48 protein-coding genes and 1 pseudogene (1 of these 49 cut by a window edge) are annotated in these 57,193 nt (G+C 72.3%); 32 read left to right on the top strand and 17 right to left on the bottom strand.

Going from position 1 to position 57,193, the window contains the following annotated elements:
* Positions 1-50 precede the first annotated feature (50 nt).
* The 3 genes from ACWC9R_RS03995 to ACWC9R_RS04005 all read left to right on the top strand — a co-directional run bounded on the left by ACWC9R_RS03995 (position 51) and on the right by ACWC9R_RS04005 (position 3,667).
* The gene (locus ACWC9R_RS03995; RefSeq protein ID WP_450728799.1) at positions 51-1,181 is read left to right on the top strand and encodes a site-2 protease family protein; all 1,131 of its coding nucleotides are present in this window, start codon (positions 51-53) and stop codon (positions 1,179-1,181) included.
* 142 nt (positions 1,182-1,323) lie between these two features.
* The gene (locus ACWC9R_RS04000; protein ID WP_450728801.1) at positions 1,324-2,064 is read left to right on the top strand and encodes a PP2C family protein-serine/threonine phosphatase; all 741 of its coding nucleotides are present in this window, start codon (positions 1,324-1,326) and stop codon (positions 2,062-2,064) included.
* Positions 2,065-2,152: 88 nt separating this feature from the next.
* Entirely contained in the window at positions 2,153-3,667 is a 1,515-nt protein-coding gene (locus ACWC9R_RS04005) for an alpha/beta hydrolase (protein WP_450728803.1), read from the top strand.
* 18 nt (positions 3,668-3,685) lie between these two features.
* Here ACWC9R_RS04005 and ACWC9R_RS04010 read toward each other — a convergent pair whose 3' ends face one another.
* A complete protein-coding gene (locus ACWC9R_RS04010) occupies positions 3,686-5,218 on the bottom strand; it encodes a serine/threonine-protein kinase (RefSeq protein ID WP_450728805.1) in 1,533 nt (510 codons plus the stop codon).
* Positions 5,219-5,541: 323 nt separating this feature from the next.
* Between ACWC9R_RS04010 and ACWC9R_RS04015 the strand changes: the two genes are divergently transcribed.
* From ACWC9R_RS04015 to ACWC9R_RS04045, 7 genes are all read left to right on the top strand, one after another.
* Positions 5,542-6,078 carry a hypothetical protein gene (locus ACWC9R_RS04015; RefSeq protein WP_450728807.1) on the top strand — a complete coding sequence of 179 codons (537 nt, stop codon included), beginning with the start codon at positions 5,542-5,544 and terminating at the stop codon, positions 6,076-6,078.
* A 125-nt stretch (positions 6,079-6,203) separates the two neighbouring features.
* Positions 6,204-7,040, top strand: coding sequence for a DUF4097 family beta strand repeat-containing protein (locus ACWC9R_RS04020; protein ID WP_450728809.1), 837 nt, complete (start codon positions 6,204-6,206; stop codon positions 7,038-7,040).
* 73 nt (positions 7,041-7,113) lie between these two features.
* Positions 7,114-8,097, top strand: coding sequence for an ATP-binding cassette domain-containing protein (locus ACWC9R_RS04025; protein WP_450728811.1), 984 nt, complete (start codon positions 7,114-7,116; stop codon positions 8,095-8,097).
* Positions 8,094-8,888 carry an ABC transporter permease gene (locus ACWC9R_RS04030; RefSeq protein ID WP_450728813.1) on the top strand — a complete coding sequence of 265 codons (795 nt, stop codon included), beginning with the start codon at positions 8,094-8,096 and terminating at the stop codon, positions 8,886-8,888. Before ACWC9R_RS04025 ends, ACWC9R_RS04030 begins: the two co-directional genes overlap by 4 nt.
* A gap of 623 nt (positions 8,889-9,511) precedes the next feature.
* Complete coding sequence (locus ACWC9R_RS04035; RefSeq protein ID WP_450728815.1) at positions 9,512-10,834, top strand: cytochrome P450; 1,323 nt, start codon at positions 9,512-9,514, stop codon at positions 10,832-10,834.
* On the top strand, positions 10,812-11,060 hold the full coding sequence (locus ACWC9R_RS04040; RefSeq protein ID WP_450728817.1) for a ferredoxin: 249 nt from the start codon (positions 10,812-10,814) through the stop codon (positions 11,058-11,060). Before ACWC9R_RS04035 ends, ACWC9R_RS04040 begins: the two co-directional genes overlap by 23 nt.
* Before the next feature lie 173 nt (positions 11,061-11,233).
* Positions 11,234-12,805 (top strand): protein kinase domain-containing protein, encoded by a 1,572-nt coding sequence (locus tag ACWC9R_RS04045; RefSeq protein WP_450728819.1) that lies wholly within the window; start codon positions 11,234-11,236, stop codon positions 12,803-12,805.
* 245 nt (positions 12,806-13,050) lie between these two features.
* On the opposite strand, the gene ACWC9R_RS04050 is transcribed toward ACWC9R_RS04045, so the two are convergent.
* A complete protein-coding gene (locus ACWC9R_RS04050; RefSeq protein ID WP_450728820.1) occupies positions 13,051-14,013 on the bottom strand; it encodes an SCO2400 family protein in 963 nt (320 codons plus the stop codon).
* Positions 14,014-14,360: 347 nt separating this feature from the next.
* Between ACWC9R_RS04050 and ACWC9R_RS04055 the strand changes: the two genes are divergently transcribed.
* Positions 14,361-14,789: a nuclear transport factor 2 family protein gene (locus ACWC9R_RS04055; RefSeq protein ID WP_450728822.1), complete on the top strand. Its 429-nt coding sequence runs from the start codon at positions 14,361-14,363 to the stop codon at positions 14,787-14,789.
* A gap of 334 nt (positions 14,790-15,123) precedes the next feature.
* Positions 15,124-16,563 carry a hypothetical protein gene (locus ACWC9R_RS04060; protein WP_450728823.1) on the top strand — a complete coding sequence of 480 codons (1,440 nt, stop codon included), beginning with the start codon at positions 15,124-15,126 and terminating at the stop codon, positions 16,561-16,563.
* 152 nt (positions 16,564-16,715) lie between these two features.
* Here the strand turns inward: ACWC9R_RS04060 and ACWC9R_RS04065 are convergent, their stop codons facing one another.
* Entirely contained in the window at positions 16,716-17,099 is a 384-nt protein-coding gene (locus ACWC9R_RS04065; protein WP_450728824.1) for a winged helix-turn-helix transcriptional regulator, read from the bottom strand.
* A gap of 241 nt (positions 17,100-17,340) precedes the next feature.
* On the opposite strand from ACWC9R_RS04065, the gene ACWC9R_RS04070 reads away from it, so the two are divergent.
* Positions 17,341-18,570: an FAD-dependent monooxygenase gene (locus ACWC9R_RS04070; protein WP_450728825.1), complete on the top strand. Its 1,230-nt coding sequence runs from the start codon at positions 17,341-17,343 to the stop codon at positions 18,568-18,570.
* 51 nt (positions 18,571-18,621) lie between these two features.
* Positions 18,622-19,326: a TetR/AcrR family transcriptional regulator gene (locus tag ACWC9R_RS04075; protein ID WP_450728826.1), complete on the top strand. Its 705-nt coding sequence runs from the start codon at positions 18,622-18,624 to the stop codon at positions 19,324-19,326.
* 157 nt (positions 19,327-19,483) lie between these two features.
* On the opposite strand, the gene ACWC9R_RS04080 is transcribed toward ACWC9R_RS04075, so the two are convergent.
* Positions 19,484-21,064, bottom strand: coding sequence for an MFS transporter (locus ACWC9R_RS04080; RefSeq protein ID WP_450728827.1), 1,581 nt, complete (start codon positions 21,062-21,064; stop codon positions 19,484-19,486).
* 243 nt (positions 21,065-21,307) lie between these two features.
* Between ACWC9R_RS04080 and ACWC9R_RS04085 the strand changes: the two genes are divergently transcribed.
* Complete coding sequence (locus ACWC9R_RS04085; protein WP_450728828.1) at positions 21,308-21,889, top strand: TetR/AcrR family transcriptional regulator; 582 nt, start codon at positions 21,308-21,310, stop codon at positions 21,887-21,889.
* 64 nt (positions 21,890-21,953) lie between these two features.
* On the opposite strand, the gene ACWC9R_RS04090 is transcribed toward ACWC9R_RS04085, so the two are convergent.
* The 5 genes from ACWC9R_RS04090 to ACWC9R_RS04110 all read right to left on the bottom strand — a co-directional run bounded on the left by ACWC9R_RS04090 (position 21,954) and on the right by ACWC9R_RS04110 (position 24,895).
* Positions 21,954-22,535, bottom strand: a complete 582-nt coding sequence (locus ACWC9R_RS04090) for a hypothetical protein (RefSeq protein ID WP_450728829.1) — start codon at positions 22,533-22,535, stop codon at positions 21,954-21,956.
* Positions 22,536-22,710: 175 nt separating this feature from the next.
* Positions 22,711-22,932 (bottom strand): hypothetical protein, encoded by a 222-nt coding sequence (locus ACWC9R_RS04095; protein WP_450728830.1) that lies wholly within the window; start codon positions 22,930-22,932, stop codon positions 22,711-22,713.
* Positions 22,933-23,044: 112 nt separating this feature from the next.
* Entirely contained in the window at positions 23,045-23,419 is a 375-nt protein-coding gene (locus ACWC9R_RS04100; RefSeq protein WP_450728831.1) for a peptidase inhibitor family I36 protein, read from the bottom strand.
* A 33-nt stretch (positions 23,420-23,452) separates the two neighbouring features.
* Positions 23,453-24,352, bottom strand: a complete 900-nt coding sequence (locus ACWC9R_RS04105) for a hypothetical protein (RefSeq protein WP_450728832.1) — start codon at positions 24,350-24,352, stop codon at positions 23,453-23,455.
* Positions 24,353-24,478: 126 nt separating this feature from the next.
* The gene (locus ACWC9R_RS04110) at positions 24,479-24,895 is read right to left on the bottom strand and encodes a peptidase inhibitor family I36 protein (protein WP_450728833.1); all 417 of its coding nucleotides are present in this window, start codon (positions 24,893-24,895) and stop codon (positions 24,479-24,481) included.
* A 274-nt stretch (positions 24,896-25,169) separates the two neighbouring features.
* Here ACWC9R_RS04110 and ACWC9R_RS04115 point away from each other — a divergent pair, with 274 nt between their 5' ends.
* Complete coding sequence (locus ACWC9R_RS04115) at positions 25,170-28,877, top strand: nSTAND1 domain-containing NTPase (RefSeq protein ID WP_450728834.1); 3,708 nt, start codon at positions 25,170-25,172, stop codon at positions 28,875-28,877.
* A gap of 31 nt (positions 28,878-28,908) precedes the next feature.
* On the opposite strand, the gene ACWC9R_RS04120 is transcribed toward ACWC9R_RS04115, so the two are convergent.
* Positions 28,909-29,487: a MarR family winged helix-turn-helix transcriptional regulator gene (locus tag ACWC9R_RS04120; RefSeq protein ID WP_450728835.1), complete on the bottom strand. Its 579-nt coding sequence runs from the start codon at positions 29,485-29,487 to the stop codon at positions 28,909-28,911.
* Between the two features lie 298 nt (positions 29,488-29,785).
* Here ACWC9R_RS04120 and ACWC9R_RS04125 point away from each other — a divergent pair, with 298 nt between their 5' ends.
* The 6 genes from ACWC9R_RS04125 to ACWC9R_RS04150 all read left to right on the top strand — a co-directional run bounded on the left by ACWC9R_RS04125 (position 29,786) and on the right by ACWC9R_RS04150 (position 34,454).
* Positions 29,786-30,865 (top strand): alkene reductase, encoded by a 1,080-nt coding sequence (locus tag ACWC9R_RS04125; RefSeq protein WP_450728836.1) that lies wholly within the window; start codon positions 29,786-29,788, stop codon positions 30,863-30,865.
* Positions 30,866-31,019: 154 nt separating this feature from the next.
* Positions 31,020-31,778, top strand: coding sequence for an SDR family NAD(P)-dependent oxidoreductase (locus tag ACWC9R_RS04130; protein WP_450728837.1), 759 nt, complete (start codon positions 31,020-31,022; stop codon positions 31,776-31,778).
* Between the two features lie 53 nt (positions 31,779-31,831).
* Positions 31,832-32,155: a winged helix-turn-helix transcriptional regulator gene (locus tag ACWC9R_RS04135; RefSeq protein ID WP_450728838.1), complete on the top strand. Its 324-nt coding sequence runs from the start codon at positions 31,832-31,834 to the stop codon at positions 32,153-32,155.
* 25 nt (positions 32,156-32,180) lie between these two features.
* On the top strand, positions 32,181-32,486 hold the full coding sequence (locus tag ACWC9R_RS04140; protein ID WP_450728839.1) for a hypothetical protein: 306 nt from the start codon (positions 32,181-32,183) through the stop codon (positions 32,484-32,486).
* Between the two features lie 401 nt (positions 32,487-32,887).
* On the top strand, positions 32,888-33,661 hold the full coding sequence (locus tag ACWC9R_RS04145; RefSeq protein WP_450728840.1) for a LamG domain-containing protein: 774 nt from the start codon (positions 32,888-32,890) through the stop codon (positions 33,659-33,661).
* A gap of 187 nt (positions 33,662-33,848) precedes the next feature.
* A complete protein-coding gene (locus tag ACWC9R_RS04150; protein WP_450728841.1) occupies positions 33,849-34,454 on the top strand; it encodes a sigma-70 family RNA polymerase sigma factor in 606 nt (201 codons plus the stop codon).
* Between the two features lie 3 nt (positions 34,455-34,457).
* Here ACWC9R_RS04150 and ACWC9R_RS04155 read toward each other — a convergent pair whose 3' ends face one another.
* A complete protein-coding gene (locus tag ACWC9R_RS04155) occupies positions 34,458-35,399 on the bottom strand; it encodes a hypothetical protein (RefSeq protein ID WP_450728842.1) in 942 nt (313 codons plus the stop codon).
* 305 nt (positions 35,400-35,704) lie between these two features.
* Between ACWC9R_RS04155 and ACWC9R_RS04160 the strand changes: the two genes are divergently transcribed.
* On the top strand, positions 35,705-40,084 hold the full coding sequence (locus ACWC9R_RS04160; protein WP_450728876.1) for an FtsK/SpoIIIE domain-containing protein: 4,380 nt from the start codon (positions 35,705-35,707) through the stop codon (positions 40,082-40,084).
* A gap of 312 nt (positions 40,085-40,396) precedes the next feature.
* Here the strand turns inward: ACWC9R_RS04160 and ACWC9R_RS04165 are convergent, their stop codons facing one another.
* The 4 genes from ACWC9R_RS04165 to ACWC9R_RS04180 form a co-directional block, all read right to left on the bottom strand.
* Positions 40,397-44,965, bottom strand: coding sequence for a DUF6531 domain-containing protein (locus ACWC9R_RS04165; RefSeq protein ID WP_450728843.1), 4,569 nt, complete (start codon positions 44,963-44,965; stop codon positions 40,397-40,399).
* Positions 44,966-44,990: 25 nt separating this feature from the next.
* Entirely contained in the window at positions 44,991-45,689 is a 699-nt protein-coding gene (locus tag ACWC9R_RS04170; RefSeq protein ID WP_450728844.1) for a hypothetical protein, read from the bottom strand.
* A gap of 32 nt (positions 45,690-45,721) precedes the next feature.
* Positions 45,722-46,036 carry a hypothetical protein gene (locus tag ACWC9R_RS04175; RefSeq protein ID WP_450728845.1) on the bottom strand — a complete coding sequence of 105 codons (315 nt, stop codon included), beginning with the start codon at positions 46,034-46,036 and terminating at the stop codon, positions 45,722-45,724.
* Positions 46,037-46,111: 75 nt separating this feature from the next.
* Positions 46,112-46,411 carry a WXG100 family type VII secretion target gene (locus ACWC9R_RS04180; protein ID WP_018092348.1) on the bottom strand — a complete coding sequence of 100 codons (300 nt, stop codon included), beginning with the start codon at positions 46,409-46,411 and terminating at the stop codon, positions 46,112-46,114.
* A 324-nt stretch (positions 46,412-46,735) separates the two neighbouring features.
* Here ACWC9R_RS04180 and ACWC9R_RS04185 point away from each other — a divergent pair, with 324 nt between their 5' ends.
* Positions 46,736-49,372, top strand: a complete 2,637-nt coding sequence (locus ACWC9R_RS04185) for a dolichyl-phosphate beta-glucosyltransferase (protein ID WP_450728846.1) — start codon at positions 46,736-46,738, stop codon at positions 49,370-49,372.
* A 24-nt stretch (positions 49,373-49,396) separates the two neighbouring features.
* The gene (locus tag ACWC9R_RS04190) at positions 49,397-49,948 is read left to right on the top strand and encodes a SigE family RNA polymerase sigma factor (RefSeq protein WP_450728847.1); all 552 of its coding nucleotides are present in this window, start codon (positions 49,397-49,399) and stop codon (positions 49,946-49,948) included.
* On the opposite strand, the gene ACWC9R_RS04195 is transcribed toward ACWC9R_RS04190, so the two are convergent.
* Positions 49,909-50,160 (bottom strand): hypothetical protein, encoded by a 252-nt coding sequence (locus ACWC9R_RS04195; RefSeq protein WP_450728848.1) that lies wholly within the window; start codon positions 50,158-50,160, stop codon positions 49,909-49,911. The two genes, ACWC9R_RS04190 and ACWC9R_RS04195, sit on opposite strands and share 40 nt — an antisense overlap.
* Before the next feature lie 788 nt (positions 50,161-50,948).
* Here ACWC9R_RS04195 and ACWC9R_RS04200 point away from each other — a divergent pair.
* Together ACWC9R_RS04200 and ACWC9R_RS04205 are read left to right on the top strand one after the other, a co-directional pair.
* Positions 50,949-51,263 (top strand): annotated as a pseudogene (locus tag ACWC9R_RS04200) (SDR family NAD(P)-dependent oxidoreductase); the annotation flags it as partial.
* Positions 51,264-51,426: 163 nt separating this feature from the next.
* Positions 51,427-51,567: a hypothetical protein gene (locus ACWC9R_RS04205; protein ID WP_450728849.1), complete on the top strand. Its 141-nt coding sequence runs from the start codon at positions 51,427-51,429 to the stop codon at positions 51,565-51,567.
* A 50-nt stretch (positions 51,568-51,617) separates the two neighbouring features.
* On the opposite strand, the gene ACWC9R_RS04210 is transcribed toward ACWC9R_RS04205, so the two are convergent.
* Positions 51,618-52,094: an ArsI/CadI family heavy metal resistance metalloenzyme gene (locus ACWC9R_RS04210; protein ID WP_450728850.1), complete on the bottom strand. Its 477-nt coding sequence runs from the start codon at positions 52,092-52,094 to the stop codon at positions 51,618-51,620.
* A gap of 79 nt (positions 52,095-52,173) precedes the next feature.
* Here ACWC9R_RS04210 and ACWC9R_RS04215 point away from each other — a divergent pair, with 79 nt between their 5' ends.
* The 5 genes from ACWC9R_RS04215 to ACWC9R_RS04235 all read left to right on the top strand — a co-directional run.
* Positions 52,174-52,581, top strand: coding sequence for an ArsR/SmtB family transcription factor (locus ACWC9R_RS04215; protein WP_450728851.1), 408 nt, complete (start codon positions 52,174-52,176; stop codon positions 52,579-52,581).
* Between the two features lie 77 nt (positions 52,582-52,658).
* On the top strand, positions 52,659-53,669 hold the full coding sequence (arsB, locus tag ACWC9R_RS04220; protein WP_450728877.1) for an ACR3 family arsenite efflux transporter: 1,011 nt from the start codon (positions 52,659-52,661) through the stop codon (positions 53,667-53,669).
* A complete protein-coding gene (locus tag ACWC9R_RS04225) occupies positions 53,662-54,081 on the top strand; it encodes an arsenate reductase ArsC (RefSeq protein ID WP_450728852.1) in 420 nt (139 codons plus the stop codon). Before arsB ends, ACWC9R_RS04225 begins: the two co-directional genes overlap by 8 nt.
* A 356-nt stretch (positions 54,082-54,437) precedes the next feature.
* Positions 54,438-55,943 (top strand): IPT/TIG domain-containing protein, encoded by a 1,506-nt coding sequence (locus ACWC9R_RS04230; RefSeq protein WP_450728853.1) that lies wholly within the window; start codon positions 54,438-54,440, stop codon positions 55,941-55,943.
* Positions 55,944-56,641: 698 nt separating this feature from the next.
* On the top strand, positions 56,642-57,193 hold the 5' portion of the coding sequence (locus ACWC9R_RS04235) for an ABC transporter ATP-binding protein (protein WP_450728854.1). The gene runs 177 nt beyond the window's last position; 552 of the gene's 729 nt are visible here — the first part of the coding sequence; it begins with the start codon at positions 56,642-56,644; its stop codon lies beyond the right edge, outside the window.

Raw genomic sequence — 57,193 nt, forward strand, 5'->3', positions numbered from 1 at the left:
CGGCGAGACCTGCCCGGGAGGACCGGGCGCCGGGCCGGCAGGAGACGGCGATGAACGGCTCGGTCCGCGTCGGACAGGTGGTCGGGGTACCGCTGCGTATGCACTGGAGCGTGCCGCTGCTGGTGGCCCTGTTCGCGTACGGGCTCGGCCGGCAGGGCCTGCCGGTGTGGACGCCGGGGCGCTCGGACGCCGTGTACGCGCTGGCCGGTGTGGTGGGCGCGGTGCTGCTCATGGGAAGCCTGCTGCTGCACGAGACGGCACACGCCGCGACCGCCCAGCGGAGGCAGATCTCGGTGCAGGACGTGACGCTCTGGGCGCTGGGCGGGACGACCCGGATGGGACGGCCGCCGACCGCGCGGGCGGCCTTCGCGGTTGCCGTCAGCGGGCCGCTGGCCAGCCTGGTCGTCGGCGGGGTCGTGCTGGGGGCCGGGATCGGGCTGCACGGGCTGTCCGGGTGGGCGGTGCCCTCGGTCGTGCTGGCCTGGGTGGGCTGGGCGAATCTGTTCCTGGGGGTGTTCAACCTGCTGCCCGCCGTGCCGCTGGACGGTGGCCGGGTGGTGCAGGCGGTGCTGTGGTGGCGCACGGGGGACCGGGAGCGGGCGGACCTGGCGGCCTCCCGGGGCGGCCAGGTCATGGGGGTGCTGCTGGTGGCCGCGGGCTGGATCTCCGTGCTGCGCGGGGCGCCGGGCGGGCTGTGGATCGTCTTCGTCGGCCTCTTCATCATGATCGTCGCCGGTGCGGAGCGGCGCCGTGCGGGCCTGCACCGGGCGCTGCGGGGCATCCGGGCCGGCGAGGCGATGACCGGCCCGGTGGACACCGGAGCCGACTGGCTGACCGTCCAGCGCTTCATCGACGAGGTGGCCGTGCACTCCCGGCACTCCGCGCTGCCGCTGCTCGACTTCGAGGGCCGCCCCAGCGGCCTGGTGCAGCTGCGCCGGCTCGCGACGGTTCCGGCCGCGAGCCGGGAGACGCTGCGGGTGCGGGAGGTCGCGACCCCGCTGTCCCAGTGCGCGGTCGCCGCCCCCGACGAGCTGCTGACCGAGGCGCTGGACAAGCTCAGCCTGCGGACCGGCGCCCGCATCCTCGTCGTGGACTCCGGGCACCTGGTCGGGATCGTCACCGGCAACGACATCTCCCGGCTGATGCGGCGCGACACCCTGGGCGGCACGGGGAGCGGCTGACCGGGGCTCCCGGGGCTCCCGGGGCTCCCGGGGTGACGCGGCGGGCGCGCGCGGCGGCCCGTCGGCGCCCACAATGGTGGTACGGAACGCCCCCGGGGGATACGGGGCCTGCCGGAGCGGAGGCCCGGACGGGACAGGGGTAATGGAGTACGTCACCGTGACCGCGCTGAGCCACCCCGGGCTGCTCCGCGACCACAACGAGGACAGCCTGGTGGCCGGCCCCTGGACGCTCTGCGGCACCATGACCGAGAACCCGCAGACCCTGGCGTTCCCGCTCGGCACCCCGCTCGTCGTCGCGGTCGCCGACGGCATCGGCGGACAGCCGGCCGGCGATGTGGCCAGCGCGCTGGCCGTGCGGCAACTGGCGGCGCTGGGCCCGACGCTGGACTCCGCGGACGCCGTCCGTGACGCCCTCAGCCTCTGCAACGACGCGGTGTACGCGGCCGCGGGCCAGAACCCGGAGCTGAGCACCATGGGAACCACGGTCGCCGGTGCCGTCGTCCTGGCGGAGTCCCTGCTGGTGTTCAACGTCGGCGACAGCCGGGTCCTCGATGCCACGACGGACGGTCTGCGCCAGGTGAGCGTCGACGACAGCCCGCCGCTGTCCCCGGGGCGTCGCACCACCTCGCTCGTCACCCAGGCGCTCGGCGGCACCCCGGAGTTCACCGCCGTCACCCCGCATGTCAGCGAGGCACCGCTGTCCGCGGGCGACCGCTACCTGGTGTGCACCGACGGGCTGACCGACCCCGTCCCGGAGGACGCCCTCAACGACCTGCTGCAACTTCACACCGGCGGCCGGGCCGCCTTCGAACTGTGGAAGTCGGCCATCGAGGCGGGCGGCCCCGACAACATCACGCTGGCGCTGATCGTCGTCGGCGAGTAGGGCGGGGGAGCGGGCCTGGGGCTAACCCCACCCCATCTGTGAGGACTGCCGGATGGGCGGCGGGGAACCGCTCAACCACCCTTGCTCCATGACGACTTACGCCCCTCGCGCCCTGCTCCTCGCGCTCTCCGCCGCCACCGTCGCGGCCACCCTGACAGCCGCCCCGGTGGCCCGCGCCGAAGCCCCCGGCACCCAGGGGCCCGCCCTCACCTGGCGGCCCTGCGCCCAACCCGGCGGCCCCACCGGTCAGGAGTGCGCCCAACTGCCCGTACCCCTCGACTACCGCGACCCGGACGGCCCGCAGCTCACCCTCGCCGTGACCCGGGTGCGCAGCGAGCGGCCCGCGGCCCGGCGGGGGACGCTGCTGGTGATCCCCGGCGGGCCGGGCGGGTCCGGGGTGAGACGGCTGGAGACGAAGGGCCGGGCGCTGCAGAAGGCGCTGGCCGGGACCTACGACCTGGTCAGCTTCGATCCCCGCGGGGTGGGCGGGAGCACGCGGACGGGCTGCGCTCTCGACCCCGGCGACCGGCATCTGGTGACCTTCCGGTCCTGGCCGGCGCCGGACGGCGGGATCGGCGGGAACGCCGCCCGCGCCCGGCGCATCGCCGAGGCCTGCCGCCACAACGGCGGGGCCGTGCTGCGCAGCCTCACCACCGCGAACGAGGTGCGCGACATCGACCGCCTCCGCCGGGCCCTGGGCGAGGAGAAGCTCTCCGCCTGGGCGTCCTCGTACGGGACGTACGTCGGGGCGGTGTACGCGCAGAAGTACCCCCGGCACACCGACCGCTGGGTCCTGGACAGCATCGACGACCCCGATCCGTCCCGGGTGGCGCGCGGGTGGCTGGCGAACATGGCGGTGGGTGCGGACGACCGGTTCCCCGACTTCGCGGCCTGGGCCGCCGATCCGGCACGGGAGCACGAGGGGCTGCGGCTGGCGCGGCGGCCCGAGGACGTCCGGCCGCTGTTCCTCGCCCTGGCGGCGAAGCTGGACCGTGCGCCCAAGGACACCACCACGCCGGGCGTCCCGCTGACCGGCAACCGGCTGCGGCAGGCGCTCCAGAACGCCCTGCAGAGCGACGGTCTCTTCGCCGGGCTGGGCCGTCTCGTCCGGCAGGCCCAGGACCCGGCCGCCGTGCCGGTGCTGCCCGACGCCCTCGCCGGGCCGATGCCGGACGAGGACGCGGCGGTCACGATGGCGACCATCTGCAACGACGTGCGCTGGCCGGCGGCGTCGGTGCCCGCCCACCGGCGCGCGGTGGCCGCCGACCGCGCCCGGCACCCGCTGACGGCCGGGATGCCGGTCAACATCACGCCGTGCGCCTTCTGGAAGGCACCGGCGGAGCGGCCCACCCGGATCACCGCCGACGGCCCGTCCAACATCCTGATGGTCCAGAACCGCCGGGACCCCTACACGCCGTACGCCGGCGCGCTGAAGATGCGCCGGGCCCTCGGTGACCGGGCCCGGCTGCTCACGCTCGACCAAAGCGGCCACGGCGGCCACCGTGCCTACCTGGACAACGGCACCGCCTGCGGCGACCGCACCGTCAGCACCTTCCTGACGACGGGCCGGCGGCCGCGGACGGACACCGAGTGCGCCGGATGAGCACGGTCCGGGCAGCGGTCAGGACGATCCCTCGGACCGGAGCCGGATTCCCTTGAGGGCGGTGTCGAAGACCGGGCGGTACTTGGTCCACTCCGCGTTGGGCGCGGACAGGTAGACCACGTACTGCGTGCCGTCGGAGCCGCTGAAGGCCACCTCCACCGCCCGGAACTCCCGTGCCGATCCGTCGAAGGTGAACTCCCAGTAGCCCGCGGGCCGTCCCCGGAACGTCGTGGGGTCCATCCTGACCCGCTCGTAGCCCGGGTTTTCCCGGCGCGTCTGGTCCTCTTCGGTCTCCCGCCAGTGCCGGACCGGGTCGGACGCGCCGGCGAACTGGACGATGTTGACCCGCAGGCCCACCCGTTGGAGCGGGTGCACATAGGCGATGTCACCGCCGGGCGGATGCGACAGCTTCCAGCCCTTCGGCACGGGGAGGGAGACGCCGTGTCCCGGCTTCTGGAAGACGTATCCGGAGGGCAGCGGCGGCGGCGAGGAGGGTGGGGGGCTCGACGGGCCGGAGGCCTGGGACGACCCGGACGGGCGGGGGGCCGTCGCACCGGCGCCGCCCCAGGGCCACAGCAGCACCCCACCGGCCACGGAGGCGGCGACCGCGGTCACCGCGGCACTCCACAGGGCGGCACGGCGGCCGCGCCGGCCCTTCCTGGCGGGGACCGCGGGGACCTCTTCGGGGTGCGGCCGGGTGGGCTGTTCGACCGGAACGGCCCTGGTGACGGACACCTCCTGGCCGCTCAGCAGACGCTCGGCCTCGTGGGCGGCCAGGCGCTCCCCGGGTTCCTTCCTCAGCAGCCCCTCGATCACCGGGGCCAGCTCACCGGCGTGGCGCGGGGGCGGGTACTCCTCGGTGACGATGGCGTACGCGGTCTCGATCGCGGTGTCCCGCTGGAACGGGGGGCGCCCCTCGACCGCCTGGTACAGCGTCGCCCCGAGGGACCACAGGTCGGAGGCCGGGCCGGGCTCGGCGATGTTGCTGCGGAGGCGTTCCGGCGCGAGGTACTGGATCGACCCGACCAGTTCGCCGGTCCGGGTCAGGGAGGGCGTGCCGGACTGCACGGCGATGCCGAAGTCGGTGAGGACGAGCCGCCCGTCGTTCCCCAGCAGCACGTTGCCGGGCTTGACGTCCCGGTGCAGCACCCCGGCGTCGTGTGCGGCGCGCAGAGCGGCGGCCATGCCGCGGCCGATCCGCGCCGCTTCGGCGGGCGGCAGCGCACCCTCGCGCTTCACGAGGTCGCCCAGGGTGACCGAGGGGATGTACTCCATGACGATGCAGGGCAGGCCCTCGTCGTCGACGACGTCGTGCACCACGATCACATGGGGGTGGGTGATGCGGGCGGCGCTGCGGGCCTCGCGGCGGGTGCGCTCGTAGAGCGTCTCGATCTCGTCGTCGTTCAGATGCGGCGGCACCAGCAGCTTCTTCACGGCGACCGGCCGCCCGAGCAGCTCGTCCTCGGCCCGCCACACCGTGCCCATGCCGCCCCGCCCGACCCGCTCCACCAGCCGGTACCGGTCGGCCACGAGCCGTCCCAGATCGGACACCGTGAGTTCTCCTCCCCCGCACCGGTTGAACAGCCTGCGGGAGCACCTTAGCCCGCGTATTCGAACGCGCCGAGGGGTGCCTTTCCCGCGGTCGGCGCCCGGGGCCGGGGCGGTCCGGCGGAGCTTCTCCGCGGGGCGGCAACTGCCGCCGGAGCCGCCGCCGTTCGTCACCGGGCGGCGGCCGCGGCCGTCGTCACCGGCCGCCGCGGGCGGATGCCTGGGTGCCGGAATGGCACCTCCGGTGACGCCGCGATGGCGCCACCGGTGCCATTCATGCGCCATGGTGACTTGCCATGGCGCCACAGTGGTGCCACTATGGCGTTATGGACCTCACGCCCTACGTCGACAACCTCCGACACGAGCTCGCGGTCGCCGCGGACGCGGGCGGAGACGAAGCCCGCGCCCTGGCCGAGCGGCTCACCACCCCTCTGGAGTCGGCCGTCCGGCTCACGCTGCTGAACGCCCTCTCCTCCGCCATGACCGAGATCACCCGCGACCTGGCGCCCGGATCGGTCGATCTGCGGCTGCGCGGACTCGACCCCGAGTTCGTGGTGACCGTGCCGTCGCTCCAGGACCCTTACGGACAGGACGAGTTGCCCGAGGCGGCGGCGAACGAGCCCCGGGCCGCCGTGCCCACGGCTCCTTCGGACACCGACGAGGGCGGCACCGCACGGATCAACTTCCGCCTGCCCGCCCCTCTCAAGACCCGGGTCGAGGAGGCCGCGGGACAGGAGGGCCTCTCGGTCAACGCCTGGCTGGTGCGGGCCGTCTCCACCGCCCTGGAGCCGGGCGCCCCCAGCCGCAGCACCGGCCGCGGCCCCCGCCGGGGCCAGCAGGGCTACACGGGCTGGGTCCGCTAGCCCCGCCGGCCGGCCACCACCGGGGCCGCCGCCACCCCGCTCGTCACCTCTCCACTCGTCACTCTTTTCCTTCACTCACCCGCCGCCCGGCGGGAACTCACTCCAGTCATGAGGACGGCACAGCCATGCCTGCTTTCGACACTCCCGAACCGCTCTCCGCCACCATCGAACTCGACCTCGGCTCCGTCCGGATCACCGCGAGCAAGCGCACCGACACGGTCGTCGAGGTGCTGCCGAGCGACGCCACCGTGGACGCGGATGTGCGGGCCGCACAGCAGACCAAGGTCACCTGCTCCGGCGGCAAGCTGCTCGTCAAAGGCCCCCGGAAGCGCTCCCTCTTCGGCAAGCCCGGCTCCCTGGACGTGACCGTCGAGCTGCCCGCCGGCTCGGACCTCCTGGGTACCTCGCCCATGGCGGACTTCACCGTCACGGGCCGGCTCGGCGAGTGCCGTCTCAAGACCTCGCTCGGCGACATCCAGATCGACGAGGCGGAGGCCGTCAACCTGCGGACCGACTACGGCGACATCCGGCTGGAGCAGGCGTCGGGCGACGCCGAACTCATCGGCGCGGGCCGGATCGACGCCGGCCGGATCGCGGGTGCGGCACTGGTCAAGAACGGCAACGGTGACACGTTGATCGGCGAGGTCACCGGCGCCCTGCGGGCGAACGCGTCCAACGGCCTCATCTCCGTCGGCATCGCGCACGCCGGAGTCGACGCCAAGTCCGCCAACGGTGCCATCCGGATCGGCGAAGTGGCCCGCGGCCAGGTCACGCTCCGGACCGCCGCCGGTGACCTGGAGGTCGGCATCCGTGAGGCCAGCGCCGCCTGGCTGGACGTGGCCACCGGCATCGGCCGGGTGCAGAACGACCTCGGGGCAGCAGACGGCCCCGGCGACAGCACCGAGACCGTCGAAGTACGCGCCCACACCAGCATCGGCGACATCCTGATCCGCCGCTCCTGACCCGGCCAGGCCGCTCGCGGCCGGCCACGACCCACACCTCACCTCACCGGACCAGAACGGGACTGTCATGATCATGACTTCCGCGCCCGCCGTCTCCGCGGCGATCAGCGCCACCGGGTTAACCAAGTCCTACGGCGACAAGGCGGTGCTCGACGGCATCGACCTGCACATCCCCGAAGGCACCGTCTTCGCCCTGCTCGGGCCCAACGGCGCGGGCAAGACCACCACCGTGCAGATCCTCTCCACCCTGCTCCCCGCCACCGCCGGCCAGGCGCGGATCGCCGGCCACGACCTGGTGCGCGAGGCCGACGCCGTACGCACCGCGATCGGCGTCACCGGCCAGTTCGCCGCGGTGGACAACCTGCTCACCGCCCGGGAGAACCTCCTCCTCATGGCGGACCTGCACCACCTCGACCGGAGTGAAGGCCGCCGCCGGGCCACCGAGTTGCTGCGCCGCTTCGAGCTGACCGAGGCCGCCGCCAAGCCCGTCGTCACCTTCTCGGGCGGGATGCGCCGCAAGCTCGACCTCGCGATGACCCTGGTCGGGGACCCGCGCATCATCTTCCTCGACGAGCCGACCACCGGCCTCGATCCCCGTAGCCGGCGCACCATGTGGGAGATCATCCACGGCCTGGTCGCCGACCAGGGCGTCACCATCTTCCTGACCACGCAGTACCTGGACGAGGCCGACCAACTCGCCGACCGCATCGCCGTCCTGGACGGCGGCCGGCTGGTCGCCGAGGGCACCGCGGACGAGCTGAAGCGACGGATTCCCGGCGGTCATATCCGCCTCCGGTTCGCCGACCCGGCCCACTACTCCTCGGCCGCCGCCCTCTTCGACGCCACCGCACACGACAGCGAAGCGCTCACCCTGCGCGTCCCCGGCGACGGCAGTGTCACCGCCGTGCGCGCCGTCCTCGACACCCTGGACCGGGCGTCGGTCCGCGCCGAGGAACTGACGGTGCACACCCCCGATCTCGACGATGTCTTCCTCACCCTCACCGGCCGCGACAGGTCCACCAGCGAGGCCAACTCCCCGAAGGAGAACGCCCGATGACCACCATGGCCTACGCCGCCCGCGACGCCCGGACGATGCTGCGGCGCAATCTGAAGCATGCGCTGCGCTACCCCGCCATGACGATCTCGGTCGTCGCGATGCCCGTCCTGATGCTGCTGCTCTTCACCTACGTCTTCGGCGGCGCCCTGGGGGCCGGCATCGGCGGGACGGCCGTCGGCCGCAGCCCCGACTACATCGACTACGTCGCCCCCGGCATCATCCTCATGGCCGCGACCTCCGGCTCCCTGGTCACCGCCGTCGGCGTCTGCGTCGACATGACCGAAGGCATCGTCAACCGGTTCCGCACCATGGCGATCTCCCGTGCGGCCTTCCTGACCGGGCATGTCGTCGGCAGCGTCCTCCAGACACTGGTCAGCATCGCCCTCGTCATCGGCGTGGCGCTCCTCATGGGCTTCCGGCCGCACACCACACCGCTCGGCTGGCTCGCCGCCGCCGGTCTGCTCACCCTGCTCACCCTGGCGCTGACCTGGCTGTCGGCCGCCATCGGCCTGGTCGCCAAGAACCCCGAGACGGCCAGCAACATTCCCCTGCCGATGCAGTTCCTCCCCTTCCTCGGCAGCGCCATCGTCCCGCCGGAGTCCATGCCCACCGGGCTGCGCTGGTTCGCCGAGTACCAGCCCTTCACCCCGGTCATCGAGACGCTGCGGAGCCTGCTGATGGGCACCGGGGCAGGCAGCAGCGCGCCCGCCGCCGTGGCCTGGTGCATAGCCCTCACCCTGGCCGGCTACCTGTGGGCACGCACGGCCTTCCACCGCAGCGCCACCCGCTGACGGGCTGTCGGCCGCACCACTGGCCGGTGCCGGCCCACGGGTCGATCCCGCCGCACGGGCCCGCTCCCCGGACCGCCAGCCGGTCCCGGTCCGCGCGCCGATTCCGGGCCGCCCCGGGAGGTCGCCCCGCAGCCCCGCAGCCCCGCAGCCCCGCAGTCCCGCACGCTGCTCCGCGGGCCACTTCACTGCGCACGCGCCGTCGGCAGCCGTCGCGAGCCCGTCGCGCAGCCACCGCGACGCCTCCTCTTGCACGGGCCTCAGGCGCCCATCGCCCGTCCCCGTGCCCAACCACCGTGCTGCACCCCACACTTCACCGCGCATGCACCGTGCCCCTCGCCAGGGCCCCGGCACTTGAACCAGTGCCCCGGCACTTGAACCAGCGCATCGGGCGGCTCTCCGCCCGGCAGGTCGCTCGGCGCCTCGCCCGGCTCTCCGCCCGGTACCTCGCCCGGCTCTCCGCCCGGTACCTCACCTGGCACTCCGCCGGGCCCTGCCCGGCACCTCACCTGGGCCCATCACCGGGCCCATCACCCGGGCCCGTAACCCAACTCTCCGCCCAACTCCTCACCCTGTCTCTGCCCAGCTCTCCGCCGTATCCGTATCCACCCGCACCGGAGGACCCCATGCAGCACGAACCGTCCGCACCCGCCGAAACAGCCGAACCCCCCGCCGAGCGGGCCGTTCAGGAAGCAGCGGCGCAGCCCGAGCCCGTGACGCTGCCCCCGCTGGTCCACGCCGCGGGCCGGCCCTTCGACCCGCCCGCCGGGCTGGCGGAACTGCGCGAGCAGCAGCCGCTGCGCCGGATGCGCTACCCCGACGGGCACGTGGGCTGGCTGGCCACCGGGCACGCCGTGGTCCGGGCGATCGCCGCCGACCCCCGCTTCAGCTCCCGGTACGAGCTGATGCGCTACCCCCTCCCGGGCGGCCCCACCGGCGCGCTGCCCCCGGCGCCCCTCGGCGACCTCACCGGTATCGACGCCCCGGAGCACACCCGCTACCGGAAGCTGCTGGCCGGCAAGTTCACCGTCCGCCGGATGCGCCAACTCACCACCCGCGTCGAGGAGATCGCCACCGATCACCTCGACGCCATGGAGCGCCAGGGACCGGTCGTCGACCTGGTGCGGGCCTTCGCCCACCCCGTGCCGGCCCTGATGATCTGCGAACTGCTCGGTGTGCCCGAGCACGAGCGTGCGCGCTTCCAGGAGCACACCGCGGTGCTGAGCAGCCCGGACGCCGGGATGGCGGAACAGATCGCCGCCCTGACCACCCTCGCGGAGTTCGTCCGCGCACTGGTGGTGGCCAAGCGGGCCGGCCCCACCGACGACCTGCTCAGCGACCTGACCACCAGTGAACTCACCGATGGCGAACTCGGCGGTATCGGCAGCTTCCTGCTGGCCGCCGGCCTCGACACCACCGCGAACATGCTCGGGCTCGGCACGTTCGCCCTGCTGAGCCACCCCGAGCAGGCCGCCGCCCTGGTTGGCGACCCCGGCCTCGCCGACCAGGCCGTCGAGGAACTGCTCCGCTATCTGAGCATCGCCCACACCGGGATGCGGGCCGCCCTGGAGGACGTCGAGCTGGACGGCCGGCTGATCAAGGCGGGCGAGACCGTCACCCTCTCGGTGGCGGCCGCCAACCGCGACCCGCTGAAGTTCCCCGACCCCGACACCCTCGATCTGCACCGTAAGGCGACCGGCCATCTGGCCTTCGGCCACGGCGCCCACCAGTGCCTGGGGCAGCAACTGGCGCGGGTCGAGATGCGGGTCGCCTTCCCGGCGCTGTTCCGCCGTTTCCCGACGCTGCGGCTGGCCGTCCCGCCCGAGGACGTACCGCTGCGCGACGCCATGAACATCTACGGGGTGCATCGCCTCCCCGTCACCTGGGACACCCGTCACCTGGGACACGTGGACAAGGAGGAGTCCGGTGCGGCTGAGCATCGACCGTGACCGCTGTATCGGCGCCGGGATGTGCGCCCTGACCGCCCCCGAGGTGTTCGACCAGGACGCCGAGGACGGCCTGGTGCTGCTCCGCACCGACGCGCCGCCACCCGGGCTGCGTGCCATGGCCCGGCTGGCCGCCGGACTCTGCCCGGCCGCTGCCGTCACCGTAACTGTCACCGACCAAGCGGGAGCGGGCAGTTCGGCCCCTGCCGACCAGCCCTCCGACCCGTAGCCGGCAGGCGACCCGCCCCGGCCGGCCACTCGGCCGCCACCCGGCCTGGCTCCGCCTGACCCACCCCCGGCCATCCCCGCCTCCCTGCCCGGGACAGGGAACCCGACCGCTCTCCCGCACGTCTTCCGGCTTGTTGGCATGTCGGTCCCTGGAGGAACCCGGTGGAACACAGGATGTTGGGGCAGCGGTACGAGCTGGTGGAGCAGCTCGGGCAGGGCGGCATGGGGGCGGTCCACCGGGCCGTCGACCACCGGCTGCGCCGTACCGTCGCCGTCAAGACCCTCTCCGCCGAACTGGCGATGCAGCCCGAGTTCCTCACCCGCTTCCAGCGGGAGGCGCATGCCGCCGCCGCGCTCAACCACCCCGGAGTGGCCACCGTCCACGACGTCGGTGAGGACGCCGGCAGCGGCGCGGCCGAGCCCTATCTGGTCATGGAGTACGTGGCGGGCCGGACCCTCAGCCAGGTGCTGCGGGACGGCCCGCTGCCCGTACCGCAGGCCGTCGACGTCACCGGCCAGGTACTGGCGGCGCTGGAACACAGCCATGGGCACGCCATCGTGCACCGGGACATCAAGCCCGCGAACGTCATGCTCACCGCGTCCGGCGCGGTCAAGGTCGTCGACTTCGGCATCGCCAAGGCGCTGAGCGAGGTGGCCACCCGGCTGACCGGCACGGGCGTGGCGGTCGGCACCCCCGCCTACCTCGCTCCCGAGCAGATCAACGGCAGCGACACCGACCACCGCACCGACCTGTACGCGGTGGGCTGTCTCCTCTACGAGCTGCTGACCGGGCGTCCCCCGTACACCGGGGACTCACCGTTCTCCGTCATGCACCAGCATCTGGCCGCGGAACCGGTGCCGCCCTCCCAGCTGCGCCCGGAACTCCCGCCCGCCCTGGACGCGGTGATCGCCCGCGCGCTGGGCAAGCGCCGGGAGGACCGCTTCGCGGACGCCGCCACGATGCGGTCCGCACTCGCCGCCGCGCCCCGCTCCGCACCGGCTCCGCACGTCCCCACCCCCACCCCGACCGCACTCGACCCCGCGTCCGCCGCCCCCGCCCCGGCGGTCGCCCCGCCCGTTCCCGCCGGGAGCGCCCCGGCGGCGCGGCGGGCCCGACGGCGGCCGGCCCGGGTGGTGTTCCGGCCCACGGCCGAAGGCGCGGTCGCCCTGCTCGGCTGTCTGCTCTCCCTGGTGATATCCCGGACCGACATGATCGAGGTCGGTCAGTTCTCCCGGGTCGCGCTGCTCGCCGCCGTCGCCGGATCGTTCCTGCTGCTGTGGTCGGCGCGGCTCGCCTGCGCGGTGGCCTGGGGCCCGGTGGCGGAGGCCGTGGCGGTGTGGTCCGAGCTGGCCCGCGCCAACATCGGCTGGGAAACCCACTACGTCATCATCGCCCTGGTCCTGGGCGTCGTCGGCGCACTCTGCCTCGCCGCCGGCTACAAGGACGAGCACACGGGCGGCTTCGCGCTCGTCGCCTTCTGGTTCACGTCCCTGGCGTCGGTCTGGTTCTTCCTCGACGACCTCCGCAAGATCGGCGTCTTCTACGTCCTGCTCCTCGCCGTCACCCTCACCATCGGAGCCCAGGTCCTCAAGACCCGCACCCGGCCCCCGTCACCGGCCCCTCATGCCGGACCACTCGGCACGGAGCACCCCGGAGCCGCCGCACCCCCGGCCGCCCCTTCCGCCCCTGTCGCCCCGGCCGCCGCACGGGCCGCGGCCGGCCGCAGGAGCCGCTCGGCCAGGTAGCCGAGGCGGCCTGGTGCCGGCAGTGAAGCGCATGGGCACAGCCCCTTGAGCGCCAACTCTCCGCCGACGCGCGGGCGAGGTGACTCAGGGGCAGGCCGGTTGGGGCTCGCGGGCACGGTCACGCCGGCAGGGGCACGCCGGTACGGACTCGCCGGCAGGTGCTCGCGGGCACGGGCTCGCCGGTACGGGCTCCCCGGACACTTCAGGGACTATCCAGGCACGTCACTGATGCGCCCGCATCCGCATCAGCCCACGCACACAACTCCCAGCAGACACACATGCACCGGCGAGGACGACCCGGCCTCCGGCGCGGTCGGTGTGCTCGGGCTGGACGGCGCGGTCTGCCCCGGGGAGGTGTCCGAGCCGGAGCCGCCGGAGCTGCCCGAGCCGTCGGAACCGCCGGTGGCAGCGGGTGCGCTGGTCGCGGGAGCCGCGGCATCGGTGTGCGCGGGGTGCGCCTTCCGCTCCGGCGCGGAGGCGGCGGGCGCGGTCGCGCTCGGGGCCTCCGCGGTGTGGGACGGGGCGGACTGCGGCTGCCGGTCCGCCGTGGCGGGTGGCGTAGAGGCCGTGGTGGGGCGCGCGTGCCGGCCGGACGGGAGTGACGGGCGGGCGCCGGGGTGCCGTGAGGCCTGCTCGTCCGACCGGTCCGACGACGAGGCGGCGGGCTCCGTCCGGGGCGTGGACACGCTCTCCGGCTCGGGCATCGAGGCCGCGTGGGTGCCGTTGGAGGCGGGCTTGTTCTGGAGCATGCTGACGGTCAGACCGCCGCCGACGAGGGCGAAGGCGGTAGCGGCCGCGGCCCGGCGCCGGTGCTTCTTCCACCGCGCCAGCTGCCGCCGCCGAGCCGCCCGGCCCTGCCCGGTGGCCGCGGCACCGCCGTCGACGCCGCCGTCGACACCGTCAACCGCGCCCATCGCGCCCACCGAGCCCATCGCGGCATCCGTGGTCTCCGCCCGCGTGGCTCCGGAGGCTCCGCCGCCGAGCAGCGCGGCATCGGCACTCCGCTCCTGGTACCGGTCCTGCCGGGACTCCGCCACGGGGGCCGCGGCCGGGGCCTCCTCCGACGGCCAGGACTCCCATGCCGCGGCGGCGGCCATCGCGCTCTGCCGACGGTGCGAAGGCGGGGCGATGTCCGGCGCGTAATCGCCACATCCCGGACAGACGAGCGCCCCGTTGAGGCTGCGGCGGCACGATGAGCAGTAGTCCATCAGCGATCTTTCTGTGCTGGCTGCGCCGCCAGGGACGCCGGCGATCTGATCGAGCTGATCCAGTTCGCATGCGGGATCGAGCGGGCAGTAACGCTAACGACACCCACCGAGGGCCACGCGAAGGCCGTGTGACGCTTCCGTGCAGATTCCCCCTCGCCCCCACCCGCACTCCGGACATGTCACGACGCGCGCCGGACCGAAAGCTCACTCCTCTCTCTAATCAAGCTTGACTAGTGCCGCTCGCGGCTGTACCTTCCTCGTGTAGTCAAATTTGATGACTGGCTTCTCGGGCGGCCGGCCGTCGGCCCGCCCGTCAAGACCAGTCGAGGAACCCGTGAGGAGTCTGTGTGACCTTCCTGCCGGATGCCGGATACGTCCCGACCGAAGAGGACCGCGCGAGCCTGGACGCCTGGTTCGCGGAGTACGACGCCCAGAGCGGGCAGCGCAACGTCCCGAACATGGCCGACCTGGCGGTGTTCCCCCTCAACCTGGTGAGTGACGACGCGGCCGGCAACGGCCGCTCGGCGCAGTGGGACCGCGAGCAGTACCTCGCGACGATGACGCAGGTGATGGGCGAAGGCAGCGAGGACATCACCTTCGAGTCCACCCGCACGCCCGTCTTCCTCTCGCCCGCCCTGGCCGTGGTCTTCTCCGACTCGACCATGACCATGGACGGCCGGAGCCGGCAGCTGCGCTACGCCGACATCCTGATCAGGAGCAACGGCACGTGGGCGTTCCAGACCATGATCCAGGGCGGCTGGGGCGACAACCTCTGACGGCCCACCCCCGAGCGACGCCCCGTACCGTCACCGGCGGTGCGGGGCGTGGTGCGGAATGGCGGGGGTGTGGTGTGGGCAGTGCGGCCCCGGGGGGCTTTGACAAGGGCATGCCTCGGATCACGGAGGATCTGAGGGGCACGCACACCCCGAGCACCACGAAGCGGACGCGGACACCGCGTAAGGACCGTCGTGCCGATCGTCGGCGGCAACGCGGCGAACGACGGTGAGGACGGCTGGGGGACGTCGACAAGCGCGAAGGAAGGCCGTTCGGATGCACAGCGAGGGACCCGGGGTCGGCAGGAAACCGCGAGTCACGAGGTCCGCGAGATCCGTGAGGTCTTCTGGTGAGGAGGCGGTGGCCGATGCCGCCGCCCACCGTCGCGCGAGTGCCGCGCCCCGCAGAGTCGGGGCATGGTTCGCCGTGCTGGCGGTGGCGGCCGCCGTGGCCGTACTCCCGGTCTGGCTCTTCTGCCCGGACCCGGTGTTGCGGCAGAGGGGAGTCCTCGTCGCCCTGGGGGCCGCGCTGTGCTGCCTCGTGGCCATCGCCCTGTGTCAGCGTGTGGCGGGCGGTCGGCGGTCGTTCCACACGGTTGCCGCCGCCGAACTCCTGGGAAACGACGGCGGGGAGGACGGGGCGTACGCGCCGGGAACGGCGGCGATGCCCCTGACGCTGCCCTCACGACGGGGAATGCAGTGGCGTTTCCTCGGGTGGGGCGTCGGTGCCACCACGGTGGTGGTGAGCCTGGTCGCCCTCGTGGGGGGCTCGCCCCAGCGGCCGGAGCGGATGCAGCGGATTCACGACGCCGGTGCGGAGTTCGCGAAGGTACCCATCGAGAAGGTCAGCGACGTCCAGCTCCATGAGTGGAGCAAGGGCACGGACTACTACACCGCGACCGCCGTCGTCCGGCTCGGCCGAGGGGCGGACGGCGCGCCGGTGACGGCAACCGTGCACCCCACCTCTCACGAGCGTCTGGGCCGCGGGGACCGGGCTCCCGTGCTCTATGCCCCGGCGCGGCCCCAGTTGGGTGCCATCGCGGGAGACGAGCGCCGTCTTGGTGACGCACTGCGAGGAGACGTCCTGCCGGCCGAAATGGTCTGGCTCCTGCTCGGTGCCTGGGCCGTCGGTATGGGGATCACCCTGGGTGCCGTGTCCAACCAGTGCGGCTTCCGTTCCTTCACCCGGCTGGGCAAGGCCGACCAGGCCGTACGGGCGAAGTGCCTGGGGCCCGACTTCTGGCGGAGGGACGCGGCCAAGGAGCGGTGCCTGAAGATGGTCACGGCGTCGTCCCGGACCGCACATTTCCTCGTCAACGTCACGGAGGAGGAACTTCCCGACTCCCTGAACGGCCGGCATCTCTGGCTCTGTTGGGACGCCCGGCGCGGAACCGGCGGCAAGTCCCTCTCCCCGAAGAGCACCCCCGCGGCGCTGATCTCCGACGACGGCTGGGTGCGGCACGGCATGCTCAAGGTGGATGACGCGAGACTGCTGGCCGACGAGGGCATCGCCGTGGACAAGGCCGGTGTGACCCAGGGAGGGGTTCCGCGTGCTCTCCGGCTCTGGGACCCACGCTCCGCCTGGCTGCTCTACGTGCCCCGCGCGGCGCTGACGTCCGCCGCCTTGCTCATCGCCTGCGGTGCGCTGCTGACCTGGGACATCCCCGGCTTCTGGCGTTGGGTGACCGGCTTCGGCGGTCTCGTCGCCGGAGGCGCCCTGACGTACTTCTCCACGATGCACGAACCCCCGCCGTCGCCCGGCACGGACGCGGGCTGAGGCCCCCGGCCTCGGCGGCCGTCGACAGCCGGCGTGCAGGGGTAGTTCGCCGTACCGCGACCGGCCGGCAGCCGGGTCAGGTCACCGCAGCCCCAGGCCGACCGGCCTGGGGCTTCCGCATGCCCCGGCCGGGTGGCGGGAGCCGGGGTCGCTCAGCCCTGGGCCCAGGTTTCCTCTTCCTCGCGGGCGGTGTCGTAGGCGTGGCGGGCGGCGTCCACGGCTGGGAGGTGTGCCTCGGACCAGTCCGTGATGGCGGCGAAGAGGGGGGTCAGGGTGCGGCCCAGGTCGCTGATCTCGTACTCGACCCGCGGGGGGATTTCCGCGTGGTACGTGCGGATGACCAGGCCGTCGCGTTCGAGCTGGCGCAGGCGCTGGGTGAGGACCTTGGGGGTGATGGTCGGCAGGTGCCGCTGCAGCTCGTTGAAGCGCAGCCGTCCGTGGTGTTCCAGCACCCACAGGATCGGCGTGGTCCAGCGGCTGAAGACCAGGTCGATCACCGGGTTGATCGGGCACACCTGATCCACGGATTCGGACACGGCTCCTCCTCTCCTCACTGGCCCCTGAGCACGGCGAGGCCGCTTTCCCGGAGCTACTTTCCTATCGGAAATCACTATATCTAGGAAAGTGGCGTGAAGGTGGGGTGCGCGGCGGGGCTGAGTCCGTGGCCGTGTCGGGGTGGCGTGGTCGCCCGCCGGCATCTTGCCCTCGCCCCATGGTGACGCAGTTCACGCACTGACCAAATGACGATTCTGGTCAGTCTGGTCTTACGCTGAAGCCATGGACATCACGAAGGACAGTGGTCAGGGCCGTCGTGCCCTGGTGGTCGGGCTCGGGATCAGTGGGATCGCCGCCGCTCTGCGGTTGCGGCAGGCCGGCTGGGACCCGGTCATCGTCGAGAAGGCCGCCTCCCGGCGGTCCGGCGGATACTTCATCGCCCTGTTCGGGGCGGGCCGTTCGGCCGCCCGGCGTCTGGGCATCCTGGACGGACTGAACGACCGCACGCCCCGCGACGGCGCCAACTTCACCATCGACCGCGTCGGCAACCGGCGCCTCGGGCTCGGCTACGCGGACCTGCCGGGCAAGCCGTGGATGATGCTGCGCGGCGACATCGAACAGGCCGGTTTCGACCAGCTGCCGGCAGACCTCGACATCCGCTACGCCACCGTGCCCACCCATATCCGGCAGGACGCCGACGGTGTGGACGTCACCCTGGCCGACACCGCGGCCGGTACCTCGGCCACCGAACGCTTCGACCTGGTCGTCGGCGCGGACGGGCTCCGCTCCACCGTGCGGCAACTCGCGTTCGGCCCGCACGAGAACTATCTGCGCCGGCTGAACTACATCGTGGCCGCCTACCAGTTGAACGGTCCCGTCAGCGGCGTCTCCCCGGACGACGGCGCCATCCTGCTGGAGCCCGACCGCTCGATGTGGATCTTCCCGTTCGCCGACCATCCGCCGAGCGTGCTGCTCAGCTACCGGACCGACGACGTGGACGCGGAGTTCAGCGGGTCACCGGCCGAGCGGGTGCGCGCGGCATTCGGCCACGGGCCTACCGGCCGGACCCTGGGGGAGGCACTCGAAGCCCTGGAGACCGCCGACGACCTGCTCTTCGACTCGGTCGAGCAGGTCCACATGGACCGCTGGCACCGCGGCCGGGTGGTGCTCCTCGGTGACGCGGCCTGGTGCGTGACGCTCTACGCCGGCATGGGCGCGTCGGCCGGGATCGCCGGGGCGGACCTGCTCGGCACCATGCTGGACCGCCACCCCGGCCATGTCGGGCGTGCCCTGGCCGAATGGGAGCACGCGCTGCGGCCCTATGTGGAGCACTACCAGCACAACGGGGCCCAGCAGCGCCGGTTCTTCGTCCCGGCCAACCGCCTCCAGCTCGCCTTCCGCAGGGTGATGACGAGGGGGATGCGGACGCCGGCGACCTCCCGTGTGATCCGCCGTCTTCAGGCGAGGGGCAAAACGGCCCGCTTCAAGGAGAGGGACATCGCCCGAGCATGATGGCGGGACCCGCGTCTGCGGGTCCAGCTCCGCTCAGGCAAGGAAGTGACCATGGCAGCACTCGTCGAACAGGACTCCGCCAAGGCCGCCCGGATTCTCACCGTCGCACGGGAACTGGTGCTCAAGCGGGGGGTCAAGGGCGTGACCGTGGCGGAGATCGCCGAGAAGGCGCACGTCGGCAAGGGCACGGTCTACCTGTACTGGGGCACCAAGGAAGACCTGCTGGTCGGCCTGTTCGCCCGGGAGTTCCTGGCCGTCGTCGACGGCACCATCGACGCGCTGACCGCCGACCCCGACGCCGCGCGGCCCCACCGGCTGTGCCCGCAGCTCGCCCGCAACGGCCTGGAGCGTCCCTTCGTACGCGCCCTGCAGACCGGCGACGCCGACCTGCTGGGCGTCCTCACCCAGCACCCGCGCAGCACCGAACTCATCCACCAGCTGGGCCCGGCGGCGCTGATGTACACGGTCCTGCCGGTGTGGCGTCAGCACCGCCTGGCCCGCGCCGACTGGCCCCTGGACGAACAGGCCTATGCCCTCCAGGCGCTCATGACGGGCTTCGTGCAGAACGCCACCCGTGCCCACACCCTGGGCAGCATCACCGTCGACACCCCCGACGCCGTCATGGCCGCCTCGGTCACCGCCCTGCTCGGCCCGGAGGAAGCCACCCCGTCCGACCTCCGGGCCACCGCCGACGAGGGCCTCCGCCTCCTCGGCCACCGCCGCGAACTCGTCCTGGCCACGATCGCCACGGAGTAATGGAGTAATGGAGTAACGGAGTAGGGGAGGCGGTACGTACCCGGTCGGTCGCGGCGAGCCGAGAACGGGGAACGGGAGGCGCGCCGGGAGGTCCGGGCGGCGGGCTGGGCATGCGAGCGGCCAGGTCGGGAAGAGGGACCACCCGCCCGCTCGCGCCTCACCCCTCTGAAGGGCCGCGCTGCTCAGTTCCGGGGCGGGGCAGTCGGGTCGCCATCAGTGCCGCTGCCAGTGCGCAGCAGGCCGCGACGGCGAAGGCCAGTGCATCGCCGTGGGCGAGGGCGTCGGCGCCCGTCGCGCCGCCCGCCGCCGGGTGCGACCGTGCGTACGTGGCCGTTCCGGCGGCGGCCAGGGTGCTCAGGGCGGCGAGCCCGATGGCACCGCTGACCTGGCGGGTGGTGTTCAGGATGCCCGCGGCGAGGCCGGCGAGGGCCGGTGGGACCCCGCTGGTGGCACAGGCCGTGACGGGGGTGATGGACGCGCCGATGCCGAGCCCGAAGACGACGCCCGGCAGGCCGGCCGTCAGGACGTACGGGCCGTGCCCGCCGAGCGTCAGCGCCAGCAGGCCGAAGCCGACGGCGGCCAGCGTCAGTCCGCCGACGGCGACGGCGCGGGCGCCGAACCGGGGGATCAGCCGCCCGGTCAGCAGACCGGAGACCATCAGCGCGACGGCGACCGGCAGAAAGCCCAGGCCCGCGCGAAGGGGACTGTAGTGGTGCACGTTCTGCAGATGCAGGGAGAGGAGAACCGGGCTGGCCAAGAAGGCCAGGCCGAGCAGGAACATGGTGGCGTTGGCGACCCGGACCGGCCGCCTGCGGACCACCGACGGCGGGACGAGGGGCTGTTCGGCCCAGCGCGCCTGATGCACGGCGAAGAGGACGAGCGCGGCGCATCCGGCGGCGACGGGGCCCCAGACGCGGGCCGCCGCCCAGCCGTACGTGGCCGACTCCATCAGCCCGTACAGCGCGGCGGCCAGCCCGAGGGTCACCAGTGCCGCCCCCGGCAGATCGAGCCGCGCCCGCCGCCCCGTCCCGTCGCCCTCGCGCGCCTCTCCCGCACCGCTTTTTTCTGCCCGTACGTCGAACAGGACGCGCCAGGCGGTGGCGGCGACGACCGCGCCGAACGGCAGGTTGATCAGGAACACCCAGCGCCAGTCGAGGAGTTGGGTGAGTATTCCGCCCAGCACGGTGCCGGCAGCCGCGCCCACCGCGCCCACCGCACTCCACACCGCCAGGGCCCTGGCCCTCCGGGCCCCCTCCGGATAGGTCTGGGTGATCACGGACAGGGTGGTGGGCATCAGCAGTGCCCCGCCCAGGCCTTGCACGGCGCGTGCGGCGAGCAGCGGACCGGCGTCCGTGGCGAGACCGCCGACCCCGCTGGCCACGGTGAACAGCGCGATGCCGGCCAGCAGGGTGCGCCGCCGCCCGTACAGGTCGCCGCAGCGACCGCCGAGCAGCAGGAAGCCGGCGAAGGCGAGGGTGTAGGCGTTGACGACCCAGGGCAGCGTGGTGGGCCCGAGGCCCAGGTCGGCGCGGAGGGCGGGCAGGGCGACCGAGACGATCGTCGCGTCGAGGATCACCAGGAACACCACCAGGCAGGCCAGCGTGAGCAGCAGGCCGTCATGGACGGGCCGGGGTGGCTGTGCGGGCCGGGATAACCGCGTCGGCCGGGATAACCGCGCCGGTCGGGATGTCCCGGCAGGTGCGGACTGACGTGTGGGGGTGGGCTGTCGTGCGGGCATGGCGGCACCTTCCGGAGTGGGAGGGAACGGCACGGAACGGAACGGCACGGAAGCGGAGCGATAGGTAACGGAGCGGCGCGAGAAGGGTGTTGAAGGCGCGGCGAGGTACGTCAGGGGCATGCGCCGGAGCTCCCGACAGCACCGAGCCCGCAACAACTCAGCTAAGCTCAGGTTAGGTTAACCTAACTCATTTGTGAAACGGTTTCACTAACCAGTCCGAGACGTCTCATTAGGCTGAGGGCCATGCCCGCTCCCACGCCCGCGCCCACCCCCGGCCGCAGGCCCGCCGCCCGCTCGCCCCGTCCCGGTCGCCCCGCGGTGATCGGCCGGGACGCCATCGTCGCGGCGGCGCTGGCGATGGATCAGGAGCAGCTCACGATGCAGGCCGTCGCGCGCCGCCTGGGAGTGGCGACCTCCGCGCTCTACCGCTGGGTCGGCGGCCGGGAGGAACTGCTCGATCTGGTCAGCGCCGAGCTGAGCCGGCGCATCGTGCCCCGCCGCGAGCCCACGGCGGACGACTGGCACGACTGGCTGGCCGAACTCGCCCACGCCATCCGCCGCGAGTTCCAGGCGGTGCCCGGCTTCGCCGCCCGCGCCTTGACCGGCGGCCACCGGGCGGCGGGCCACGACGCCATCGAACACGGCGTGGTCACCGCCTTCACCCTCGGCGGCCTGTCCCCCGAACGCGCCCACCAGCGCTGGTACGTCTTCGCCACCGCCGTCCTGGGCTGGCTCGCCGCCGAGGAGTCCGGCCGCTTCCCGGCCCAGCCCCCGATGGACTACGACGCCCTGGTGGAGGTGCTGTTGGCGGGGGTACGGGGGTGATCGCTCCGCGGCGGGCCAAAGGCAGAGCCTGGCGGGCCGACGGGCTGCCGGATTGGCGCGATGGTCACCGCTTCCAGTACTTCGCCACCGCCTGTGCGTACGCCACCCGGTGGTCGAGCCTGTCGCCCCGGACCCGGAACCGGCCGCGCGCGGACTCGGTCAGGGCCACCCGCCCGAAGAACTGCCCCGGCCGCTTCCAGGCCGTCCGCAACGGGGCGGTGGAGGCGTCCGGGGGCGGGGAGTCGGAGAACACCAGGGCAACCAGGTACAGGAGGTAGAACGGCATCTGCACCAGCCACAGGAGCAGAGACGGCACGGTCCCTTCCCGCCCGTGCAGCACAGTGCCGTCCGGCAGGTGGATCTCGTACAGGGGCCGCCACCATTTCTTCTGCCGCGGTGGCAGCTGCAGTTCGGCCAGCTGCTCGTGGTCCGGGGTGAGCACGGCGAGGCGCCCGCTGTTCTTCCTGACGACGACGGCGAGCGGCGAGGCGCCCTCAGGATCGGAGGAGAGGGCGAAGCGCGGCTTGCACCCCTCGGGCAGGGACCAGCCCTCGGGGACACCACGGCGCACATGCACGGGGGCGGAACCTCGGGGACGCAGCTCATAGCGCGTCTCGTAGGAGTGGCGGGTGAAGGCGAGTGTCATGGACCGTGTTCCGTCTCGTCGCGTCGATGCTGACCGCCGTTGCCGGCAGCGGCATTCAACAGGGGCGACAGTCCCGGGGGTTGGCCGCCCTCCTCATGGCGCGACATCGAGGGCCCGGGCAGGACTGGGACGGGCGGTGGTGCGCCGCACTACCGAGTGGTTTGTTGATAGCCCCTCACCGTCCTGGGACTTCCCGCACCCATTCCGACGCGTCCGCCAGAGAGGGGCCTGAGACCTCTTCGGCGCCGGCCGTGTGCAGAAGCCAGCGGATGTAGTCGCGCGGGTCGACCGATGTGGCTGCCTCGCATACGGAGAGCACCGGTGGTGCCTCCGCGGGAGAGGGCCGGGCCTCCACCCGCTGTCGTTCCCGGCGCAGGTCGTCGATCTCGTGAAGCAAGGGCACTCCTGTTGCGGGACCTTGAGCGTAGGCCCCACCGCGGGGTGCGGCCCCCCGTAGCCGCACCCCGCGCGCCTGTCCGTCAGCAGGTGTTGCTGAACGGAACCCGCTGTCAGCGGAAGTGGAGGGAGCCTGTCCGGTCGAACATGCCGTGGTGGTCGCCGAAGTGGGACTCCGACTCGCCCGGTTTCAGGGAGAACCTGGCGCCGGTGTAGTGGATGCGCTCGTAGAAGGTGACGGTGCGCTTGCCGGTGTTCCTGGCGGAGCCGATGCCATCGATGCCCTGGGCCGGCAGATTGGGCACGCTGCGGGTGAAGACCGTGTACCTGCCGTGGAACCTGGGCTCCGCGAAGACCTTGACCTTCGCCCGGTCGGTCTTGAGCGGGCCCGCGGCAGCTGCGGGGCCGTTGGCGGAGGCCGGCAGTGCGGAGGTGAGGGTGAGGGCGGCTGCGGCGGCGCCGAGGGCGGCCAGGTGAGCGATACGCATGAGGACTCCTTTGGGCATTGGCTGGATGGCTGGTTATCGGGCGGATGCGCGGTGCTGGTGGTTCGTGCCGTCCGTGTGGTTCAGGACGCGGCGGGCGGCTGTCAGCCAGCGGTCCTTGCGGGTTTTCGCCTGGTGCAGGCGGTCGGCGTTGGCCCGGATCAGGCGGTGTTGGACGCGGGTTTCGGCCGCTGACCACACCTTCACCAGCTTGGTCGACTTCTGGCAGGCGACGTCGGCGCGGGCGGTGGCGCGTTCGGCCGGGGTGGGTTCGGACGTCTCCCAGCGCTTGTCGCCGGCGGCGGTGTAGGGGTCCGGGTAGTCGGAGCCGGCCTTCGCCATGCAGGTGCGCCACCGGCGCAGGGCCTCGCGTACCTGCGGGGTGCGCCGGGAGGTTTCCAGGGCGGTGCCGGTGAGCTGGTTGAAGGCGTGGAAGTCGAGTGGCGGGATGTCGCCGACGAGTTGGCGCTGGGCGGTCTTGAGGCAGCCGCCCTGGCCGGAGGCGCCGTAGGCCGCGCGCTGCACCTCGGCCGGGAGGGCCTCGCGGGTGTCCCAGGCACGGTTGCGCCGTATCACCGACGGTGGGTGGGGGCTCGGGTGGTACCCGTAGCGGACGGCCGCTGCCTCGTCGGCTCCGTATCGTCGGAGGTTCGGCGGCTCGGTGTCCTGGGCGTCCACCCGGGGCAGGGTCTTCCACTCCATGCCCCGGTCCTTCATGCACCGGCGCATGAGGATGTCCTGCGCGTCTTCCACGAGGTGGGTCTCGGCGTTGGTCGAGGCGTAGGCGTCCAGGGGAAGACGGAGCTCCCTGGCCTGCCGGGACACCGGCAGGGAGTGCGGGGCGGGCGCGGGTTCGTGCGCGGCGGCCGTGCAGGCGGTGGTGGTCAGGAGCAGCAGGGCGAGCGCGGTGGTGGTCCGGGCGCGGGAGGGCGGCATGGTGGCCTCTCGTCGTGCAGCGCGCGGTGCGCGTGGAGTGGGGGGCAGGGGCAGGGGCAGGGCGGGGTGCGGCCCCCGTGTGCCGCACCCCGCCCGTCAGCAGTGCGTTGCCGACGGCACCCGCTGTCAGCCGAAGCTGATGGAGCTTGTGGCGTCGTGCATGTTGTAGTGGTCGCCGAAGTGGGCCTCGCTCCGGCCCGGTGCCAGGGAGAAGCTGGCGCCCATGTACTTGGCCTTCTGGTGGAACGTGACCTTGCGGTTGCCCTGGTTCTTGGCGGAGCTGATGGTGTCGTTCCAGCCGTCGTGCGCCAGGTTCCGCATGTTGTGGGTGAAGGTCGTGTTCCGGTTCCGGAAGCTCGCGTCCTGCCAGACCTTGACCTTCTTCTTGGCCCTGAACGCCGCGGCGTCAGAGGCGTCCTGGGCGGCCACCGTGTGGGACCGCCCGGCGGACGGCTGGGTGTCGCCGGCGAAGGCCGGCAGTGCGACACCGAGGGTGAGCGCCGCGGCGGCGGTGCCCGCGATGGCGATGTGACGGATACGCATGAGCTGTTCCTTTGATCAGTGATCACGTGGAAGGCGTGATCTCAGGTGGACTGTCAGGTCGCTCCGCGCTGCCCCGAAGCGGGGGAAGCGCGGTCCGACGAGATCGAGTTCACCCGCGGCGGAGTTGTTTAGCACCCCCTCTGAGCTGCGCTAATCAATTCGCCGAGGCCGCTTCGGGCCCGCCCGCTCGCCGGTCACACGGCGTTGCGGCCCGCTGACCTGGTGTTTATCGTGCACCGGGGACAACGGGGGAAGTTGGGGGAGGAAGAGGCGCATGGGGCGTCCGGAGAATCCGATCGATCCGCAGGAGGGGCCCCTGCCGCGCCTCGCCTACGAGCTGCGCAAGCTCCGGGACGAGGCCGGTGCGCCCGCCTACCGGGCGATGGCCCGGCGGGCCGGCTATTCGGCGGCCACGCTGTCGCAGGCCGCGGCCGGTGAACGGCTGCCGACCCTGCCGGTGCTCCTGGCCTACGTACGGGTCTGCGACGGCGACCCCGACGACTGGCGGCGCCGCTGGGAGGAGGCCGGGCGGGAACTGGCGCGCATCCCGCGCCCCGAGGACGAGAACACCGACCCGCCCTACCGCGGGCTCGCACGGTTCGAGCCGGGCGACGCGGAGCTGTTCTTCGGCCGCGAGGAGCTGGTCGGTCAACTGGTGGAGCTGGCCGGACGGCACCGCGTCAGCGCCCTGGTGGGGGCCTCCGGCAGCGGCAAGTCCTCGTTGCTGCGCGCCGGTCTGGTCCCCCGGCTGCGCGACCCGGCCGACGGGGCGGACCGGGTGCCGGCCGCGGTCCGGATTCTGACGCCCGGCCCGCACCCCCTCGCGCACGGCGCACGCCTGGAGCCGGCCGCCGGCCCGGGGGACACCTGGCTGCTGGTCGACCAGTGGGAGGAGCTGTTCACCCTCTGCACCGACCGTGCGGAACGGGCCGCCTTCCTCCGGAAGTTGCTGACCGCCTGCGACGAGGACAGCCGGCTGCGCGTGATCCTGGCCGTACGCGCCGACTTCTTCGCCCGCTGCGCCGAACACGGCGCCCTGGCCGCGGCGCTGAAGGACGCCACGCTGCTCGTCGGCCCCATGGGCGGCGAACAGCTCAGGGCGGCGATCGTCCGGCCGGCGGCCGCCCACGGCCTGATCGTCGAGCGGGAGCTGACCGCCCGCATCGTCGAGGAGGTCGAGGACGAACCCGGTGCGCTGCCGCTGATGTCCCACGCCCTGATGGAGACCTGGCGCCGCCGCCGGGGACGCGCGCTGACCCTCCCGGCCTACGAGGCGGCCGGCGGCCTGCGCGGCGCCCTCGCCCGTACCGCCGAGGACGCCTACCACCGGCTCACCCCCACCCAGGCCGGCCTCGCCCGCCACCTCCTGCTGCGCCTGGTCGCCCCCGGCAGCGGCACCGAGGACACCCACCGCCCCGCCCCGCGCGCCGAGTTCGCGACCGAGGGCACCGCCGCGGGCGCCGACAGCGCCATGGTCCTCGACCAGCTGGCCCGCGCCCGGCTGCTCACCCTGGACGACGAGACCGTCTCCCTCGCGCACGAGGCGCTGCTCACCGGCTGGCCGCGGCTGCACACCTGGATCGACGAGGACCGCGAACGGCTGCGTCTGCACCGGCGGCTGACCCACGACGCCACCGCCTGGCAGGAACTCGACCGCGACCCCGGAGCCCTCTACCGCGGCACCCGGCTGACGCGCGCCGAGGAGGCCTTCGACTCCGCGGAGGGCGGCGCGCTCAACCCCCTGGAGCGGGCCTTCCTCGACGCGGGTATCGCGGCGCGGGCGGCCGAGCGCGCCCACGCCGCCCGCGCCGCGAGCCGGTCGTTCCACCTGAAGGTGGCCCTCGCCGTCCTGTGTGTGGTGGCCCTGGTGGCCGGCCTCGTCAACTGGCAGCAGCGCCGCGACAGCGACCGGCAGCACACCCAGGCCGAAGCGCGCCGTATCGCCTCCGTCGCCACCGGCCTCCGCTCCTCCGACCCGTTACGCGCCATGCGCCTGAGCGTCGCCGCCTGGCGGCTCGCCGACACCCCCGAGACGCGTGGTGCGGTGCTGGGGGCGCTGGCCCAGCGGGAGCGGGACGTCATGGCGCTGCCCGAGGGGGCCGACCCGTCCGTGGTGATCCTCAGCGGTGACGGACGGACGCTGCTGCATCAGCCCGAGGACGGGCGCCTCGTGCGCCGCTGGGACGTCGCCACGCACCAGGAGCTATCGGCCCTGCCCGTCAGGCGCGGGGCGATGTTGCTGGATACGGCCACGCGTCGTGGCGGGGCGGTGGCGGCGTCGGACGGTGACAGTGACCGGCGCGTGTACGGCAGAGCCGGCCGGGAGGTCCGTCTCCCGCCGGGACCCCTCGGCCCCCCGGTGTTCGGCGATTCCGGGCGGACCCTGCTGTACGCGGAGGACACCGTCGAGTTGTGGGACTGGTGGCACCGGCGTCTCCTCTTCCAGCACACGTTGCCGCGGCAGGACGAGGGGATGCTCTCCCGCGTGGTGAGCCCCGACGACCGCTCTGTGGCGGTCTGTTCGCCGCGGATTCCCCTGACGGTGTGGGCGGTGGCCACGAAGCGGCCCGTGTCGCTGCCCCGTGCCCTACGGCACCGGCCCTGCACCTCGGAGTCCGTGCTGTTCACCCCGGACGGGCGGGGCCTGCTGTTCCTGGAGGACGAGCGGGGAGCACGGGTACGCAACCTCGCGACGGGACGCACGCAGTGGCGGATCAAGCACCCGGGCCTGACCGATGCCGTGTTGAGCGGTGACGGCACCCTGCTGGCCGGCCGGGACGCCGACGAGATCCTCGTATGGCGCACCAGCAGGCCCGACTCCCCGGTCCTGCGGTACCCGATCTCCCACGAGGAGGTACAGCAACTGCGGATCGACGCCGAGCACCACGTGCTCCGGTATGTGGGAGGGGGCGTGATCCGCACCCTCTCCCTCGCCCATCCCGTCCCCCGGGGGCGGGACACGGAGCCCCTTCAGGCGGCACGGTTCAGCCCTGACGTCAGGCGGCTGGCCACTGCCCACCGGACCGGAGACGACACCCGTGTCCGGTTGCTGAACACCCGTGACGGCAGTCTCTCCGCCGCGCCGCCCCCGGTGCGCTGTGCACGGCGGTGTGCCGACAGACCCTTCCTCGCCTTCCGCCCCGACGGCCGCCGCCTCGTCTACGGAGCCCCGCTCAACACGGGTGGCCGCCTGTATCTGTGGGACGTACGTGCGCACCGCCGGCTCCGGGTCCCGCGCGTCGTGCAAGGTGGCGCCACGTCCTGGGTCACCACCGGCCTGTTCTCCGTGAACGGCGACTCCGTGCTGGCCGGTGACACTCGGGTATGTGCCTGCATCAGGGTCTGGAACCCGCGCAGGCGCACCGTGCGCACCGTGCGCCAGACCTTCGGGAATCTGCTGGCGGCACATCCCGACGGCCGCCATCTGGTCGTCACCGGGGGAGCGAGCCCCGCCCGCCTCGTCGACCTGCGTACCCGCCGGATGCTGCCGCGCCTCCTCACAGGTGAGGGCACCACCGCCGCCGCCTTCAGTCCCGACGGCCGTTTCCTGGCCGCCGGGGACGCGGCGGGGCGGGTCACGCTCTGGGACGGGCGGGCCCGGCGCCAGCTCGGCCAGCTGCCCGCCACCGGCGGCGGGACGGCGGACGGCGACCCGGAAGCGGTGACCGCGCTGGCCTTCTCCGCCGACGGCGGGACCCTCGCCACCGCCGGGGACCGCGGCACCGTACGCCTGTGGGACGCGGCCTCTCACCAGCCCCTGGGTGGGCCGCTGCCCACCGTCCCCGGGGACCCGGTCCTCGCCCTGGCCTTCACCCGGGACGGCGAGGCCCTGCGCACCGTCGGCCGTCGCACCCCCGTGCAGACCCACACCACCGCCGCGGGCCGCGCCGTCCGCACCCTCTGCCACCGCGCCAACGGGGGCCTCTCCCCGTCGGAATGGCGTTCCTTCCTGCCCGGCGTCGACTACCGCCGCACCTGCTGAGGCGGCGGGCCGCCGCGCTCCGCCGAGGCCCTCAGTCCGTCGCCGGGCCGGCGTCGGCGTCCGCGGCCGGTACGGGGGCCTCGGCCGGGGGAGTGCGTGCTGCCGTGCGGGCGAGGTTGTCCTCGATGCGCTGCAGGGCGTGCAGCGTTTCGGCCTGCTGGCCGGGGGTGAGGTCGCCGGTCGAGGCGCCTTCGAGTTCGGCCCAGATGCGTTCGACCTCGCGGCGCAGCGCCTGGCTGGCGGCGGTCGGTTCGATGATGACGACGCGCTTGTCGTCGGGGGAGGGGCGGCGGCGGACGAAGCCGGCGTTCTCCAGGCGCTTGATGCTGCGGGTCATGGTGGCGGCGTCGGAGTCGACCAGGCGCACGAGGTCGGTCTGCCGCTGGGGGCCGAGTTCCCACAGGTGCATCATGACCAGCTCCTGGCCGAGGTGGAGGCCGAGGGGACGCAGGAGCTGTCCGGCGATCATGCGGTGCAGGCGGGCCACGCGGAAGATCGCGTGGCTGACCGGCCCCGCCTGGGCGGCAGCGGGCACCGGTACCGAGGCGCTGGGCGGCGTCGTCTTCTGCGGCTGGCTCGGCGGTGTGTCCCGATTGCTTGTCCGGCTCATCACATGCGTCCTTTCCCGGCTGACCTTTGCCGGACAGTAATCCGGCTCACAGCTCGCCGGATGCAGTCAGGATAGCGACCCGTCCGGCACCAGGGTGCCCTTGTGTTCAGCGGGTAGTTGCCGCACGTCAACGAGGGGTTTCCGGGCGGGCGGGGCGGCGGGTGACGTGGTTCACGCCGGGGTCGGGGAAGACGTTGGCGAGTTTTACTTGTTCGGACAGGCAATGGTTTGCTGAGGAACGCAGGCCGAGGGAGCGCCGCCCGTCCGGGCGCCTCCCGCCCCTACCGAAGGAGTGATCATGACGACCGCGTTCGACCCGATCGAGCTGGGCGGCAAGCGTCTGGCCAACCGCATCGCGATGGCGCCGATGACCCGCAGCCGTGCCTACGGGCCGGGTGCCGGTGCGACGGAACTGATGGCCACCTACTACGCCCAGCGGGCCGGTGCCGGTCTGGTCATCACCGAGGGTGTCCAGCCGTCGGTGGTCGGCCAGGGCTACCCCGACACCCCCGGCCTGCACTCCGCCGAGCAGGTCGCCGCCTGGCGCCAGGTGACCGACGCGGTCCACCGCGAGGGCGGGGTGATCTTCGCGCAGCTGATGCACACCGGCCGTATCGGCCACCCCGGCCTGCTGCCCGACGGCCTGATCCCGGTGGGCCCGTCCGCCGTCGCCGCCAAGGGGCAGGTCTACACCCACCAGGGTCCCCAGGACTTCGTCACGCCGAAGGAGCTGACGCACGACGAGATCGTGCGGACGATCGCCGAATTCGCCGAGGCGGCGCGCAACGCGATCGCCGCCGGCTTCGACGGGGTGGAGCTGCACGGGGCGAACGGCTACCTGATCCACCAGTTCCTCGCCCCCAACGCCAATCAGCGCACCGACGCCTGGGGCGGCGACGCCGCGGGCCGGGCGCGCTTCGCCGTCGAGGTCACCAAGGCCGTCGCGGAGGCGATCGGCGCGCACCGGACCGGCCTCCGGATCTCCCCCGGAACCCCCTTCAACGACATCGCCGAGAACGACCCGGCGGACCGGGAGGAGACCTACACGGGCCTGCTGGCCGCTCTCGCCCCGCTCGACCTGGCCTACCTGCACGTGCTCGAAGGTCCCGACCAGGGCCTGACCGCGCGCCTGCGCAAGGACTGGCCCGGCACGTTCGTCCTCAACCCGTTCACGCACCCCGAGCCGACCGGCCACGACTCCCTCGGCCTGATCGAGAACGGCTCCGCGGACATGCTCGCCTTCGGAGCGCTGTTCCTCGCCAACCCCGACCTGCCCCGCCGCCTCGCGTCCGGCGGCCCCTACAACGAGCCCGACCGCAGCACCTTCTACGGCGGCGACGAGCGCGGCTACACCGACTACCCGGCCCTGCCCGCCTGACCGGGGTCACCCGCGGCCGGCCGGGTCCGCCGTGTCCCGGCCGGCCCCGGGCGCGGCGCACGGGCGGGCCCGGCCACCCCACCGGGCCCGCCCGCCGGCGCCCCTCCGCTCCCGCCCCCGCGCCCCCACACCACCCGTGCCAGGAGGAACCCCCGTGAGCAGTAACCCCCTCTCCCCCGCACCGCGGCAGGACGCCCCGCTCGACGGCAAGGTCGTCGTCGTTCCCGGTGGCACCGGCAACGTCGGCGAAGGCCTCGTGCGCGCCTTCCTCGACGCCGGCGCCACCGTCGTCGTGCCCGGCCGCAGCCGGGAACGTCTGGAAAAGCTGGCCGAGTTGACCGGCCCCCGGCTGGGCGAGCGCCTCGTCCCGCTCCACGCGGGATACGGCACCTTCGCCGAGGCGACGGAGCTGGCGGACCGGATCGCCGCCGACCACGGGCGCGTCGACCACGTCGTGCCCTCCATCGGCGGATGGTGGAGGGGGAAGGCCCTGTGGCAGGTCAGCGAGGCCGACTGGCAGCGGCACTTCGTGGAGACCACCACGGCCCATCTCGCCGTGGCCCGTGCCTTCGTACCCGGGCTCGCCGCTGCCGGAAGCTACACCCTCATCACCGGGTTCGCCGCCCGCGAGCCCTACCCGCAGGCGGGTGTCATCAGCATGCACGCGGCAGCCGTGCTGATGATGCGTGAGGCGCTGAGCGCCGACCTGCGCGGACAGCACCGCGTGAACAACCTCCTGCTCGGACCGGTCCTCAGCCGCAGCCGCCCGAACGGCGACCCCTCGTGGCTCACCGCCGACCAGGTGGGCGAGGCCGCCGTGGCGGTGGCCCTCGCCCCCGCCGTCCAGGACGAGAGCATCCAGCTCGGCACCGTGCAGGACCTGCACAGGGAACTGGCCCGCATCCGCGCCTGAGGCCGCTCCGGGGACAGTGCGCGGACGGAAGCGCGCGGAGGGAGTGCGAGGAGATGGACGGGCCTCATGCGGCGGAGCCGTTGTCCGCGGACCCCGCCCTCACCAGCGCGTTCGAGGTGCTGGGCCAGAAGTGGAACGGGATCATCCTTCACACCCTGGCCCAGCGCCCCGCCCGCTTCGGCGAACTCCGCCGCGCGGTGCCCGGCATCAGCGACAGAGTCCTCAGCAGCCGGCTGCACGACCTCGTCACCAGAGGTCTCGTCACCCCCACCCGCCTCCCACCGGGCCCGGTCGCCTACACCCTCACCGCCGACGGACACGCGCTGACACCCGCCCTCGACCGGGTCGCGGGCTGGTGGAGAGGGCGGGCGGGGTGACGGGGCGTCAGGCTGACGAGAGAGGGTGACTGGATACCCGATACGCATTCTCGATCCGCACTGCCTCAGGAAATTGCGCAAGGAACTCGAAGGTGAGGGGCTCCTGTTGTGCTGTCAGGGGGACCGGCCGGACGTCACCTTGTCGGGAATGCAGGGCCAGAGGGAAGGCGGGCGATATTCCTTCACGTTCGAGGAGGAATCCGGCCGGATGAAAACGGAGACGGTCGATATCTTCGCGCCGGCCACGCGCGACGAGGTTGTCACCACGGCGGTGCGGCGCGCGGCGATATTCGCCTTCCACGGCATCGAAGACCGCGGCGACGAAGCCTGACGCTCTCTTCTCGGTGACGAGTGAATTACCGGCCTCGCGGTGCGGAAACGGGGCCTACGCTGGGGCGTTTCGATCAGCGGTGCCCGGTCTCCGTCCCGGTGGACGGAAATTCGGGCGTTGGCCGCCGCCCACCGGGAATTCAGGCCGCGCCGCGACGCTCTCGGCCCGGATAAACGGCCGTCGGACGACGAACCGGACCCCTGCGGACACCGCCCCGATCACCCGCTTTTACCCACCCATACCGCCCGGTCGGCGCATGTTCCCGTGCACGGTGGCACATTCAGGGGCGGCCGCAGCCGTGGTCTCACGGGCTGTCAGACTTTGGGTGCACGTTGAACCACTTCCGGATCGGATACGTGGTCACCGGTGACACATGTATGCCGTACGTTCCGGGGAGATTCATGACGCGCAGAGGGTCGCTCATCACCGCGATCGCCGTACTGACCGTCGCGTTGGCCTTCGTCGTCGTCCAACTGGTGCGCGGCCAGGGGGAGTCCGGGAAGGAGCAGGCCGGGACGGAAGCGGCCGCGCCGGGCAAGGACGCCGACACCGGGTCGCTGCGGGGCGTCGGGTGGTGGCCGCTGCACCGCTCCGGCACCGCGAAGGTGGGGGAGCGGGACGCCGTCGTCAGCGGGGGCACACAGTGGACCGACGGCCCCGAGGGCGGTGCCCTGCGGCTGGACGGCACCAGCGGGTACGCGGACACCGGGTCCCGGCTCGACACCGCGGGCAAGGACTACTCGGTCGCCGCACGGGTGCGGCTCACCTCCGAGGACATGAACGGCTTCCACACCGTCCTGTCCGAGGACGGCGACCGGTTCAGCACGTTCTTCCTCCAGTACGCCGGCCCGGACGAGAACTTCGCGTTCAGCTTCACCGGTGCCCGTACCGTCGCGGAGAAGGCCGGGAAGCCGCAGGCCGGCCGCTGGTACCACCTCACCGGCACGTACCGCCAGAAGGACCACCGGATGCGGATCTACGTGGACGGCCGGCTCGCCGGAAGCCGGGAGGCCGCCAGTGAGGTGAAGCCCGCCGGCGGTGTGGTGGTCGGACGCGGCAAGTTCGACGGGAAGCCGGTCGACCACTGGAAGGGCGACATCGCCGATGTGCACGTCTACGACCGGGAACTGACGGGCAACCAGGTCAGCGCGCTTTCCTCCCACGAACCGGACTGACCGCGGGCCTCGGCGCTCTCCCCACGGGGCGCCGGCCGGTGACACGACGGCGGTACCGGGCGGGTTCACCGCCGCCGGATGCCGGCGGGCACGCCGTACGCAGCGGACGACCGCTCGCGGCGGCGACCGCCGGCTCTCCCGCGGTGGCCGAACCGTCTCCCCACAGACGACCGGAGAGGAAAGGGCCTTGTCGGCCAGCGCTTCGACCGAAGACCGAATACCCCGCCCCCACACCGAGGAACTCCGGCCCCACACCGGGGAACTCCGCCCCGACGAGTTCCTCAGAGCCCTCTACCGGTTCCACGGCACCGCGTTGCTGCAGTTCGCCGCGCGGCGGCTGGAGGGCGACTGGCACCGTGCCGAGGACGCTCTGCAGGAGGTCGCGATCCGCGCCTGGCGCCACGCCGGGGAGTTCGACCCGACCGCGGACTCGGCGCGGCCGTGGCTGTTCACCGTGCTGCGCAACCTCGTCATCGACGGTCACCGGGCCCGTCAGGCCAGACCGCCGGAGGCCGGCGACCCGGAACTCGCCCACCTGCCGGTGTCCGACGGGGTGGACCACATGCTCACCTCCCACGTGCTCTTCGACGCCCTGCGGGACCTGCGGCCGCCGCAGCGCGAGGTCCTGCTGCACGTGTACTACCTGGGGCGCAGCGTCAACCAGACGGCCAAGGTCCTCGGGGTGCCGCCGGGCACGGTGAAGTCGCGGACCCACTACGCCGCCCGCGCCCTGCGGGAGGCGCTGTACAGCCGTGGGCTGTGCGCGGGCGGACAGGACCGCGACACCGGCTGAGGCTCAGGCGAAACGTCCCGCGTGCCGGGTGATCTCCAGGCCGAGCGGCCCGGTGTCGAGCGATCCGCCCGTACCGGCCCGCCAGCGCCACCCCGCGGGCGCGTCGCCGAGCACCAGGAGCGCGTCCCCGCGCCGCAGGCCGTCCAACGCGCCCTCCCGCCGCGGGAGTTGTGAGGAGTCCACGACGAACAGGTGCGGCGCCTCGCCCCGGACGGCGATCCGGCTGCTGCCCTCGATCAGCCGGAAGATCTGGGTGACCTCGGACGATCCGGACTCCGGCTCCCCCGCGCCCGCCGACGCCGCGCGGGCGAACGCCTCCTCCAGGCTGGCCGCGGTGTGCAGCCGCGAGGTCCGGGGCGCATCGGGGCCGAGGAGCCCGTCTCCGGCCAGGGACCCGATCAGGGTGACCTCGGCGAGAGCGCCCACCGGGCCGGCGAGCGCCTCGGTGACGACGGCCCGCGCCAGGCCGCGCACCTCCTCGTCCGGTCCCGCCACGGAGACCGGCCCCGCCGCCCGGGAGAGGTCGACCAGCACCCGGTCGGCGCCGTCCAGTCCCACCGTCACCGTCAGCGCGTAGGGGAGGGCCGGTTCGCCCTCCGGGCCGGGGCGGTGCAGGGCGTCGGGCGAGATCGTCCAGCGCTCGCCGTCCGCCTCGGCGGTCCAGGGTGCGGGGGCGGTCTCCTCCGCGCCGGCCAGCAGCAGTCCGAGCCGCTTCTCGGAGTAGACGACGGCGTACAGGTCGGGCAGCGACCGGCTGCTGCGCAGGCACTCGCCGGTCAGCCGGCGCAGGCCCGCGTTGACCACGTCCAGCGCCTCCCGCCCCACGACGGCGGCCGAGGCGGTGGCGGGCTTCGGCGGGCGGGGCCGCCGTTCGGTGACGACCAGCGCGGCCACCGCTCCGATCAGCGCCAGCCCCAGCACCACGGCCAGGACGTACCAGATCATCTTCTGACTCCTTGTCGGGGCGCCCCGGCGGCGGAGCCGGGACGGGCAAAAGCGGGGACGGGCGCCGCGGCGGAGTCGCGGCGCCGTGCACCCGAAGGCCACTACGGGGCGCGGCGGCGGACGGTTCACCGGCGCTCCGTGAGCCGTCCGTGAGCCGTGCGTCAGCCGCCCGAGAGCCATCCGGGAACCGTCCGTGAACCGTTCGCGGGCCCGCCCCGTAGGTCCCGTCAGTGGCACGGGAGCCGCCGAGCATGGCTCCCGCGGCCCCCGCATTCACGCCGGCTGGAGGACGTTTCGTGTCGTTGATGTTGACCGTGGTCGAGGGGGACGGTGACGCGTTCGACGTCCACCTCGACGCCGACCCCGACACGCCCGTGGGCGCCGTCGCGGAGGCGCTGGCCGGGGCGGGTGGCGTCCACCGGCCCCCGGAGGGCCTCGGCCTGTACGCCGGCGACCGGCTGCTGCCCGCGGATCTGCGGCTGCGGGACGCGCCGCTGCACCAGGCGGCCATCGTGGGCCTGGGCCGCCCGGCGGGCACCGCGTCGGCCGAACCGGCCGGGCTGGTGGAGGTCCGTGCGGTCGGCGGGAGCGGGGCGGGCGCGGTGCACCGGCTCGACCTCGGCGAGTACCGGATCGGACTGGCCCACGACGGGACCGCCCAGGTGCTGCGCGCCGTACCGGACCGCCCGTTCGCCGTCCTGACCGTGGGTCCCGCGGGCCGCTGCCGGGTGGCGCCCGACGCGGCCGCGCCGGACGGCGGCCCCGCGCAACTGGACCGCGTGGACCTCACCGGGCCCACCGCCTGGCCGCCCGGCGCCCAGCTCCTCGTCGGCGGCTGCCTGCTCGAACTCGCCCTCCCGCAGCGGCCGGACGCGGCCGTGCAGCCGTCGGAGGACGGCACCGGCCGGGACTACAACAGGCCGCCGCGGCTGCGGCCGGCCGAGAACGCCACCCGCTTCACCCTGCCCTCGCCGCCCGGCGCGCCCGCCGCCCGGCCGCTCCCGTGGATCACCGCGGCCGCCCCGCTGGTGATGGCGGGGGTCGGGGCGCTGGCCTTCGGCCGTATGCAGATGCTGTTCTTCGGGCTGCTCTCCCCGGTCGTGATCATCGGCAACTACCTGATGAGCCGGCGCAACGGACGCCAGTCGCACTCCGACGAGGTCGCCGCCTACGAGGAGAAGAAGGCACGCATCGAGGGCGACGCGGAGCAGGCCCTGACGGCCGAACGCACCGCCCGGCGCCGCGGCTTCCCGGACCCGGCCGAGGTCGTGCTGACCGCCGTCGGCCCCCGGCGCCGCCTCTGGGAACGCCGCACCTCGGACGCCGACTTCCTGGAACTGCGCATCGGCACCGCCGACCTGCCCTCCGACGTGGTGCTGACGGACCCGACCAAGGACGAACACCGCCGCCAGGACCCGTGGACCGCCTACGACGTCCCGGTGACCGTCCCGCTGCGGGAGCACGACGTGCTGGGCATCGCCGGCGAGGGCCCGGCCGCGCGCGCCGTGGCCCGGTGGGCCATCGCCCAGGCCGCCGTCCTGCACAGCCCCCGTGACCTCCAGATCCACCTGCTGACGACCGGCGGGCCGGGCCGCGACGGCTGGTCCTGGCTGCGCTGGCTGCCGCATGTGCGCAAGAGGTCCGGCGACACCCCGGCGAGCATCGGCTACGGCACCGAGACCTGCGCCCGGCGGGTCGCCGAACTGACCGCGCTGATCGCCGAGCGCGCCGGACGGGAGGACCGCCGGAGCCGGACCGCCGGGCCCGACGTGCTGGTCGTCCTCGACGGGGCCCGCCGGCTGCGTTCGCTGCCCGGCGTGACGCAGATCCTGCGCGACGGACCGTCCGTCGGCGTCCGCGCGGTCTGCCTGGACGCCGAGGAGCGGCTGCTGCCCGAGGAGTGCCACGCCGTCGTCACCGAGGAGCCCGGCGGAACCGTGCGGGTGGGACGCTCCGGGCGGGGCACCGTCGGGGGCATCCGGCCCGACGTGGTGTCCCTGGACTGGTGCCGCTCGCTGGCGCGGGCGATGGGGCCGCTGCGGGACCCGGGCGGGGACGAGGAGGAGGCCGCGGTGCTCCCCGGTTCCGCGCGGCTGCTCGACGTGCTCGCCCTCGACCCGCCGCGGGCCGACGGCATCCGGGCCCGCTGGACGGCCGGGGGCCGCTCGACCCGGGCGGCCGTCGGCGTCTCCCTGGACGGCCCGTTCTTCCTGGACCTCAAGCGCGACGGCCCGCACGGGCTGGTCGCCGGTACCACCGGCTCCGGCAAGTCCGAACTCCTCCAGACGCTGGTCGCCTCGCTCGCGGTGGCGAACCGTCCGGACGCGATGACCTTCGTCCTCGTCGACTACAAGGGCGGCTCCGCGTTCAAGGACTGTGTGGACCTGCCGCACACCGTCGGCATGGTCACCGACCTCGACGCCCACCTCGTCGAGCGGGCCCTGGTGTCCCTGACGGCGGAACTCACCCGGCGCGAGCACATCCTCGCCGCGGCCGGCGCCAAGGACATCGAGGACTACGTCGAGCTGCTGGAGCGCGACCCCGCGGGCCACACCCCGATGCCCCGGCTGCTCATCGTCATCGACGAGTTCGCCTCGATGGTGCGCGACCTGCCGGACTTCGTGAAGGGCCTGGTCAACATCGCGCAGCGGGGCCGCAGCCTCGGCATCCACCTGATCCTGGCGACCCAGCGCCCCAGCGGCGTCGTCTCCTCGGAGATCCGCGCCAACACCAACCTGCGGATCGCGCTCCGGGTGACGGACGCCGGCGAGAGCCAGGACGTCCTCAACTCCTCGGAGGCCGCCGGGATCTCGCAGAGCACACCCGGCCGCGCCTATGTGCGCTTCGGCCAGAACTCCCTCGTGCCGTTCCAGTCCGGACGGGTCGGCGGGCGGCGGCCCGGCGCCGCGGCGGTCTCGCTGCCCGCGCCCTGGGCGGTGGCGGTCGGCTGGGAACGGCTCGGCGAGCCGCTGCCGTCCCGGCCCCGCGCCGTGGCCGCCCCCGCCGAGGTGGAGACCGACCTCACCGGACTCGTCGCGGCGATCCGCGAAGCGGACCGGGAGATGGGCATCCCCGCGCAGCACAGCCCCTGGCTGCCGCCGCTGCCCGAGCAGCTGGTCACCGCCGACCTGCCGCCCGCCCCGCCCTCGGACTACGACCTCGCGCCGGTCGCGTACGGCGTGGTGGACCTGCCCGCACAGCAGGCCCGGCTCCCCCTGGTGATCGACCCCGCGACGCTGGGGCACCTGCACATCATCGGCTCGCCCCGGCAGGGCAGGTCGCAGACCCTGCGCACCATCGCCGGGAACCTGGCGCGGGTCCACTCCCCGGCGCAGCTGCACCTGTACGGCATCGACTGCGGCAACGGCGCGCTGCTGGCCATGGAGGGGCTGCCGCACTGCGGCGCCGTCACCCAGCGCACCCAGCCCGACCGGGTGGCCCGGCTGCTCGCCCGGCTGACCGCGGAGCTGACCCGGCGGCAGGAGATGCTCGCCGCCCGCGGCAGCGCCGACCTGACGGAGTTGCGCCGTGCCCTGCCGGAGGACGAACGGCCGCCGCACCTCGTGCTGTTCCTCGACCGGTGGGAGGTCTTCGACAAGCAGCTCGGCGAGTACGACGCCGGGAACCTGCTGAACTCCGTGCTGACCCTGCTCCGGGACGGCGCGAGCGCCGGCATCCACCTGGTGATGACCGGCGACCGGGCGCTGTTCTCCAGCCGGGTCAACAGCTCCACCGAGGACAAGCTCGTGCTGAAGCTGAACGAGAAGTCCGAGTACGGGATGATCGGCATCACCCAGCGGAACGTGCCCGACGAGATCCCGCCGGGCCGCGCCTTCCGCGCCGCCGACAAGGCCGAGGTGCAGATCGCGCTCCTCACCGGGAACCCGGAGGGCCAGGCGCAGGCCGCGGCGCTCCAGGAGATCGCCGAGGAGTGCCGGCAGCGGGCGGCTCATCTGCCCGCCGCCACCCGGCCGTTCCGCGTCGACACCCTGCCGGACCGGCTCACCTTCGAGGAGGCCGCCCGGTTCGTCCCGGCCAGGCGCTCCGCGCGCTGGGCGCTGGCCGGCGTCGGCGGCGACGAACTCACCGCCGTCGGACCGGACTTCACCGTCACCCCGACGTTCCTGGTCGCCGGTCCCGCCCGCTCGGGGCGCAGCACCGTCCTGTCGACGCTGGCGCTTGCCCTGCTCTCGGCCGGCACCCCGGTCGTGGTCGGGGCCCCCGCCCGCTCGCCGCTGCGGAACCTCGCCGGACGGCCCGGCGTGCTCGCGGTGTTCGACGGCTCCGACCTCGACCCCACGGCCCTGGAGACGGCCCTGGCCGCCGCGCCGGACGGGGCCGTGGTGCTCCTCGACGACGCCGACCTGCTGCTGAAGACGAAGGCCGAGCCGGTCCTCACCCAGATCGCCAAGTCCGGGGCCGAGACCGGCCGCGGCCTGGTGATCGCCGGGCAGACCGACCGGCTCTCCTCCGGCTTCTCCGGCTGGCACACCGAGGCCCGCCGCAACCGGTGCGGCCTGCTGCTGAAGCCGCAGAACATGAGCGACGGCGAGCTGGTCGGCGTCAAGGTGCCCCGCAGCCGCCTGGGCGCCACCCGCCCGGGGCGGGCGATCCTGCACCTGGGCGACGGGGTGCTGCGCACGGTCCAGGTCCCGGAGACGGTACTCCCGGCAACCGAGGACTGATCCCCACGGGTTGCGCGACAGAGGGCTCCTGCCGACGGGTTCGGCGGGAGCCCTCTGTGGTGTGCGGACGGCGTTCGCTACTGCGCGATGCGCCGGCGTTGAACGTCGTCCCCGTTCAGATCCTCCGCGTCGAGCAGGAAATGCCCGGTCCCCTCGGACCACCATTCGTCGCCGATGGCGACAATGACGTGGGAGGCATCGATAAATCACGGGAGTCACCCGTGAATCCAGGAATCCTGCTCGGCCCTCAAATCCTCCGGTGTCACCTCGGATTCGATAAGGTTCGCGGCATGAGAATCGGCGTCGCCCGAGTCACTTCGTGTTGCGTACTTGCCAGCCTTCTCCGTACATGTGGGCGCCCTGCTTGTCGTACACCGTGGCGTAGCACGAGAGGTACTCGGGAATCAGCGACGAATAGTTCCGATCGATGTCGGCGGCAACCTGGCCAGTGGCCCCCAGGTCCGCCCCGGTGACCTTCCCGTAGTGCGCGATGACCTCGTACTCCACCGTGTTTCCTGCTGCCACTTCTCTCTTTACAGTCCGTTCGATGGAGTTGAGGTGGTTCAGGTTTCCTGTCTTCGTCAACGGGGTCAAATTGCTCAGGGTGTGGCCCGGCCCGCCGAGATGCTCGTTCAGCAGATGTCCTTGCACCATCTGCTTCTGGAACCATAGCGCTGTGGGCCCCTTTCCGGTCGGCCACCAGGTGGGCTTGACCGTCGGGGACTTTCCGGTCAAGTTGGAGTTGGGCCCCAGCTTGACCTTCATGGAGCTGCCGGCGCCGTTGGTCAGAGGGCCGTACGTCGCAGTGCAGGGCGCGAGGCCGAGGGGGTCGGTCCACGCCAGGGGATTCTTGACGTAGGTGTGGTGGTTGAGGGCGGGTTTGAGGCCGAGCGGGTCCGGCGTCGTGTAGCGGGCGGTCTCGGGGTCGTAGTGCCGGAAGTAGTTGTAGTGCAGGCCCGTTTCGGGGTCCTCGTACTGCCCCGGGAAACGCAGCGGTGTGTGAGCGATCGCGTTCCGATTGCGTGTGGTGACGCCCCACAGCGTGGCACGGGAGCGCCAGGCGATGGTGCCCTGCTCATCGACCAGTTCGGTGGGGGTGCCGACGAGGTCGGTGACGATGGCGAAGAAGCGGGAGTCGAACTCGTCCTGGCGTCCCGGCTTGCGCTCCAGCTGCGTGAGGGGGCGGTGGCCGTCGTGGTCCCAGGTGAGGATGACGCCGGTGGTGCCGTCCGTCTGCTCGGCGAGGCGCGTTTCGTCCCAGGTGAAGCGCACCGCTTCGGCCGCAGTGACGCCGTCCTCCGCCATGCGGTACTTGGCGGTGCGGCGGCCCATCGGGTCGTAGGTGTAGTGCCACCGGGTGCCGTCGGGGGTGACGCAGGCGACGAGGTGGTCCTCGGCGTCCCACTCGTAGCGCCAGGTGTCGGGCTTCTTCGACAGGCGGCGCTTCTGCCGCAGCACCATGCGGCCCGCGTCGTCGTATTCGTACCGGACCGTGCCGGCGGAGAGCAGACGGGTGTCGGTGTAGGTCCGGGAGCCTCGGGCCTCGGTGCGCGGCGCCTTGTCGGGCCAGTTGGCCACGGTCTGGTTGCCTGCCTGGTCGTAGGCGTAGGACTCGGTCCAGCCTTCGGCGGTGACCGTCAACGGGCGTCCCACCCGGTCCAGTTCCATCTCCTTGCTCGTCCCCGTCACCTCGTCGGTGATGGCGGAGACGTAGTTGTCCGCCCGGTACGCGTAGGTGCCGGCCCGAACGACCCCGCCCGGGGTGGTAAGCCCCTGTGCGACGGGGCGACCAGCCATGTCCCAGGTTGTGGTCATGGCGACCTGCGAGGCGGTCGTGCCCAGTGCGCGGACGAGTTCATGGCCGAGGAGGTCGTGAGCGAACTCCATCCGGTGGCCGTCGGAGGTCAGGGAGGTACGGTTGCCTGCCTGGTCGTAGGCGAGTTCGGTGTACGCGCCGGTGGGCGTGGTGCGGGAGGTGCGACGCCCCATGAAGTCGTAGGTGTAGCGGGTGGTGCGTCCGTCGACGGTTTCCGACAGCAGGTTCCCCGTGATGTCCCGCTCGAAAGTGAGCGTGGAGGTGGGGGACACCGCGCGGAGGAGCGCGCCTGCGGCGTCATAGGTGTAGTCGGTCCGCACCCCGGCCGCGTCCTTGGACGTCAGCTGACCGAGTTCGTTGTACGTGTAGCCGATCTCCTCGCCGAGCGGTGTCGTGCGGGAGGTGATCCGGCCCAGCGCGTCATGGGCGTATCGGATTTCGCGGTTGTCGAAGTCGACCTCCTTGATGAGACGGCCGACGCGGTCGTAGGTGTAATCCCAGTTCAGGCCCTGCGGGTTGGTGACTCGGGTGGGGCGGAGCTCGGCGTCGTAGACGAAGGTGGACCGGGCGCCGTCGGGGTCGGTACGCGCTGCGAGCCGGTCGAAATGCGTGTACTCGAAACGGGTGGTGGCGCCTGCGGGGTTGGTGTGCGTGAGGCAGTTGCCCTCGCCGTCCCAGGTGAGGCGTTCGGTGCGGCCATCGATTGCTGTGCGCTCCGCTACGCGGCCTTCGACGGTCCATACCGTGCGGGTGATCGCACCCAGTGGGTCGGTGAGGACGGTGGGGCGGCCGAACGAGTCGCGTTCGAGCAGGGCGGTTCCGCCGGAGGCATCCGTGATGGAGAGGGGCAGACCGGCGGCGTCGTTGTCATACGTGGCTGCTGCGCCCGAGGCGTCAGTCGCGGTCGCGATGGCACCTGCGCGGTCGTGGGTGAACCTGAGGGTGCCCCCGTCCGGCCCGGTCATGGCAGTGGGATTGCCCCGCTCGTCGTACGCACAGTGCCAGGTCGTCCCGTCGTGACCGGTCGAGGAGAGCGGGAGGTTCAGCTCGTTGTACGTCGCCGTGGACCGGCTGCCGTCCGGGAGTTCGATGACGGTGGGGTTGTGGGCCCGGTCGTACGCGAAGCGGGTGGTGTGGCCGAGGGCATCGGTGCGGGCGAGGAGGGCGTCGTAGCGGTCCCACTCGGAGGTGGTGGTGTGGCCCAGCGGGTCCGTCTCACCGACGACCTGGTAGAGGTCGTTGAGCTGGTAGACGGTGGTGGCGCCGCAGGCGTCGGTGTAGTGGGTGCGGTGCTCGACCGTGTCGTAGGACCACTGCGAGGAGAGGTAGCCGTCGGGGCCGACGGTCTCGGTGACGCGGTTCTCGTCGTCGTAGACGTAGCGGTACGTGGAGGCGTTCCGGTCCGTCCAGGAGGTGATGCGGGACTGCTCGTCGTAGCCGAAGAGCAGGGGCCGGCCGGAGGAGTTGACGACGTGGGTGAGGTTGCCGTCCGCGTCGTGCTCGTAGGACATGACCTCGACGGGGCCGTCGGGTGTGGCGACCGAGAGGCCGGTGACCAGGCCGGCGATGCAGCGGACGTCGACGCGGTAGCCGCCGGAGTGCAGCAGCGTGGTCGGGGTGCCGTCTTCCAGGCGCTCGACGGTGACCTCGTTGCCGTTGCGGTCGTGCCAACCGCTCAGCCAGTACAGGCCGTTCTCGTCGTCGGGGTGGTCCGCGAAGGTCCGCACGAGACCCGTGTGCGGGTCGGCGACGCGATAGGTGGCTCGGTCCTCGGTGCCGGTTCCCGCACGGGCCAGCGGGAGACGCGGACCTTCCTCGGGCAGCACCCCCTCGCGCTCGCCCGATTCGGCACCGGGAAGCCCCGTGTAGAACAGAATCGACCCGTCCTCACGGGTCCATGACACCCGCCCCCGCTCGTTGACCTCCAGGCGCTCGTCGAGGGCGGAGGCCCAGGAGGGGCCGAAGAACTGGCCGTAGCGGTAGGACGACAGATACGTACGGGAGACCGCGAGCGGCAGGATGCCGGGCAGCGCCAGATCGGTCTGCTGCAACAGCATTTCGCCGCTGGCCACATCGACCGGGTCGGTCGCGCACGTGCGCTTGTCGACGCCGCGGCCGGTGAGACGGGAGTCCGGCGATTTGACGGAGTTGGGCTTGACGTTCTTGAGGGCCGAGCCGATCCCCTTGACGCCCTTGAGGAGCGCGCCGCCGCCCGCGACCAGGCCGACGACGTCGAGGACGATTTCGCCGATGTTCCAGTCGCCGGTCTCGGCCATGATCGACATGTTGATGCCCAGTGATGCCGCGCCGGCGACGAAGGCCCCGATGGTGAGCGCGATCCCGAGTCCTTGCAGGCCGGGTACCAGCATTGCCAGCACGCCGAGCACGGCGCTGATGATGGCGAGGGCCTTGCTGAAGGCCTTTTTGATCTTGTCCCAGAGGCTGTAGCCGTCGACGGATTCGTCGCGGGCGTCGTCCAGTTTCCCGGCGGCGACGGCGGCGTCTTCCTCGCGGATCTGGCGGGCGTCCTCGGCGAGCATGCGGGCGGCGTCGAGGTCGGCCTGGGCGTCGTCGGCCTGTGCCTGGGCGCTGGACTGTTTGCTGTGGGCCTCGTCGAGGGCGCGGCGGGTGCTGGCGCGGGCTTCCTTGTCGTCCGGCGGGTGCTTCTGGCCGTCGAGGTGGCTGATGTCGGCGCCGGCCGCCTTGACCACGTCGGTGGCGGACTCAAGGCGGTCCTTTGCCTCGCGTCCCTTCTCCAAGGCGTTGTCGGCGTTGCGCTGCTGATCACGTAGCGAGTGGACGTAGGTGTCGAGCGCGCCGGCGGCCTGGTCGTAGGAGCTGTGCAGCTTGCGCACCTGGTTGGCCAGGTCGCCCAGCTTGTCCCGGAGTTTGTCCATCGTCTTGCCCTCGCCGACCTGGTTGTTCTCCAGGCCGGAGACGAGGGGCAGGGCGTCGCCCGCATTGTCGGCGACGGAGCGGTACTGGCGGGCCAGATCGCCGAGCATGTCCGCATCGCCGGGGGTCGGGTCGTCCGAGAACCCGAAGACGTCTTCCCAATCGGACACCGCTGGACGCGCCATGGTCGCGACCTCACTTTCCCTGTGCTGCGTCGGTCGTGTCGGCTGCGTCGCTCGTGTCGGCCTGGCCGTCGAAGCGGAGCGACTCGGCGATCGCGTCGAAGACCTCGTAGAACTGCTCCGCCAGATCCACGTTGGGAGTGGAGCTGGCGATCACCAGGTAGTCGTGGGTGTGGGGCACCGGGACGAGGGTGTGCCGCACCGCGGTGGGAACCCGCTTCCCCTGGTAGTCCACGTCCTCGACGCGGGAGATCCGCCCGGCCGCCCCGGCATGCGGCAGTTCCACCAACTCCACCTCGCCGGGCGGCAGTCCGGTGCCTTCCGCCTCGGTGCCGAGCTGCACGCCGGCGGCCATGACGAGGTCCGCCAGATCCTCCGACTCCCCCTCGGGAACGGTGATCCGCAGCACCACCGTCGTGGCGCTGAGCACCAGCGGCCCGCTGCCCGCGCGGAGAATCCTGATCATTCCCGAGGCTCGCAGCGCACCCTGCGCATGCGCCTCGCGGGCGATGCGCCGGGTGTCGCGGATCAGCCCGTCCACCCGCTCGCGGGTGAGCTGGGGGGACTTCTCCACCTGTGCCTCGATGCGACGGCGGATCGACGCGTCCCGCGTGCTCGGGTCGAGGTCGAGATGCCACCACGCATCGGGGAACCTCAGACTGTATTCCGCGGGCGCGGCCGCCTCCGGCTGCTCCGTGGTCGGTTCCGACATGGCGCTGTTCCCTTCGGCGCGACGTTCTTCCGTCACGCGTCCTGCTGGTCGCTGTCCAGCGACTTGATGGTCTCGTCGTCCGTCTGCGTGAAGTTCTCGACGATCGTGTCCGTGTTGTCGGCGAACGTCTTCACGTTGTCGTGAACCCGCTCGTGACCCGCCACCCACGCCTTGTCGAACGCGTCGAGGGCGTCCGCGAGCGTGCTGTCGCCGGCCATGCTCTTGAAGTCCCCCGAGCCGCCGGCGGCGTGGTAGAGCGTCGCGGAGTTCCCGATCAGATCCCCGATGTTCTGGAGCTCCTTGACGGTGTCCTTGAGGTCCTGCACGGGAACGCTGATGCGCCCCATCGGTGCCTCCTCTCCTGCTCCGGCCGTCCGGGCCCGCCCTCACCGGGAGGACGGGGCCGGACGGTGCGGGGCACGTCAGCCGATGGAGCCGGACGTCTGGTCGTCGGTGTCGACGAAGGCGTCGGCGACCTGCTTGATGAACTCGCTGACGCCCTGCAGGCCCTCGATCGCCTTCTCGGTGCCGTTCTTGTACTCCTCCCAGTACGGGCGGAACTTGGTCTCCGAGCCGGGGGTGGCGTAGGCCGCCTCGACCATCTCGTCCATCTTGGTGTTGGCCTCGTGCAGGCTCTGCTGCATCAGTTCCTTCTGGTTCTGCAGCCAGGTCGCCGCCTCCCGCATCTCGTCCGGGCTGATCTGGATGTTGCCGCCGGCCATGCCGATTCCTTCCCTCGCTGCGTAACGCCGCGGCCAACTGGGCCGCACACACGGGGCTGTACGGGGCACCCGCCGAGGCGGTTCACGCCTGTTGCGGAACGGTGACGAAAGCCGCGGGCCAACGCGCTGACCAGCGCACCTCCCCGCCGAACGGCCCTGCGGCGCGCCGTCCCCCGTGATCCGGACAAGGCCCGGTTCTCCGGCCCCGGGCCCCAACCGGGAAGCGGGCGACGGGAGTCGAACCCGCGCGCCGAACCCGGGAGCCAACGGGGCGTGTGACGCAGCACACGCAACCCACCGGCGGTCCGGCGTGGTCGCTGAGGCATGCTGCACTCAACTTCCCTCCCCGCCACCGCCGGTGTGCCGGTGCCGGACACCGTCGACCTGACGGTGGTGGTGCCCGCGTACAACGAGGAGCACCGGCTGCCCCGGACCCTCGATGCGATCTGCCGCTATCTGCGGTCCTCGCCCGGCCGGCACGCCGGCTGGGAGCTGATCGTCGTCGACGACGGGTCCACGGACGCCACCGCGGCCGCGGTCCGCGAGGCGGCGGCGGCCGAGCCGAGGATTCGGCTGCTGGGGGCGCCGCCGGACCCCGGACGGCCCGCCTCGCCCGCGCGCAACCACGGCAAGGGCCACGCGGTGCGCCTGGGGGTGCTCGCCTCACGGGGCGGCCGGGTGCTGGTGACCGACGCCGATCTGGCCACCCCCATCGAGGAGCTGGCCCTGCTGCATGACCGGCTCGACGCGGGATACGGCGCCGCGATCGGGTCCCGCGCGCGGGAGGGCGCCCGCGTCGAGGTGTGCCAGCATCCGCTGCGGAAGCTGCTCGGCCGGGTGGGGAACCGGGTGATACGGGCGGTGGCGGTGCCCGGAGTCCGTGACACGCAGTGCGGCTTCAAGCTCTTCGACGGCGACCGGGCACGCGCGGTCTTCGGGCGCTCGCGGGTCGACGGCTGGGGCATCGACGTCGAGATCCTGCGGATGTTCCACGAGGCGAGGTGGCCGGTGGCCGAGGTGCCGGTGCGCTGGGCGCACCAGGCGGGGTCCAAGGTGCGCGCGCTGGACTACGCCGGAGTGCTCCTGGAACTGGTGCGGCTGCGGGCGCGCGGCGCCCTGCGGAGGGTGCGGCCCGCCGACCGGCTGGTGGTGCTCGGCTATCTGCTGCTGTCCGGGTGGCTCTTCAAGGGGCTGTGGACCGGCCTCGACCGGAGCTACCTGGCTGACAGCGGGCAGGACCAGAACCAGTGGGAGTGGTTCTTCGCCGTCACCGCGCACCATGTCTTCGAGCTGCACGACCCGTTCTTCACCACCCTGCAGAACCATCCGCTGGGCGTGAACCTGATGGCGAACACCGCCATGCTCGGGCTGTCCGTCCCGCTGGCGCCCGTCACCGCCGTCTTCGGACCGGCCATGACCTGGGCGCTGGTGCTGACCGGCGGCCTGGCCGCCACCGCGGCCGCCTGGTACTGGCTGCTCCTCAAGCGCTTCGTACGGTCGCGCCGGGCGGCCGCGCTCGGCGGGGCCCTGTGCGCCTTCGCACCGCCGATGATCTCGCACGCCAACGCGCACCCCAACTTCGCCGTGCTGTTCATGATGCCGCTGATCACCGACCGGCTGCTGCGGCTGTGCGAGGCGCGCGGCGAGGACGGCGGCGGCCAGGAGGGCGGCGGCCAGGACGGTGGCGGCCGGGGCGACGGCGGCGGAGCAGCTCGCCGCCGTACCGTCCGGGACGGTGTGGTCCTCGGCCTCCTCCTGACGTACCAGGTCTTCCTCGGGGAGGAGGCGCTGCTGCTGGCAGCCGTCGGCCTGCTGCTCTTCGCGGTGGGCTACGCGGCCGGCCGCCCCCGCGTCGTCCGGACGGTCTGGCGCCCCCTGGCCCGCGGCCTGGCCGTCGCCGCGGGTGTCGCCTCGCTGCTGCTCGCCTACCCGCTCGGCCGGCAGTTCTTCGGCGCCCAGAGCTACACCGGTGTGCTGCACGGCTCGACGGGCAACTCCCCGCGTGCGCTGGTCGAGTTCGCGGGCCGCTCGCTGGCGGGGGACCCGGCCACGGCCGACGCCCTCGCCCTCAACCGCACCGAGCAGAACGCCTTCTTCGGCTGGCCACTCGCCGTGCTGACCGTCGTCGTGGTGGTGTGGCTGTGGCGCCGGCCCCGGGTCCGCGGGCTGGCGGCCGCCGCCTCCGGGGCGCTGCTGCTGTCCCTGGGCCGCACCATTCCGGTGCCGGGCACGGACATCACCCTGCCGGGGCCATGGCTGCTGCTCCACGACCTCCCGCTCTTCGAGTCGGTCATCGAATCGCGGATGGCGATGGCGGCGGTGCCCGCGCTCGGCATCCTCCTGGCCCTGGCCTGCGACCGCTGGGAAACCCAGGCCCGGCCCGCCGGTTCCACCGGGCGCGTCGCCGCCGACGACCGGGCGCTGCGGGCCGTGGGGTGGGCGGCCGTCGCCGCCGCACTCCTCCCGATCGTGCCCACACCGCTGTCCACCGCCGACCGGCCCGCCGTCCCCGCCTTCCTCGCCGACGGCACCTGGCGCGCGTTCGTACCGGAGGGCCGCACGCTCGTCCCCGTGCCGGTGCCCGAGCCCGGCCGCACGGAGGCCCTGCACTGGCAGACCACCGCCGGCCTCGGCTTCCCGCTGCCCGGCGGCTACTTCAACGGACCGTACGGGCCGGAGCGGACCGGCATCTACGGCCCGGTGCCCCGCCCCACCTCCGCCCTCCTCAAGGAGGTCAGCCGCACCGGCCGGGTCCCGGACATCGGCCCGGCGCAGCGCCGGGCGGCCCGCGAGGACCTGCGCTTCTGGCGGGCCGGAGCGGTCGTGCTCGCTCCGCAACCGGGAGACCAGGCGCTACGTCTCACTGTGCAGCGGCTGATGGGGGCGCCGGGACGGTGGACCGGCGGCGTCTGGGTGTGGCAGGTCCACGGGGACACCGGCGCGGGATCGGAAGCGGCCTGAACGCGAGAGTGTGAGCGGCACAACATGACCGAGACCGGCTCCAGGGACCGCACGGAGGCCGAGCAGGCGTACACGGAGTACGTCTCCGCCAGGCTGCCCACGCTCCGCCGCATCGCCCACCTGCTCTGCAAGGACCCCCACCGCGCCGACGACGTCGTGCAGACCGCCCTCACCAGGCTGTACGTCCACTGGCGGCGCGCCCGCGCGGCCGACGACCTGGACCGCTATGTGCACACCATGCTCGTCCGGTGCTTCCTCAACGAACAGCGGCTCGCATGGGCGCGCGTGCGCCTGTCGGGATGCCCACACGAAACCCCGGGGCTGCCGCCCGCCGCGGGCGTGCCGGACATCGAGACGCGCACCGTCGTCCACACGGCGCTCTCGCGCGTCCCGGCCCGGCAGCGCGCCGTGCTCGTGCTGCGCTACCTGTGCGATCTGCCCGTGGCGGAGGTGGCCGGCATCCTGGGCTGTTCGGAGGGAAACGTGAAGAGCCAGTCCGCCCGCGGCCTCACCCGGCTGCGTGCCCAACTCGGCGGTCAACTCCCCGTGTCCGCGGCGTCCATGAGGGAGGCGTAGCGGCCGTGCACGACGACGAACTGGAACAGGAAGCAGCCCAGCTCCTCGCCCCCCTGCGCACCCTCGAACCGGCTCCCGGACGACCGGGACCGGACATGGCCCGCGCCATACGACAGGGACGCCGACGGACCCGCGTCCGCCGCACGGCACTCCCAACGGCCGCAGCAGCCCTGGGCGCAGCAGTCGCCCTGACCCTCTTCCTGACCATCCAAGCCCTGCCCACCCCCCACCCCACACCACCCGCCAACCACCCACCCACCCCCAACCCGGCCCCGTCAGCCGTCCGGCCCCCACCCCCGAACGCCACGGAACCACCACCACAGGCCCCCAGCCCATCCCCGGGCCCCACCGACACACCGACCGCCACACCGACGGCCACGTCAACCGATACACCCACAGCCCCCACCCAAACCCCCTTGGGTGCGGGGTCTCCCATGGGGTGGAGGTCTCCCTCGGGCACACCGACGCCGCCCTCAGGCGCACCGGCATCAGGCTCACCGACGTCAGGCACCGCGCCCTCCGAACACCCGGCCCGGAGGGCGCGGGCCTGGTGACGCGTCACCTGAACCGGCCCCCACAACAATCAAGGCCCAGGCCAGGGACCTGGGCCTCAACTACGGACCGGGCAAAGCGAATCGAACCCACGCACCGAACCTGGGAATCAACGGAACCCGGCACGACCATCCTGACGCCGCCCGGCGCAGTCAGGAGTCAGGAGTCAGGAGTCAGGAGTCAGGAGCCAGGAGTCAGCTGGGCTGGTCTCCGGTGTAGCGGTAGATCCCCCCATCGGAGTTGACGTGCCAGACGGTCCCGTCGGCGGCCACGCCGATGTCCACTGCCTTGCCGGGGATGCCGACCCAGGGGTTGGCGTCGTGTCCGGCCCGAACGCCCTCAGGGTGGCGTCGACAAGCGAGTCGGCGTATGCGGCGGTCAGCGGACCGCTGCGGTGCAGCCAGCGCTGGAAGAGGGGGGCGTAGAGCACCAGGCCGTGTTCGCCGGAGTGGAGCGTGCGGCAGCCGCGTTCGGCGGGCTGGACGTCGTCGTCAACAACGCCGGCGGAATGCTCTACGGCATGGTGGAGGAAGCCACGGAGGAGCAGATCCGGGCGCATCTGGAGCTGAACTTCTTCGGCGCCGTGTGGGTGGCCCAGGCGGTCCTTCCCCACCTGCGCGCCCAAGGCGGGGGACGGCTCCTCCAGGTCACCTCGATGGGCAGCGGCCGCGGCATGGCCACCGTCGGCTTCTACGGCGCAGGCAAGGCCGCGCTGGACTCGGTCAGTGAGGCACTGGCGATGGAGGTCGAGGGGTTCGGCATCACGGTCACCATCGTGCAGATGGGCGGCTACAACACCGGCCTGTTCACCGCCGGCACCACGACCACCGAACCTCTGGCGCGGTATCACCCCCTGCGCACCGAGATGGAGGCGAGGTGGGGCGACGCCGTCCCCCCCGGAGCCGCACACCGCCGCCCCGGCCATCATGGAACTGGCCACCCTGCCGGACCCACCCCGACGGCTGATCGTCGGCAGCCAGTCCTTCGACCACGTCCTGCAGATGAACCAGTCCCAAACAGCCCTGTACCGCACCTGGGAACACCTCAGCCGCACCGCCCCGGGCTGACCGACGCCGCGCCACGGCGTGACGGCGCGCGTGCGCAGGAGGCGAGCCGATCAGCTTCCGCAGGCGCAGGCCGCGGCGGGGGCCTCCTCGGTCGGTCGGCCGGCGCAGCAGGCGTCGCCGGTCGTGGCCGCGTCGGGGTCGGCGCTCTTGCCGAGCGTGTCGGTGTCGGCCTTGACGACGTAGACCTCCCACGGTTCCCGGCCGGGGCCGTGCACCCAGACCTTGTCCTGGAGGGCGTAGCAGCACGAGGTGTCGTTCTCCTCGAACGTGGCGAGGCCCGCGTTCTTGAGCCGGTCGGCTGCGGCCGCGACGTGGTCAGTCGACTCGACCTCCACGCCGAGGTGGTCGAGGCGGGTCTCCTGTCCCGGCTCCCCCTCGATCAGTACGAGTTTGAGCGGCGGCTCGGCGATGGCGAAGTTGGCGTAGCCCTCGCGTCGCTTGGCCGGCTCGGTGCCGAACAGCTTCGAGTAGAAGGAGATCGACGCTTCGAGGTCGCTGACGCGCAGGGCGAGCTGTGCACGTGACATGGCCAGACTCCGATCGGCTTGCATTGATGCCTATCGATTCAAGGTTGCCTCCTGATTCGAGAAGCGTCAACATAGAGGAATGTCGAATCAAGAGCTTGAGATCCTCGGGCAGAGCGACCAGGACGATGCCTGCTGCCCCGGCCTCCTGTCGGCACCGCTCGACGAGGACCAGGCCACAGAACTGGCGAAGGTGTTCAAGGCGCTGGGCGACCCGGTGCGACTCCGCCTGCTGTCGATGATCGCCTCGCGCGCCGGGGGCGAGGTCTGCGTCTGCGATCTGACCCCGGCGTTCGACCTGTCGCAGCCGACGATCTCCCATCACCTCAAGCTGCTTCGGCAAGCCGGCCTCATCGACTGCGAGCGGCGCGGCACATGGGTCTACTACTGGCTGCTGCCCGAGATGACGGACCGCCTCGCGGGCATCCTGGCCCGCCCCGCCGGACAGCCGCTGCCCGCTCCCGCCGAGGCCGCCGGGGTCACCGCGTGAGCGCCGCGCCCGAGAAGGCGGTCGCGGGCCGCCTGTCGTTCCTCGACCGCTACCTCGCCGTGTGGATTCTCACCGCGATGGCCCTCGGTCTCGGCCTCGGCCGCGTCGTCCCCGGCCTCGGGACCGCGCTCGCCGAGGTCACCATCACCGGGGTGTCCCTCCCCATCGCGCTCGGCCTGCTCGTGATGATGTACCCGGTCCTCGCCAAGGTCCGCTACGACCGGCTCGGCACCGTCACCCGTGACCGCCGACTGCTGCTGCCCTCCCTGCTGCTGAACTGGATCGCCGGGCCGGCGCTCATGTTCGCGCTGGCGTGGCTGCTCCTTCCCGACCTGCCCGAGTACCGCACGGGCCTGATCGTCGTCGGCTTGGCCCGCTGTATCGCCATGGTCGTCATCTGGAACGACCTCGCGTGCGGCGACCGCGAGGCCGCCGCCGTCCTGGTGGCGCTGAACTCCGTCTTCCAGGTCATCGCGTTCGCGGCCCTCGGCTGGTTCTACCTCTCCGTGCTGCCCGGGTGGCTGGGCCTGGAACAGTCCGGCCTCGACGTCTCCGTGTGGGAGATCGCCCGCAGTGTGCTGATCTTCCTCGGCATCCCGCTGGCCGCCGGCTACCTCACCCGCAGGATCGGAGAAAGGGCCAGGGGGCGCGCCTGGTACGAGTCCGAACTGATCCCGCGCCTCGGCCCGTTCGCCCTGTACGGCCTGCTCTTCACGATCGTCGTTCTCTTCGCGCTGCAAGGCGACGCGATCACCTCGCAACCGCTCGACGTAGCCCGCATCGCGCTGCCGCTGCTCATCTACTTCACCCTGATGTGGGCGGGCTCCATGGCACTCGGACGTTCCGTCGGGCTCACCTACTCCCGTGCGACGACGCTCGCTTTCACGGCCGCCGGCAACAACTTCGAGCTGGCCATCGCGGTGGCCATCGCCACGTTCGGCGCCACCTCCGGCCAGGCCCTCGCGGGCGTGGTCGGCCCGCTCATCGAGGTACCGGTGCTGATCGGCCTCGTCCATGTCGCGCTGTACGCCCGCCGCTTCTTCACCACCCCCGCACCCCTCACCGAGGAGGCCCCCGCCCATGTCTGACGCCTCCCCGCCCTCCGTGCTCTTCGTCTGCGTCCACAACGCGGGCCGCTCGCAGATGGCCGCCGCGTTCCTCACACACCTCGGGGGCGACCGCGTCCAGGTACGGTCCGCCGGCTCCGCCCCCGCCGACGCCGTGAACCCGTCCGTCGTGGCAGCGATGGCCGAGGTGGGCATCGACGTCTCGGCCGAGGTGCCCAAGGTGCTCACCGTCGAGGCCGTGCAGGCGTCCGACGTCGTCATCACGATGGGCTGCGGCGACACCTGCCCCGTCCTCCCCGGAAAGCGGTACCTCGACTGGCAGTTGGCCGACCCCGCCGGACAGGGCGTCGAGGCCGTGCGCCCCCTCCGTGACGACATCGAACAGCGGATTCGCGGACTGCTCGACGAGATCGCCCCTGAGGGACAGGCATGAGCAGGCCGCCAGGCCGCCGACGCCGGAGCGTCTACGACTCACGCTCTACTCGCCACTCAGCAGGGGCTTGGCGACCCCGCGGACAGGCGCGGTGCGGGACGCCGGCGACAGGTCCCGCGGACACCGCAGCTCCGGCGACCGCGCTGCGCAGGCTCGGCGAACCACACACCTGCATGGCGAACGGCCAGAAAGGTGAACCTGGTCAGCCTGAAGGCAGGAAAAGCACCGGGCAACGCAGAGGGGAGGTCTGATGGTGGGCGATCCACTCTGACGGTCGGTTCGGCGCAGACCTGCCCGGATGCTGCCGAAAGGCCGCCCCCTCCGCACCGGCAAACATCCGAGGAGCAGGAACGACGATGGCACCCGACCCGACAATCGCCCAGGTGACCATGACCCTCGCTGCGCTTGCAGCCACCGGGGCCACCCCGCGTCCGTCCGGGGAAACCCTGGAGCAGCAGACCAGACGAATCATCACCGGCATCGACGCGCAGCTGAGCGATCCCACCCTGGCGACGCAGGACGAGTGGGAGCTGGTGTGGCTCGCGCTGAGCGAGGCCAACGCCAATATGGCCTACCTCGTACGGAGCACCAACGGCTCGAACGAGTTCGCCGTGGTCGCTCGCGGAACGGACGCCGATTGGACCGACATTCTCGAGGACCTCGAGGTCGGCACGGTCGTCCCGTTCCCCGAAAGCGGATCGCCGAAGCCCATCTACGTTTCCAAGGGGGCAAAGGACGCGTTCACACGAGTGGTCACCGCCCGCTCGATCGCCTCTCCCTCCCCGAACGCCACGCTCGCTCAGGCGCTCTCCGTCGCGCTCAAGGCGGCGCCCTCCTCGCCGCAGCCGACCGTCTATCTGACCGGCCACAGCCTGGGCGGTTGCATCGCCAGCATGCTCGCGCCGCACCTACAGGCACAGACCTGGACGAACCAGCCGAAGTTCGCGGTGATGACCTATGCCGCTCCCACCGCCGGCGTGCAGAGCTTCGTCGACTACTTCGACTCCGTGCCGTGGGTCGCCGACGAGCGCCAGAACAACGCCTACGACCTGGTACCGCACGCGTGGGCCGATCTCGACACCACCGCCGACTGGTACCCGAGCCCGGGACCGCAGGCGACCGAAGAAGTGAAGCTGCTCATCGGGAAGATCGCCAGGCGCACCAACGGCAACGTCTACGTCCAGCCCGGCACGCTCTGCCTGATGAACACCGGATACACGAGCTTTTCCGAGAAGCTGGTCAACAAGACCACCCAGGACTTCCTCGGCCAGATCGCCTACCAGCACGCCAACTCCACCTACCTGGACCTGGTGGGGGCGCCTGACGTGCCTTCCCCGCCGGTGGTGACCGACCTGAGCCCCACCTTCGGCGCAGCAGGCGACACGGTGACGATCAATGGCAGGTATTTCAGTCCGGACAGCATGGTCGACTTCGGCCGCTTCGCCTGCGCCGAGGAGGACATCGACATCGACCCTTCCGGCCTAAAGATCACCGCCAAGGTCCCCAACGGAACGGGCGTCGTCCACGTCCGCGTCACCAACACCCTCGGCACCTCCCCGGCCATCGCGATGTCGCAGTTCGCCTATGGCGGACCCGCACCTGTAGTGGTCAGTTCGGTCAGCCCGACCAGTGGAAAGGTCGGCACCCCGGTCACCATCAACGGCGAGGGCTTCGCCCAGGGCGCCACCGTGCACTTCAAGGACAAGGCATCCGACTCGGTCGAGTTCGTCTCCACCGGCCAGGTCATCGCCACCGCGCCCGATCTGTTCGACGTCCACCAGACGGTGAACATCACCGTGACGGTCGGCAAGGCCACCTCCCCCACCAGCCCGGACGACGAGTTCACCTACACCGGACGCTAGGGCGTGTCCGCAAAGTCCCGTTCCTGGGCAGCCCTGCCTGGCGGTTGTGCGAGATGGGCGTCTTGACCGCTCGTACGCTCCTCACCCGAAGGCCGGTGGCAGAGCGGACCGTTTCCACTGGGAGGAGGCGTTGGAGCTGCTTGCTCCGGAGGTGTCGGGGCGAGCGTGATCACCGTTGTCCGGTTCCCGCTGCGCAGCGGCCCTGGCCGGCAGGGCGGTGGTGCCGTGGCTGGCGCGTTCGGCCTGGTGGGCAACTCCCCTTTCGGTAAGGCGAATTCGTACACACGAGGCAGGCGTGGTGCAGGCCACGAAGAATGCGTCGCGCGATCCGCATGGAGCGGGTGACGGGAATCGAACCCGCGCTCTGAGCTTGGGAATCAGGGGGCGTCGGGCCCCCAATGGCTTCCTGACGAGCGAAGACATCGCAACTGGCGTAGGGGGTGCCCGGTTGAATCCCTGCCCCTGGTTGACCGTTGTTCACCGGTCCATCTGGCACGGCACTGGCACGTCAGCGATGCGGGCTTCGGATCGCAGCATTCTTCCGGGTCAACAAGATCAACGGTGAGGGCTCGGGCAGCGGCCTCACGGTGAAGTCGATTACCGTGAGCGAGTAGTCGAACCGGACCGTGTAGTGACCTGTAGTGAGGGGTCCGCGAACATCGCGGGCCCCTGCTTTCTGATGGACCTGGAGACTGTGCGTGCCCATAGAGATGACTGATTGCTGGTTCGCGTACCGGCACAAGGACGTACTCTCCGAATTCACCTACTCCCTGAAGCCGGGTAGCACGGTTCTCCTGGGGCCGAACGGCGCAGGCAAGTCGACGTTGCTGTCCTTGGCGGCGTCCGTACGTCGCCCCCAGCGGGGCACCATCACCCACTGCGGAGTGCCGGCCACGAGCCGCGACTACCGGCGAAAAGTCGCCTGGATGCCGCAGAACATCACTGCCATGCCGGGCCTGACCGCCCGTGAGCAAGTTGCCTTCGTCGGCTGGACCAAGGGAATGAACCGAACCGACGCGTGGTCCAAGGCAGCCGTTGCACTGCGGCAAGTCGACCTTTCCGACAAGCAGAGCGTCAAGACCAAGACGCTCTCCGGCGGGCAGCTGCGTCGCGTCGGTGTCGCCCAGGCGCTGGTCCATGACGCTGAAGTCCTCCTGCTCGACGAACCCACAGCGGGGATGGACCCCAGACAACGTCGCTTATTCCGCGATGTCTTGGCCCAGCTCCCCTCAGGCGTAGCCGTCCTGCTG

This window comes from Streptomyces sp. NPDC001219, from assembly GCF_053597915.1.

Bases quoted from the DNA above. Each gene is read 5' to 3' on its own strand.
- ACWC9R_RS03995 (WP_450728799.1), top strand. From the start codon at position 51: ATGAACGGCTCGGTCCGCGTCGGACAGGTGGTCGGGGTACCGCTGCGT.
- ACWC9R_RS04000 (WP_450728801.1), top strand. From the start codon at position 1,324: ATGGAGTACGTCACCGTGACCGCGCTGAGCCACCCCGGGCTGCTCCGC.
- ACWC9R_RS04005 (WP_450728803.1), top strand. From the start codon at position 2,153: ATGACGACTTACGCCCCTCGCGCCCTGCTCCTCGCGCTCTCCGCCGCC.
- ACWC9R_RS04015 (WP_450728807.1), top strand. From the start codon at position 5,542: ATGGACCTCACGCCCTACGTCGACAACCTCCGACACGAGCTCGCGGTC.
- ACWC9R_RS04020 (WP_450728809.1), top strand. From the start codon at position 6,204: ATGCCTGCTTTCGACACTCCCGAACCGCTCTCCGCCACCATCGAACTC.
- ACWC9R_RS04025 (WP_450728811.1), top strand. From the start codon at position 7,114: ATGACTTCCGCGCCCGCCGTCTCCGCGGCGATCAGCGCCACCGGGTTA.
- ACWC9R_RS04030 (WP_450728813.1), top strand. From the start codon at position 8,094: ATGACCACCATGGCCTACGCCGCCCGCGACGCCCGGACGATGCTGCGG.
- ACWC9R_RS04035 (WP_450728815.1), top strand. From the start codon at position 9,512: ATGCAGCACGAACCGTCCGCACCCGCCGAAACAGCCGAACCCCCCGCC.
- ACWC9R_RS04045 (WP_450728819.1), top strand. From the start codon at position 11,234: ATGTTGGGGCAGCGGTACGAGCTGGTGGAGCAGCTCGGGCAGGGCGGC.
- ACWC9R_RS04050 (WP_450728820.1), bottom strand. From the start codon at position 14,013: ATGGACTACTGCTCATCGTGCCGCCGCAGCCTCAACGGGGCGCTCGTC.
- ACWC9R_RS04070 (WP_450728825.1), top strand. From the start codon at position 17,341: ATGGACATCACGAAGGACAGTGGTCAGGGCCGTCGTGCCCTGGTGGTC.
- ACWC9R_RS04075 (WP_450728826.1), top strand. From the start codon at position 18,622: ATGGCAGCACTCGTCGAACAGGACTCCGCCAAGGCCGCCCGGATTCTC.
- ACWC9R_RS04080 (WP_450728827.1), bottom strand. From the start codon at position 21,064: ATGCCCGCACGACAGCCCACCCCCACACGTCAGTCCGCACCTGCCGGG.
- ACWC9R_RS04085 (WP_450728828.1), top strand. From the start codon at position 21,308: ATGCCCGCTCCCACGCCCGCGCCCACCCCCGGCCGCAGGCCCGCCGCC.
- ACWC9R_RS04090 (WP_450728829.1), bottom strand. From the start codon at position 22,535: ATGACACTCGCCTTCACCCGCCACTCCTACGAGACGCGCTATGAGCTG.
- ACWC9R_RS04100 (WP_450728831.1), bottom strand. From the start codon at position 23,419: ATGCGTATCGCTCACCTGGCCGCCCTCGGCGCCGCCGCAGCCGCCCTC.
- ACWC9R_RS04105 (WP_450728832.1), bottom strand. From the start codon at position 24,352: ATGCCGCCCTCCCGCGCCCGGACCACCACCGCGCTCGCCCTGCTGCTC.
- ACWC9R_RS04110 (WP_450728833.1), bottom strand. From the start codon at position 24,895: ATGCGTATCCGTCACATCGCCATCGCGGGCACCGCCGCCGCGGCGCTC.
- ACWC9R_RS04115 (WP_450728834.1), top strand. From the start codon at position 25,170: ATGGGGCGTCCGGAGAATCCGATCGATCCGCAGGAGGGGCCCCTGCCG.
- ACWC9R_RS04120 (WP_450728835.1), bottom strand. From the start codon at position 29,487: ATGAGCCGGACAAGCAATCGGGACACACCGCCGAGCCAGCCGCAGAAG.
- ACWC9R_RS04125 (WP_450728836.1), top strand. From the start codon at position 29,786: ATGACGACCGCGTTCGACCCGATCGAGCTGGGCGGCAAGCGTCTGGCC.
- ACWC9R_RS04135 (WP_450728838.1), top strand. From the start codon at position 31,832: ATGGACGGGCCTCATGCGGCGGAGCCGTTGTCCGCGGACCCCGCCCTC.
- ACWC9R_RS04145 (WP_450728840.1), top strand. From the start codon at position 32,888: ATGACGCGCAGAGGGTCGCTCATCACCGCGATCGCCGTACTGACCGTC.
- ACWC9R_RS04155 (WP_450728842.1), bottom strand. From the start codon at position 35,399: ATGATCTGGTACGTCCTGGCCGTGGTGCTGGGGCTGGCGCTGATCGGA.
- ACWC9R_RS04160 (WP_450728876.1), top strand. From the start codon at position 35,705: ATGTTGACCGTGGTCGAGGGGGACGGTGACGCGTTCGACGTCCACCTC.
- ACWC9R_RS04170 (WP_450728844.1), bottom strand. From the start codon at position 45,689: ATGTCGGAACCGACCACGGAGCAGCCGGAGGCGGCCGCGCCCGCGGAA.
- ACWC9R_RS04175 (WP_450728845.1), bottom strand. From the start codon at position 46,036: ATGGGGCGCATCAGCGTTCCCGTGCAGGACCTCAAGGACACCGTCAAG.
- ACWC9R_RS04180 (WP_018092348.1), bottom strand. From the start codon at position 46,411: ATGGCCGGCGGCAACATCCAGATCAGCCCGGACGAGATGCGGGAGGCG.
- ACWC9R_RS04185 (WP_450728846.1), top strand. From the start codon at position 46,736: ATGCTGCACTCAACTTCCCTCCCCGCCACCGCCGGTGTGCCGGTGCCG.
- ACWC9R_RS04190 (WP_450728847.1), top strand. From the start codon at position 49,397: ATGACCGAGACCGGCTCCAGGGACCGCACGGAGGCCGAGCAGGCGTAC.
- ACWC9R_RS04205 (WP_450728849.1), top strand. From the start codon at position 51,427: ATGGAACTGGCCACCCTGCCGGACCCACCCCGACGGCTGATCGTCGGC.
- ACWC9R_RS04210 (WP_450728850.1), bottom strand. From the start codon at position 52,094: ATGTCACGTGCACAGCTCGCCCTGCGCGTCAGCGACCTCGAAGCGTCG.
- ACWC9R_RS04215 (WP_450728851.1), top strand. From the start codon at position 52,174: ATGTCGAATCAAGAGCTTGAGATCCTCGGGCAGAGCGACCAGGACGAT.
- arsB (WP_450728877.1), top strand. From the start codon at position 52,659: ATGGCCCTCGGTCTCGGCCTCGGCCGCGTCGTCCCCGGCCTCGGGACC.
- ACWC9R_RS04225 (WP_450728852.1), top strand. From the start codon at position 53,662: ATGTCTGACGCCTCCCCGCCCTCCGTGCTCTTCGTCTGCGTCCACAAC.
- ACWC9R_RS04230 (WP_450728853.1), top strand. From the start codon at position 54,438: ATGGCACCCGACCCGACAATCGCCCAGGTGACCATGACCCTCGCTGCG.